56 protein-coding genes (2 of these 56 running past the window's edge) are annotated in these 55512 nt (G+C 58.5%); 26 read left to right on the top strand and 30 right to left on the bottom strand.

Annotation, left to right across the window (positions count from 1 at the left end; genetic code table 11):
- Both fahA and hmgA read right to left on the bottom strand, forming a co-directional pair.
- Positions 1-206, bottom strand: partial view of a fumarylacetoacetase gene (gene fahA / locus ACM6IN_RS12935; RefSeq protein ID WP_414916157.1) — the start only. Its footprint begins 1099 nt before the window's first position; only the first 206 of its 1305 coding nucleotides appear in the window; its start codon is at positions 204-206; the stop codon falls past the left edge of the window.
- A 3-nt stretch (positions 207-209) separates the two neighbouring features.
- Positions 210-1514: a homogentisate 1,2-dioxygenase gene (hmgA, locus tag ACM6IN_RS12930; RefSeq protein WP_414916156.1), complete on the bottom strand. Its 1305-nt coding sequence runs from the start codon at positions 1512-1514 to the stop codon at positions 210-212.
- 164 nt (positions 1515-1678) lie between these two features.
- Between hmgA and ACM6IN_RS12925 the strand changes: the two genes are divergently transcribed.
- Positions 1679-2458, top strand: a complete 780-nt coding sequence (locus ACM6IN_RS12925) for an IclR family transcriptional regulator (protein ID WP_007914208.1) — start codon at positions 1679-1681, stop codon at positions 2456-2458.
- 41 nt (positions 2459-2499) lie between these two features.
- On the opposite strand, the gene ACM6IN_RS12920 is transcribed toward ACM6IN_RS12925, so the two are convergent.
- From ACM6IN_RS12920 to ACM6IN_RS12905, 4 genes are all read right to left on the bottom strand, one after another.
- Positions 2500-5964: a dermonecrotic toxin domain-containing protein gene (locus ACM6IN_RS12920; protein ID WP_414916155.1), complete on the bottom strand. Its 3465-nt coding sequence runs from the start codon at positions 5962-5964 to the stop codon at positions 2500-2502.
- 153 nt (positions 5965-6117) lie between these two features.
- Positions 6118-8673 (bottom strand): LuxR C-terminal-related transcriptional regulator, encoded by a 2556-nt coding sequence (locus tag ACM6IN_RS12915; protein WP_414916154.1) that lies wholly within the window; start codon positions 8671-8673, stop codon positions 6118-6120.
- 139 nt (positions 8674-8812) lie between these two features.
- On the bottom strand, positions 8813-10180 hold the full coding sequence (locus ACM6IN_RS12910) for a DUF1329 domain-containing protein (protein WP_007914212.1): 1368 nt from the start codon (positions 10178-10180) through the stop codon (positions 8813-8815).
- A gap of 23 nt (positions 10181-10203) precedes the next feature.
- Positions 10204-11997, bottom strand: a complete 1794-nt coding sequence (locus ACM6IN_RS12905) for a DUF1302 domain-containing protein (protein WP_414916153.1) — start codon at positions 11995-11997, stop codon at positions 10204-10206.
- A gap of 722 nt (positions 11998-12719) precedes the next feature.
- On the opposite strand from ACM6IN_RS12905, the gene ACM6IN_RS12900 reads away from it, so the two are divergent.
- The 3 genes from ACM6IN_RS12900 to ACM6IN_RS12890 all read left to right on the top strand — a co-directional run bounded on the left by ACM6IN_RS12900 (position 12720) and on the right by ACM6IN_RS12890 (position 15574).
- Complete coding sequence (locus tag ACM6IN_RS12900) at positions 12720-14864, top strand: S-type pyocin domain-containing protein (RefSeq protein WP_414916152.1); 2145 nt, start codon at positions 12720-12722, stop codon at positions 14862-14864.
- Positions 14861-15118: a hypothetical protein gene (locus ACM6IN_RS12895; RefSeq protein ID WP_016987012.1), complete on the top strand. Its 258-nt coding sequence runs from the start codon at positions 14861-14863 to the stop codon at positions 15116-15118. Before ACM6IN_RS12900 ends, ACM6IN_RS12895 begins: the two co-directional genes overlap by 4 nt.
- Positions 15119-15316: 198 nt before the next feature.
- Positions 15317-15574 carry an immunity protein gene (locus ACM6IN_RS12890; RefSeq protein WP_414916151.1) on the top strand — a complete coding sequence of 86 codons (258 nt, stop codon included), beginning with the start codon at positions 15317-15319 and terminating at the stop codon, positions 15572-15574.
- 52 nt (positions 15575-15626) lie between these two features.
- Here the strand turns inward: ACM6IN_RS12890 and ACM6IN_RS12885 are convergent, their stop codons facing one another.
- From ACM6IN_RS12885 to ACM6IN_RS12865, 5 genes are all read right to left on the bottom strand, one after another.
- Positions 15627-16538 carry an SDR family oxidoreductase gene (locus ACM6IN_RS12885; RefSeq protein ID WP_414916150.1) on the bottom strand — a complete coding sequence of 304 codons (912 nt, stop codon included), beginning with the start codon at positions 16536-16538 and terminating at the stop codon, positions 15627-15629.
- A gap of 209 nt (positions 16539-16747) precedes the next feature.
- Positions 16748-17650 (bottom strand): alpha/beta fold hydrolase, encoded by a 903-nt coding sequence (locus tag ACM6IN_RS12880; protein ID WP_414916149.1) that lies wholly within the window; start codon positions 17648-17650, stop codon positions 16748-16750.
- Positions 17650-18432, bottom strand: a complete 783-nt coding sequence (locus tag ACM6IN_RS12875) for a class II aldolase/adducin family protein (RefSeq protein ID WP_077571168.1) — start codon at positions 18430-18432, stop codon at positions 17650-17652. The genes ACM6IN_RS12880 and ACM6IN_RS12875 overlap by 1 nt, the downstream gene beginning before the upstream one ends.
- Positions 18433-18563: 131 nt before the next feature.
- The gene (locus ACM6IN_RS12870) at positions 18564-19250 is read right to left on the bottom strand and encodes an LrgB family protein (protein WP_414916148.1); all 687 of its coding nucleotides are present in this window, start codon (positions 19248-19250) and stop codon (positions 18564-18566) included.
- Positions 19240-19626, bottom strand: coding sequence for a CidA/LrgA family protein (locus ACM6IN_RS12865; protein WP_007914242.1), 387 nt, complete (start codon positions 19624-19626; stop codon positions 19240-19242). Before ACM6IN_RS12865 ends, ACM6IN_RS12870 begins: the two co-directional genes overlap by 11 nt.
- A 95-nt stretch (positions 19627-19721) precedes the next feature.
- On the opposite strand from ACM6IN_RS12865, the gene ACM6IN_RS12860 reads away from it, so the two are divergent.
- Positions 19722-20609, top strand: a complete 888-nt coding sequence (locus ACM6IN_RS12860) for a LysR family transcriptional regulator (protein WP_007914245.1) — start codon at positions 19722-19724, stop codon at positions 20607-20609.
- On the opposite strand, the gene ACM6IN_RS12855 is transcribed toward ACM6IN_RS12860, so the two are convergent.
- Positions 20599-21054, bottom strand: a complete 456-nt coding sequence (locus ACM6IN_RS12855; RefSeq protein WP_007914247.1) for a flavodoxin — start codon at positions 21052-21054, stop codon at positions 20599-20601. The two genes, ACM6IN_RS12860 and ACM6IN_RS12855, sit on opposite strands and share 11 nt — an antisense overlap.
- A gap of 153 nt (positions 21055-21207) precedes the next feature.
- On the opposite strand from ACM6IN_RS12855, the gene ACM6IN_RS12850 reads away from it, so the two are divergent.
- Both ACM6IN_RS12850 and ACM6IN_RS12845 read left to right on the top strand, forming a co-directional pair.
- Entirely contained in the window at positions 21208-21684 is a 477-nt protein-coding gene (locus tag ACM6IN_RS12850; protein WP_123375743.1) for a PAS domain-containing protein, read from the top strand.
- Between the two features lie 54 nt (positions 21685-21738).
- Complete coding sequence (locus tag ACM6IN_RS12845; protein WP_007914250.1) at positions 21739-22344, top strand: hypothetical protein; 606 nt, start codon at positions 21739-21741, stop codon at positions 22342-22344.
- Positions 22345-22347: 3 nt separating this feature from the next.
- Here ACM6IN_RS12845 and ACM6IN_RS12840 read toward each other — a convergent pair whose 3' ends face one another.
- Entirely contained in the window at positions 22348-23307 is a 960-nt protein-coding gene (locus ACM6IN_RS12840; protein WP_007914252.1) for a MerR family transcriptional regulator, read from the bottom strand.
- 213 nt (positions 23308-23520) lie between these two features.
- Here ACM6IN_RS12840 and ACM6IN_RS12835 point away from each other — a divergent pair, with 213 nt between their 5' ends.
- The 6 genes from ACM6IN_RS12835 (at position 23521) to ACM6IN_RS12810 (ending at position 26581) form a co-directional block, all read left to right on the top strand.
- Positions 23521-24087, top strand: a complete 567-nt coding sequence (locus tag ACM6IN_RS12835) for an antibiotic biosynthesis monooxygenase (RefSeq protein WP_414916147.1) — start codon at positions 23521-23523, stop codon at positions 24085-24087.
- A 133-nt stretch (positions 24088-24220) separates the two neighbouring features.
- On the top strand, positions 24221-24931 hold the full coding sequence (gene folM, locus ACM6IN_RS12830; protein ID WP_007914256.1) for a dihydromonapterin reductase: 711 nt from the start codon (positions 24221-24223) through the stop codon (positions 24929-24931).
- 21 nt (positions 24932-24952) lie between these two features.
- Positions 24953-25513, top strand: coding sequence for a GTP cyclohydrolase I FolE (folE, locus tag ACM6IN_RS12825; RefSeq protein WP_038357556.1), 561 nt, complete (start codon positions 24953-24955; stop codon positions 25511-25513).
- Complete coding sequence (gene folX, locus ACM6IN_RS12820; protein ID WP_007914273.1) at positions 25514-25885, top strand: dihydroneopterin triphosphate 2'-epimerase; 372 nt, start codon at positions 25514-25516, stop codon at positions 25883-25885. It abuts the gene before it with no gap.
- 68 nt (positions 25886-25953) lie between these two features.
- Entirely contained in the window at positions 25954-26250 is a 297-nt protein-coding gene (locus ACM6IN_RS12815) for a DUF1244 domain-containing protein (protein WP_007914276.1), read from the top strand.
- Complete coding sequence (locus ACM6IN_RS12810) at positions 26243-26581, top strand: HopJ type III effector protein (protein ID WP_007914278.1); 339 nt, start codon at positions 26243-26245, stop codon at positions 26579-26581. The genes ACM6IN_RS12815 and ACM6IN_RS12810 overlap by 8 nt, the downstream gene beginning before the upstream one ends.
- Before the next feature lie 186 nt (positions 26582-26767).
- Here the strand turns inward: ACM6IN_RS12810 and trxB are convergent, their stop codons facing one another.
- Positions 26768-27730 carry a thioredoxin-disulfide reductase gene (gene trxB, locus ACM6IN_RS12805; RefSeq protein WP_007912350.1) on the bottom strand — a complete coding sequence of 321 codons (963 nt, stop codon included), beginning with the start codon at positions 27728-27730 and terminating at the stop codon, positions 26768-26770.
- Positions 27731-28041: 311 nt separating this feature from the next.
- On the opposite strand from trxB, the gene cysZ reads away from it, so the two are divergent.
- Positions 28042-28794 carry a sulfate transporter CysZ gene (cysZ, locus tag ACM6IN_RS12800; protein ID WP_007912358.1) on the top strand — a complete coding sequence of 251 codons (753 nt, stop codon included), beginning with the start codon at positions 28042-28044 and terminating at the stop codon, positions 28792-28794.
- A gap of 40 nt (positions 28795-28834) precedes the next feature.
- Complete coding sequence (locus ACM6IN_RS12795; RefSeq protein WP_414916146.1) at positions 28835-30034, top strand: glycosyltransferase family 4 protein; 1200 nt, start codon at positions 28835-28837, stop codon at positions 30032-30034.
- A 135-nt stretch (positions 30035-30169) separates the two neighbouring features.
- Here the strand turns inward: ACM6IN_RS12795 and ACM6IN_RS12790 are convergent, their stop codons facing one another.
- The 3 genes from ACM6IN_RS12790 to ACM6IN_RS12780 form a co-directional block, all read right to left on the bottom strand.
- Positions 30170-31273: an NADH:flavin oxidoreductase gene (locus tag ACM6IN_RS12790; RefSeq protein ID WP_414916145.1), complete on the bottom strand. Its 1104-nt coding sequence runs from the start codon at positions 31271-31273 to the stop codon at positions 30170-30172.
- Between the two features lie 195 nt (positions 31274-31468).
- Entirely contained in the window at positions 31469-31951 is a 483-nt protein-coding gene (locus tag ACM6IN_RS12785; protein ID WP_007912363.1) for a glutathione peroxidase, read from the bottom strand.
- Positions 31952-32073: 122 nt separating this feature from the next.
- Positions 32074-32559: an FKBP-type peptidyl-prolyl cis-trans isomerase gene (locus ACM6IN_RS12780; protein WP_007912368.1), complete on the bottom strand. Its 486-nt coding sequence runs from the start codon at positions 32557-32559 to the stop codon at positions 32074-32076.
- On the opposite strand from ACM6IN_RS12780, the gene ACM6IN_RS12775 reads away from it, so the two are divergent.
- Genes ACM6IN_RS12775 through ACM6IN_RS12765 form a run of 3 tightly spaced genes read left to right on the top strand, consistent with a single transcriptional unit; the run spans position 32528 to position 35917 of the window.
- On the top strand, positions 32528-32854 hold the full coding sequence (locus tag ACM6IN_RS12775; RefSeq protein ID WP_081498742.1) for a DUF3565 domain-containing protein: 327 nt from the start codon (positions 32528-32530) through the stop codon (positions 32852-32854). The two genes, ACM6IN_RS12780 and ACM6IN_RS12775, sit on opposite strands and share 32 nt — an antisense overlap.
- 60 nt (positions 32855-32914) lie before the next feature.
- Positions 32915-35014, top strand: a complete 2100-nt coding sequence (gene pta / locus ACM6IN_RS12770; protein ID WP_007912369.1) for a phosphate acetyltransferase — start codon at positions 32915-32917, stop codon at positions 35012-35014.
- The gene (locus ACM6IN_RS12765; RefSeq protein ID WP_007912370.1) at positions 35015-35917 is read left to right on the top strand and encodes an acyltransferase; all 903 of its coding nucleotides are present in this window, start codon (positions 35015-35017) and stop codon (positions 35915-35917) included.
- Positions 35918-36096: 179 nt separating this feature from the next.
- Here the strand turns inward: ACM6IN_RS12765 and cysN are convergent, their stop codons facing one another.
- From cysN to ACM6IN_RS12750, 3 genes are all read right to left on the bottom strand, one after another.
- Complete coding sequence (cysN, locus tag ACM6IN_RS12760) at positions 36097-37995, bottom strand: sulfate adenylyltransferase subunit CysN (protein ID WP_095112669.1); 1899 nt, start codon at positions 37993-37995, stop codon at positions 36097-36099.
- A gap of 9 nt (positions 37996-38004) precedes the next feature.
- A complete protein-coding gene (gene cysD / locus ACM6IN_RS12755; RefSeq protein ID WP_007912374.1) occupies positions 38005-38922 on the bottom strand; it encodes a sulfate adenylyltransferase subunit CysD in 918 nt (305 codons plus the stop codon).
- A gap of 251 nt (positions 38923-39173) precedes the next feature.
- Positions 39174-39932 carry a Nif3-like dinuclear metal center hexameric protein gene (locus ACM6IN_RS12750; protein WP_095112670.1) on the bottom strand — a complete coding sequence of 253 codons (759 nt, stop codon included), beginning with the start codon at positions 39930-39932 and terminating at the stop codon, positions 39174-39176.
- A 103-nt stretch (positions 39933-40035) separates the two neighbouring features.
- Here ACM6IN_RS12750 and algW point away from each other — a divergent pair, with 103 nt between their 5' ends.
- The 3 genes from algW (at position 40036) to ACM6IN_RS12735 (ending at position 44119) form a co-directional block, all read left to right on the top strand.
- Positions 40036-41193, top strand: a complete 1158-nt coding sequence (gene algW, locus ACM6IN_RS12745; RefSeq protein WP_007912377.1) for a Do family serine endopeptidase AlgW — start codon at positions 40036-40038, stop codon at positions 41191-41193.
- An 88-nt stretch (positions 41194-41281) separates the two neighbouring features.
- On the top strand, positions 41282-43387 hold the full coding sequence (locus ACM6IN_RS12740) for a TonB-dependent siderophore receptor (RefSeq protein WP_414916144.1): 2106 nt from the start codon (positions 41282-41284) through the stop codon (positions 43385-43387).
- A 12-nt stretch (positions 43388-43399) separates the two neighbouring features.
- Positions 43400-44119: a DUF4198 domain-containing protein gene (locus ACM6IN_RS12735; protein WP_414916143.1), complete on the top strand. Its 720-nt coding sequence runs from the start codon at positions 43400-43402 to the stop codon at positions 44117-44119.
- 193 nt (positions 44120-44312) lie between these two features.
- Here ACM6IN_RS12735 and hisC read toward each other — a convergent pair whose 3' ends face one another.
- The 10 genes from hisC to ACM6IN_RS12685 form a co-directional block, all read right to left on the bottom strand.
- Positions 44313-45365, bottom strand: coding sequence for a histidinol-phosphate transaminase (gene hisC, locus ACM6IN_RS12730; RefSeq protein WP_414916142.1), 1053 nt, complete (start codon positions 45363-45365; stop codon positions 44313-44315).
- Between the two features lie 3 nt (positions 45366-45368).
- Complete coding sequence (hisD, locus tag ACM6IN_RS12725; protein WP_007912383.1) at positions 45369-46706, bottom strand: histidinol dehydrogenase; 1338 nt, start codon at positions 46704-46706, stop codon at positions 45369-45371.
- A gap of 124 nt (positions 46707-46830) precedes the next feature.
- A complete protein-coding gene (hisG, locus tag ACM6IN_RS12720; protein ID WP_007912384.1) occupies positions 46831-47466 on the bottom strand; it encodes an ATP phosphoribosyltransferase in 636 nt (211 codons plus the stop codon).
- A 124-nt stretch (positions 47467-47590) separates the two neighbouring features.
- Positions 47591-48856 carry a UDP-N-acetylglucosamine 1-carboxyvinyltransferase gene (gene murA, locus ACM6IN_RS12715; protein ID WP_007912385.1) on the bottom strand — a complete coding sequence of 422 codons (1266 nt, stop codon included), beginning with the start codon at positions 48854-48856 and terminating at the stop codon, positions 47591-47593.
- A 22-nt stretch (positions 48857-48878) separates the two neighbouring features.
- Positions 48879-49118 (bottom strand): BolA family protein, encoded by a 240-nt coding sequence (locus ACM6IN_RS12710; protein WP_007912386.1) that lies wholly within the window; start codon positions 49116-49118, stop codon positions 48879-48881.
- A gap of 115 nt (positions 49119-49233) precedes the next feature.
- Positions 49234-49539: a lipid asymmetry maintenance protein MlaB gene (locus ACM6IN_RS12705; protein WP_042704933.1), complete on the bottom strand. Its 306-nt coding sequence runs from the start codon at positions 49537-49539 to the stop codon at positions 49234-49236.
- Complete coding sequence (locus ACM6IN_RS12700) at positions 49536-50183, bottom strand: phospholipid-binding protein MlaC (protein ID WP_038357539.1); 648 nt, start codon at positions 50181-50183, stop codon at positions 49536-49538. The genes ACM6IN_RS12705 and ACM6IN_RS12700 overlap by 4 nt, the downstream gene beginning before the upstream one ends.
- Before the next feature lie 11 nt (positions 50184-50194).
- Positions 50195-50662, bottom strand: coding sequence for an outer membrane lipid asymmetry maintenance protein MlaD (mlaD, locus tag ACM6IN_RS12695; protein WP_007912400.1), 468 nt, complete (start codon positions 50660-50662; stop codon positions 50195-50197).
- Positions 50662-51459 (bottom strand): lipid asymmetry maintenance ABC transporter permease subunit MlaE, encoded by a 798-nt coding sequence (gene mlaE / locus ACM6IN_RS12690; protein ID WP_007912402.1) that lies wholly within the window; start codon positions 51457-51459, stop codon positions 50662-50664. Before mlaE ends, mlaD begins: the two co-directional genes overlap by 1 nt.
- On the bottom strand, positions 51459-52268 hold the full coding sequence (locus tag ACM6IN_RS12685; protein ID WP_277760594.1) for an ATP-binding cassette domain-containing protein: 810 nt from the start codon (positions 52266-52268) through the stop codon (positions 51459-51461). Before ACM6IN_RS12685 ends, mlaE begins: the two co-directional genes overlap by 1 nt.
- A gap of 275 nt (positions 52269-52543) precedes the next feature.
- On the opposite strand from ACM6IN_RS12685, the gene ACM6IN_RS12680 reads away from it, so the two are divergent.
- The 5 genes in view from ACM6IN_RS12680 to lptB are tightly spaced (at most 8 nt apart) and all read left to right on the top strand, a layout consistent with a single transcriptional unit that may run on beyond the window.
- Positions 52544-53518, top strand: coding sequence for a KpsF/GutQ family sugar-phosphate isomerase (locus tag ACM6IN_RS12680; RefSeq protein WP_007912405.1), 975 nt, complete (start codon positions 52544-52546; stop codon positions 53516-53518).
- Positions 53518-54042, top strand: a complete 525-nt coding sequence (locus ACM6IN_RS12675) for a KdsC family phosphatase (RefSeq protein ID WP_007912407.1) — start codon at positions 53518-53520, stop codon at positions 54040-54042. The genes ACM6IN_RS12680 and ACM6IN_RS12675 overlap by 1 nt, the downstream gene beginning before the upstream one ends.
- A gap of 8 nt (positions 54043-54050) precedes the next feature.
- Positions 54051-54623, top strand: a complete 573-nt coding sequence (gene lptC / locus ACM6IN_RS12670; protein WP_007912413.1) for an LPS export ABC transporter periplasmic protein LptC — start codon at positions 54051-54053, stop codon at positions 54621-54623.
- Positions 54610-55155 (top strand): lipopolysaccharide transport periplasmic protein LptA, encoded by a 546-nt coding sequence (gene lptA, locus ACM6IN_RS12665; protein ID WP_007912414.1) that lies wholly within the window; start codon positions 54610-54612, stop codon positions 55153-55155. The genes lptC and lptA overlap by 14 nt, the downstream gene beginning before the upstream one ends.
- A protein-coding gene (gene lptB / locus ACM6IN_RS12660) for an LPS export ABC transporter ATP-binding protein (protein ID WP_008085069.1) crosses the window boundary here: on the top strand, positions 55155-55512 show its beginning. 368 nt of this gene lie beyond the right edge of the window; only the first 358 of its 726 coding nucleotides appear in the window; it begins with the start codon at positions 55155-55157; its stop codon lies off the right edge, out of view. The genes lptA and lptB overlap by 1 nt, the downstream gene beginning before the upstream one ends.

The raw sequence follows: 55512 nt of genomic DNA, 5'->3' as shown, positions 1-55512 counted from the left end.
GCTTCGACCGCACTGCGCGCGACGCCGTCGAACAGCCCGGCTTCCAGCGCCACTTGCAGATCGAAGATGTGTTCACCAATCGCCACGCCAGCGCGCGGCGCCGCACCGTTGCTGCTGAACACACCCAGCGGCAGGTTCTGCAGCGGGAAATCAGCGTGGCCGTTGGCCGAGGCAACCCAACTGCGGGTAATGGAAGTCTGAGTCATGGGTTATCTCCGGGTTGGGTCGAACGTCGCGGGCAGCGTGGCCCAGCAAGCGTCGTAAGTGGATTGCAGTTGCGGGCAGTCGAGGGCGAAGCGGCTTGGGCGCAGCACCTGGCTGGTCTCGAACATGAAGGCCATGGTGTTGTCGATTTTTGCCGGTTTGAGTTCGGCGTTGATCGCTTTGGTGCAGGTCTCGCCATCCGGGCCGTGGGCGCTCATGCAGCTGTGCAGCGACGCACCGCCGGGCACAAAACCTTCGGCCTTGGCGTCGTATTCGCCCTGGATCAGGCCCATGAATTCGTTCATCAGATTGCGGTGGAACCACGGCGGACGGAAGGTGTTCTCGGCGACCATCCAGCGTGGCGGGAAGATCACGAAGTCGAGGTTGGCCAGACCGTGCACGCTGGTCGGCGAGGTCAGCACGGTGAAGATCGACGGGTCCGGGTGATCGAAGCTGACGGTGCCGATGGTGTTGAAACGGCGCAGATCGTATTTGTACGGCACGTTATTGCCGTGCCAGGCGACCACGTTCAGCGGCGAGTGATTGAGTTCGGTGGCCCATAGCTGGCCGAGGAATTTCTGCACCAGCGTGGTCGGCTGCTGGAGGTTCTCGTAAGCGGCGACCGGGGTGAGGAAGTCGCGCGGATTGGCCAGACCGTTGCTGCCGATCGGCCCCAGATCCGGCAGGCGCAACGGCGCGCCATGGTTCTCGGCGACGTAGCCGCGTGCTTGCGGGTCGAGCAATTCGATACGGAATTTGAGGCCGCGCGGCAGCACGGCGATTTCCAGCGGCGCCACTTCCAGCACACCGAGTTCGGTGGCGATGCGCAATCGACCGAGTTGCGGCACCAGCAGCAGTTCGCCGTCGGCGTTGAAGAACACCCGTTCCATCGAACGGTTGGCGACGTAGTTGTAGATGCTGATGCCGGACGGCTTTTCCGCGCCAGCGTTGGCGACCATGCTCACCAGACCGTCGATGAAATCGGTTGGCTCGGCCGGGATCTCCAGCGGATTCCAGCGCAGGCGATTGGGCGTCACTTCGCCCAAAGGACCGCCGGCCAGTTGTCTTTCCAGTTTGACGAAGGCCGGGTGATTGGCCGAAGGCTGAATCCGGTACATCCAAGTGCGCCGCGCTTCACTGCGGGTCATGGTGAACGCGGTGCCGGAGAACAATTCGGTGTAGAGACCGTACGGCGCTTTTTGCGGGGAATTCTGGCCGACGGGTAGCGCGCCGGGCAACGCTTCAGAGCTGAATTCGTTGCCGAAACCGGACTGATACGCCAGCGCCTGAGCGGTTGAATCGAGGTTCATGGAGCCTCCTGAACAGGGAGTCGGCAGTGGCCCATCGCTCTGGCTCAGAGGTTTCGGCACGCCGGGGTTGTTATTATCGTAATTCGATTACGCATAACGTAATTTGCTCGCTATCCAGCGTCAAGCTATAAAGACGCCCATTCGTTTCGGAACCCGGCCGCACCATGGAAAAAACCAGCGACAGCAACGGCAAACAGAAAGTCCGCTCCGCCGAAGTCGGCACCGACATCCTCAAGGCCCTGGCCGAGTTGTCGCCGTCCACTTCGTTGTCGCGACTGGCCGAACATGTGCAAATGCCGGCGAGCAAGGTTCACCGCTATCTGCAGGCGTTGATCGCCTCAGGATTTGCCGAGCAAAACACCGCGACCAACCATTACGGCCTCGGCCGCGAAGCCTTGCGTGTAGGCCTCGCCGCACTCAACAGTATGGACGTGCTGAAAGTCGCCGCCCTGCCGTTGGCCGAACTGCGCGACGAACTCAACGAAACCTGCTTTCTGGCGGTGTGGGGCAACCAAGGCGCAACCGTTGTGCACATCGAGCCGGCGGTGCGTGCAGTGACGGTGGTGACGCAATTGGGTTCGGTATTGCCGTTGCTCAGTTCATCAACCGGGCTGGTATTCAGCGCTTATCTGCCACATCGCGAAACCGATGATTTGCGCGTTCAGGAGATTGCCGCTGCCGATCATCCGCTGAAGGACGAGAAGACTTACGTATCACTGTGTGAACAGATCCGCGAACGCGGTCTGCATCATGTGCATGGTTTGCTGATGCCGGGTGTGGATGCGTTGTCCGCACCGGTGTTCAACGCTGTCGGCCAGGTCGCCGCCGTGCTGACCATTGTCGGCCCGACCTCGCTGTTCCACGCCGACGAAAACGGCCCGGCGGCGCAGCGGTTGCTGGCGGCGACGCGGGCCGTGAGTTGGCGGATGGGTTATGAACGATAAACGCTCTACGCATTGAGCGAGCACCAAGTGCTCAAAAGCGGTCAATGAACGGTTGTTTTACTCAGTCCGGAACTGGCACTTTCCATCCATGTGTTGAAGAACTCGACCAGCATCTCTTTCAACTCTTCCTGGCCTGTGTAGTAAGTGACCAGCTCCGCGACCGTCCGCGCATCTTCGAACAAACTGAGCAAAGACCGTTGTGCGTGGGTGATTTCCTTGACGGGGGCACCCGCAGCTGCGGCCTGCCCCAACGTCATCAGCCCGGTCAGCGCTTCCTGGACATGTCCCAGGGCAGCGCGGTAGTCACCTCGCTTGTCCGACTGTGAGGCATCGTAGATGCTTTTCATCATCTGCACAGCCACCACAACAGTGCCCACGGGAGGCACCAGCAGGCTCACGATGTTCGCGGCCTTCAACAGGTTGTCGTAAATAATACCGGTGATTATTTCATTGAGACTGGTGGTGCGTTCGTCGATATCGCTCAATACACGGCGCACTCGCTCGTCATGGAAAGTGAACAGATCAGGCAATAACGAACGCTGCTGCGTGCGAATGACCGGTTTGGTATCGACGGTTGAGACCAGATTGTCGAAATAGTCGTTGATCACCTTTTGGTCGACCAGCAATATCCGCTGGCTGTAGTAATTCCTGAACGGGCCGTATCGAAAACGAATCGAAGGAATGAAATCAGCGATGGGCCGGAAGCTGACCAGATCCGGTGCGTCAGGCGTATAGAGCAAATCGAGCAACCCTGAAGACAACTTCACTCGGAAAATATAAACGCCGCCAACCGTGCGGTCCCAGGCAGCCGTCAAACCCAGCTCGCCGATGTTGAACTTATACAGCCCGACGTCACCTTCGGCGACGCTATTCATAATCGACTGATAACCGCCACTTTCTTTCAGATTATCGATAGTCCGCTGGATAGCAGAGAAAGATTCTACTGACAGTCTGCCATTGGTAAAGTCGGCAAAAGCATTGCGGTACATTTCACAGCGGATTCTTCGGGCGTGAACCGCGCGTTTGAACGCGTAGTCAGGATGAGCGCTGTTCTGATATTGCGCTTTCAGCATGGCGGTATATCTGTCGCCGGGACGGAAAGTTTTCGACAGTGAGGACAGGTCTCGGATATCCAGTTTTTCAATGCTGGGATGGCCATTCACCAAATAGTATTTCGGGCTGAATTTCGTTTCGTAGCCCGGATGCACGGCCTCAAAGGCGAGTCCCTCAAGCAGGACGTCAGTAATGCTCTTACGAAACTCTTCGGTTTGAACAATGATCTTGTCGGGATTGACCGAAACCTTGCTGCCACGAGTACGCAAAATGTCTTCTATCTGAGCTTTCACCGAGTCATAAGTGAACTGCTCGAACGTCGGAAAACCATTGTCTCGCGCATCAACTGTAGAGAGTGCCTTGAGTTCGGTGGTCAGACGCGAATAGCGCTTGCGGCCTTCGATGCCCAGTGCTCGATAACCAGCCGGAGCAATGGCCTTGTGCAGGGCAACTTCGGCTCGGTAAGCGATATTTACGTAGTCTGCCAACGGTGCCTTGAGATTCAGGCCAAGATCGACCGGCCGGCCATCGAGCGTGTAGCGGTAGCTCAGTTTTGTGGGAGCGCTGCCGAGCAACTTACCTGCTTCGTGCAGGTAGTCTGGATGGATCAGCAATGCAGCGTATTCACGATCTGCGGACAATGCCGACTCCAGCCAGACGTTCGCCGCATAAACATCGGAAAATTTTTGCAGTTCAAATTCACCGCCAGGCGTTTTGACCAGCATCAGCGACGGTACATATTCTCTGGCCGAAATGATCAGGACATCTTTCAACGCTGGTACTTGTGATTTGATTCCCAATCCCTGAATAGTCACCGTGGCGTCATTGGCCATGGCTCGCGCGATGATATTCGCATCGGTGGAGTCCAGCTTTCCAGAGTGGCGAGCAACAAAAACTGCAAACGCCATCTGGCTGAAGAGGTAGTTGCGATAAGCCTCTTGGTAACCAACCGAGGGCGAGGATGCAAGGCTGCTGGTAAATTCCAGTCGCAGGTTGCGACTCTCCAACCACTGCTCAAGCGCCACCGTCGTCAGCCGACTTGCGTCGGGAACGCCGATGATAGTCAGGGCGGCTTTATAACCATTGTCATGCAGACCGAAAACGATAAATTCTGTCAGCGTGCGGGTTTCTTCCTGTTCGATAGTACGTCCGGCAACTTGCAGAGTGTACGAGCTATGGACACTTATCGCTTCTGGATCCAGGTGCTCACCGAGAACCCTGTCCGCCCATTCAGCGAACGTACGCACCACATAATCCTTAAACGAAAAACACGCATCGAACGCGCTTGAAAACGCAGCCTGGTATTGATCCTTGGATTCTTCAAGCTCGTTATATCGTTGTTGAATATCGCTACCAGCGCCATGGAGCCAAACCGGCCAGTCGGTGCGTTTCAACGCAGTCCGAAGCAGATAGAAGCGGGTGTTGATACCGTAGCGCAAAACATGCAGGCTTTGATTGTCCTGCAACACCGAGGTAAGCGGATTTTCCAGTTGTTCCCGACCACTGAACAAGGATGACACGCTTTCAAGCTGGCCTTTGAGATGAGTCTCTACACAAAAGGCGTGAGGACTTCGCGTACCCTTCAGGTATCTGATCTGGTCACTACCCAAGGACAATCGCTGCTGAAGTTTGCTGTGCAAATCGGTATTTTTTTCAAAAAACTCAAAGCCGTATTCCGGCGTGTGCACAAGATAGGACGTCGACTCGTTGAGCAGCGGCATTTCTGCATCCGGACGCTCGGCGTTGTCCAGAACGAAACAGGGCTGACGCGACAGAAGGTAATCCTGCGTCGGGCGCAGGTTGACTTCAAACGCTGCGCGGCCGGAGTCTGCGTCAAGAAGATGAGCGAATCTCTCACCCAACAGGGCATCAAAATTGTTGGCCATGACCGACAGGGACAGCTCTGCACTCGTGACCACGGCGTACGCTTCGATGAAAGTCTGCTTATTCGACAGAGGTGCAGTGTCCGGGCGAATGGTTTTCGCTGGCGCCGCCCAGAACTTTGCGATCTCGGCTCGCAACGTTTTTTCCAGTCCTGCAGCTACAGCCGCGATCAGATCCTCGACAATAAACGTATTCAGAACATTGACTTTGAATTGCTCACTGAACGTGTCCGGCAGAAAAAACACACCATCGCCGCCCACTATGTAAGCGGGGCTGACGTTGTTATCCAGACAATGAACTGTGACGTCCCAAAGAGTGCCCGAAGGCCGGTTTTCATTGGCGGGAAAAGCAGGATCCGTATTGATATAGACTTTGTCGATATCGACCGTTTTACCCAAGCGCTTTAACTCACTCCCAAGCAAGTTGCGAAGAATATCCAGCACGCTTGGCATGGCGTCGATGATCTTGAATAGACCTGCTTTTGCCTGGCTGGCCTTTTTCCACTCTTCAGCCCACGTAACTTGCTCACCCAATGAACCACGCATCAAACTTTTAAATAACTTGGCCACAACACTTCCTTACTTGACTATTCAGAGCTGCGAGTGCAGCTATGCAGAGGGTCGCAAGGTAGTTTCTTTTTCAATCAACATGAAGTTCGAACAATTTACAAAACATGCCAACAAACAACCAAAATCATTTTCACCAGCAAAAAAATTAAAACACTAAGCCAATATCCCCATCAACTTTGCTTTCGCCACCGCCTGAGTTCTGCGCTCCACCCCCAACTTCCCATTAATCCGTCTCGCATGTGTTTTTACTGTATGTAACGAAATAAAAAGTTGTTCTGCAACTTGCTGATTCGAAGCACCTTGAGCAATCAACATCAGCACTTCGCGCTCACGCCGACTGAGGCCCGACGCCAGATCAGGGTTATCGCATTGCCTGGCAGGAATCTGCTTGGCAGACACTGTTCCGAGACTGCCCCGGCGTAATTCCCACTCCCGCATGGCGTGCTGCAATTGACAGCGCTCCACCAGCATTCCGGCACGCTGGAAAGCTTGCTGCGCCGCCTCTGTGTCACCGTTCGATTCGGCCAACTGGGCGAAGGCCAGCAGCAACTCCGTTTCCGCCGTCAACATGCCTCTGGCCTGCGCCTGATTGAGCAATCGTTCAATGGTTGGCAGACAGTTTTCATCCGGATTCAACTGCGTATGCGCGCAGGCCAGCAGGTATTCAATGCGGATAATCAGCTCGAAAGTGGCGGGCGGCGCCTGGAGTGCAGAGGGTCCACGGTAATGCCTTAACAGCCGGCCCAACGCCTCTTGCACCAATTGCGGTCGCCCCTGCTGCAACCAGAACTGGCTGCTGACCTGAAGCACGACACCGCGATAGACCGTATCGGGAATCTGCCGCTGCTGCATGACCCTTTCGGCCTCGCGCAGGCGCTCGAAAGCGCAGGCATAATCGCCTCGATTGCCGGCCAGTTGAGCCTGCCCGAGGTAGCCATACAAGACCCGCTTGTCTTCACTGCGCAAACAATCTTCAAGGCCTCGGCTGAACAGATCCGCAGCCTGCTCTTCCAGACCCATGCACAGCGCCAGCCGACCTCGTCGCAGGGCAATTCGGCCCAGCAGCGGCGTGGGCACCAGGGTGCGCTGACGCAGCAAATGCTCAATATCCACCAGCAGACTTTCGGCACGCGCGGGCGCTCCTCGCTGCTCGAGCCATTGCGCATGATCAAGCTCCAGCAACCCTTCGAGCAACAGGGAGCCATGCGCGCGCGCCAGGCACAGCGCCTCGCGGTTGAGAGCATGGGCCTGATCGAGTTCACCGCACAGTAACGCCTGCTGCGTCAGTCCCGACAGACACATCAGACGGGCTTGCCAGGCATCGTCGGTCAACGCTGACAATGCCTCCTGAAAACAGGCGCGCGCCGGCTCCATTTGCCCCTGCAAGTGGCAGAGCCAACCTTGTTGCGCCTGCCAACGTGCCAGCAGTTGCTGCTCCAGATGCATCGTCGGCTGCGGCATGAAGCGGACGAGATGAGCCATGCATTGCGCGGCCTGTTCGAATCTGCCGGCGAACAGCAATGCCCCCGTGACCAGCCCGATCAATTGCGGTGTCATCAAGGTCAGCTCGCGACTTTGCTGCTCATGCAAGCGCAACAGCAGGACGACCGTCTGGTCTTCCAGCAGATCCTCGAAGCTCAAATGCTGCAACAGGCTTACGGCCGTTTCGTACTCTTCGGCCAACAACGCTTGCTCGAACGCTGCTCGCCAATCCTGCACCGCAGTGAACCACTGACAGGCGCGCCGATGCCACGAACGCGCACACGGCCAATGCGACTCCTGCATGATTCGCGACAGCGGGCGAAAAACCTGCAGCCAATCGACGGACTCCTGCCAAGGCTCGATAAAGCAGCCCAGCACTTGCAGGTCATGCAACAGCTGTGCGCCTTCGCCGGGGCCGAACAAATGCTCGCATAATGGCGCGTTGAACCGCGGCAATTGGGCCAGAACACGCCATGCCTCATCCTGCTCTGGCGTCAGGTTGCTGAAGAGTTCGTGCTGCAGATAATCGAGCAGGGTGTCGACACGCTGTTGTGGCTGCAGCTTTTGCGACCAGTCGCACTTTTGCAGGAGCGCCATGCGCGCACCCGCGCACCAGCCGCCGGTACGCTGGATGATACCGGCGGCGACACGGTCCGCCTGGTCTGGCGGCAAATGGCGCAACACCGGTACAAGCTCATCGTGGGTCAGTGCCAGGCTGGCGCGCTCGGATTCGTACAGTTCGTCATCGAGCAACAGGCGCGGCCAGTTGCACTGTGGCCGGCGGCGAGTGCTGATCCACCAGGTGAGCGCCGGGCTGCTGACCGCCAACAAACGATCCAGTAAAGCATCCAGAGCCGGATCCGGCAGACGGCTGTAATCGTCGATAAACAGCGAAGTTGTCCTGGGCCAACGTGCCAGCTCCGCCATCAGTTGCGCAACGTCAAGGTCCTCGACCAGCCCGAGCACCTGAGTCAGACGCAGGCAAAACTCCTCGCAGCTGAGCGCTGCTCCCGCCAGCGGCAGCCAAATCGTCTCGCAGTCTGCACGCACCTGCAGAAGACATTCGCTGAGCAGTGCGGTTTTGCCACTGCCAGCGGGTGCGCACAACAGCCTGACCCGCGCGTTCGAAGCCAGAAGAGGCGCACTCAAGCGAGGGCGAGGCTGGTGATGTGAAGAAAGTCTGGGCAGAAATCCGGGTCGATCCAGGCACGGGGTCATGGCGGTCATCGGGTGAGCCTTCTTATCGTTGTGCGCTCACCCTAGCCCTCTCCCGTGCGCTTGTTGACGAGTATTCAGCACGCTGATTGACGACCATAAAAAAGGCGACCGTGCGGTCGCCTTTTGCGCTGCCGATGTATCAGAACCGTTACCGAACGCCCTCTGCACGCAAGGCCGATGGCGTGTAGTCAGCTGCCTTGGCTTCGAAGCCGAACTCGAAACTGTGCTTCTCTTCGTTCTTCATTCCCAGGGCAATGTAGCGACCGGCGATGATGTCGTAGAGCGCTTCGAGGGTATAGGCCTGCGCCTGGTGATCGTAGTAGTACTGAGCATGCCCTTCGGCGACACGCCACAGTTGCCCGCGACCGTCGTAGTGATCGGCGAGCGCCACCTGCCAGCTGTCCTCGTCGATGTACATGTGGCGCTTGGCGTAGATGTGCCGCTCGCTCGGTTTCACCGTGCCGATCACTTCCCAGACGCGGTGCAGTTCATAGCGGGTAAGGTCCTGATTGATGTGGCCAGCCTTGACGATGTCGTCGTATTTCAGGCTCGGCGAATCGAGTTTGTAGCTGTTGTAAGGAATGTACATTTCCTTCTTGCCGACCAGCTTCCAGTCATAGCGATCCGGTGCACCGGAGAACATGTCGAAGTTGTCCGAGGTGCGCAGACCATCGGCGGCGGTACCCGGGCCGTCATAGGCCACTTGCGGCGCACGACGCACCCGGCGCTGGCCGGCGTTGTAGATCCAGGCCAGACGCGGCTCTTTCACCTGATCGAGCGTTTCATGCACCAGCAGCACGTTACCGGCCAGCCGCGCCGGCGCGGTCACCGACTGTTTGAAAAAGGTCAGCACGTTGGCGGCTTTTTCCGGATCGAGATCCTTCATCAGTTGCGGCACGGCGATCTCTTCTTCAAAGCGGATCGGCGTGTAGCTGCCGTTAGTCTGCGGCGTCACCTGTGTGATGATGCGCCGCAGGTTACCGCCGTGATATCGGGTGATGTGGTTCCACAACACCTCCACACCGTTCTTCGGAATCGGGAATGCGTAGTAGCGGTTGCCTGTGAAGTTGGCCAGGCCATTACCATCGTTGATACTGGTGACATTCAGCGCGCTGCGTTTGGCCGACTCATAGATCTCCGCTGGCACGGCGACGGTGCGATGGGTCGGGTAAACCGGGATCTTGTAGGTTTCGGGGTAACGTTTGAACATCGCCACCTGACCGTCGGACAGCTTGTCCTTGTACTTGTCGACGTTGGCCGCGGTGATCGTGAACAGCGGTTTCTCGTTGGCGAACGGGTCGGCGAGGAAGCCTTTGCTGTCCACCGCACCGGCGTTTTTCGGGATGCCACCGGTCCATGCCGGAATCGAACCGTCAGCGTTGCCAGCCTTCTCGGCGCCGAGTGGCGTCAGGCTGGTACCAAGTTTGTTGGCTTCATCCGGCGACACCGCCGCCATCACATTGGCCGCCAGCAGACTCAGCGCCAGCACACCACATTGCAGAATCGTTTTGCGCATTGCAGTCATCCTTCTCGGGCAGATCAGAAGTTCACGCCGAAGCTCAGAGCCACGAAGTCACGGTCTTCGAGGACGTTGTAATCGCCACCGAAAAAGTCGGTGTAACTGAGGCTCGCGGTGTAGGTGTTGCGGTAGTCGGCATCGACGCCGACGCTGATCGCTTTCGCGCCTTCGTTGAACAGGCCGTTGGGGCCGTAACCGGCGACGTCATGCGACCACGACAGGTTGGGTTTGAGGTTGATACCGCCGATCACGTTGGCGTAATCGAGGATCGCCCGGGCGCGGTAACCCCACGAAGTCGAGGTGACGAAACCGTCGGTGTCGCCACCAAAACCGTACTGCCCGTAAACCGAATCACGGCCATAACGCAGCTTGTCGCGTGACTCCAGTCCGCCGACCCGCACCACAGCGGCTTCACCGACCAGGGTCAAGCGCTGAGCGCCCCAGACCTGATCGAAGAAGTGTGTGAGGGTGCTCTGGATTTGCGTGACTTCTTTGCGCCGATAGCCTTTGTTGTCCGCTCCCGGTGACGTCGCAAGTGGAGACGCCGTGCCACCCGCAATCGGGTTGAGCAGCGCCAGTGTCAGGTCGTTGGTGTTGACCTGCACCGGAGCGTTCGGACGGTAGCTGATCTCGCCGGTCCACGCGGTACCGGTGGGCAATGTGGTGGAGAAACTCGCGCCGTAGAGGCGAATGTCTTCCGGGTATTCAAGGTAATACCCACCGCGTCCGAGCATCACGCTCTGCGCCAGACCGGAACCACTGCCGGGGGCCAGGCCATTGGCGATGCCGACCATGCCCGGCAATGCCGCCAGCGTCGACAGGCCGGCCGTGGTGGTGCCGACGGTCGGCGTACGGCTGTGGTAGTTCATGAAATAGAGACCGTACTCGGTGTCGTCGCCGAGCCAGCGCAACGCCGTCCCCCACTGCCCGGAATCCCGTGCATCACGGTCACCACCACGAGGAATCACCACACCCTCACGGGTCACCTGAATCCCTTGGCCAAAGGCCTGGGTCAGCGGCACAAACGGCGCGATCGCCGGGTTGCCGACGGTGTAGCCGTTGTTGCAACCGTCCGCCGCCACATCGACACCGAAGAAGGTGCCGCAGTTGTCGAGAACGGTCTGGTCCCATTCCAGTTGGTAGAAGCCTTCAACGGTCAGTTGATCGGTCAGGCCTTGCGAGCCAAACAACATGTTGACCGGAATCAGGCCTTCCTTGATTTCCGCACCGGGGCGGCGAAACGCCGAGACGTCGATCGGGTTGATGCTGTTGATCGAGTTACCGATGAAGGTACTTTCGCCCCAGCTCACCACCTGTTTGCCCGCGCGCACGGTGCCCGGCAGGTCGGCGATGGAATAGTTGTGATAGACGAACGCATCAAGAACCTGCGCGCCGGAGGATTTCGCCCCTTCCTTGCGCCCGCTGTCGCTGATCGGCTTGAACTCGCGGTCTTCATCCTTCAGCTCGAAGTCGTACCAGTACTTACCGCGCACGAAGACACCGGTGTCGCCGTACTTGAGTTCAAGGTCGTGAATGCCTTTGAAGATTTTCGAGAAGGTCTCACCCTTCTTGAAATTCAGACGCCCGTCATCACCGGTCGAGGATTGCCCGGTCCCGCCATTGACCGTGCCGACCAGCGACTTGTCGGCATCGCGCATGCCCCAGCTCGCACCGATCGACAGCGACGAGTCGAAGGTGCCTTCAATCTCGCCAATGTTGAACGCAACCGCTTGCGCCTGGGCGCAGCAACCCAGAGCTACCGCGGCTGCCAGCGCCTGCGGTGTGAAGATGGCGCGCATTGTTGTTTTTGTCATGCGTCTTCCCCGGTGAGTGACAGAAGGCCCCACCCTACTGCCGGGCAACCGCGTCGATAAGCGCACCAAGGAGGTATTCGTGTTGTCGCTCGAAAGGATGAAAGGCCTTGCGCGGCGCGGCTTTGCGCCGTTCATGGATTGGCTGGATGGAGGATTATCAGTGCAGCGCATGGTGCACATCGGATGATGGGACTGTTGCATGCCCCGCAACAGTGCATGTCCGGAATCGGTATTTTTCCTACGCGCTCAAGACCTTATTCTGAACGCGCTTTCACGGGACACGCCGCAAAGCACGAAGCACTGGCCTTTGAGCGACTCAGGCCATTGCTGACAGATTTCAGATGAATCGAAGACTTCGGTTTATCGCCCCGGTGTTCACTGACGTTGATTTGTAGCTCCTTGATCCAACGTCTTACCTTGGCCGCTGCGTTTGCAGCGGCCTTTTTTATGGGCGTTGAAAACGTATTCCCTACTGCCTGCAAACACTTTCCGAGAACAACGTAGGACCTTTCCTGCAGCGCAGAAGAATTCTCCCTACTTTGTTATTAGCCTGCGAAAACCCTCTCGAAACAAAGCCCTGTTACTTACGGGCTTCTCAGATTTTGTAACCGCAAGTCTGATGTAACTTGAAACACCTAAACCCCTCGCTGGTGACACGGACGTCGCTATCGGTCGCGCTGACTTGCCAGCGAATTATCACGCACATTCAAAAGGACATGAATATGCAAAAGCCTCCACCCTTTGTGTTAACCGAAGCTGTTCATACGACGGCAACAGCCCCCCCCAACACACCTTTGATTAGAGGGACATCACCGAACCTATCCCAAAGCGGCACATTTGCTATTCCCAACAATGTTCAAGTCAACTCTCGGGAGTTTACTGCCCACAGCCTGAGAACTGCTCGTGAGTTTCAAACTCGAACAGAGCAACTGCCCCAATCAATTGAGCAGGATCTGGCCGCAACGCGGCTGGAAGGTGCAACCCACCCACTTCCTCCCGCGCAAGCAATCCTTCGTGAGTTGGGTGTACGACATACCCTCATTCAAAGAAAAACCGCTGAATTTCATCAAAAAATAGCACAAGCCAATCAGTTCTTTGGAGATGACCCACTTAATAAAGACTTCCATGCCTACTTTCGAAAAGCCCAAAGCATCGATAGAACCGTTAATGCGCGGGGAATTGCGATGCAGACCTGGGCTGCCTCGTACAGAGCCGCACACGAAGCGAAATTGCTGGCGCAATCAATTCAGATGCTCAACCAGCAACAGGTCAACGTGCAGAACTGGCTGGCCGCCGTTCAGACAAATGATCAGGCGCAAGCACAAGCGGCGGCAGAAGCTCGGCGAGTAGCGGCAGAACACGCACGGATTGCCTTAGAACAGCAACGTCAAAGAGAAATTGCTGAAGCTGCACGTCAAGAGCAGGAGCAAATTCGTGCCCGTGAACAGGCGCGACTTGCCACCCTGGCGAAAAAGCAGGATCTGGATGCATACCTGGCAAAATACTCCGCCCAGTTGGCACGCATTCTTGCTGAAATGAGAGCTGAAGCTCAGGAAAAAGCGCGAATCGCGGCATTGAAGAGCGCTTTAGCCGAAGCACAAGCAAAAGCTGAAGCAGCCGCACAGGCGTTTGCTGCCGAGCAGGCTCGTCTTCAAGCGCAAATGGAGCAGCGTGTAGAAGCGAACCAGCAGGAAGGTCATTCAGCAGAGATCCAGCATGTATATCCGGCTTCAGGAGCCGTGGCTTCAACTAGTCCGGTTTTGTCTTTTGCCTCCAAAACCATTCGTCTTCCTCCGGCATCGTCGTCCGGGATTCTCAGCGCAATGCGCACAGGATTACTGGCCGTGAGGGCGGCAGGCGCTGCGCTGATGAGCGGTCCGGTGCTGGTAGGTTTCGCGGCACTGTTAATGCCATCACGCCTGGGCAACGGCGAACGCTTTTCCATGAGCGTTCCACTTGCGGAGTTGTCGCCGGAGTCTCCTCAGACATTGCGCGAAATAGCGGATCGGCAAGGCACATTAGAGCTGCCCGTGGGATTGGGCGTAAGGCGGGTCGGGGCTGGCGCTGAAGTCTTCGTCGCTACAAACGATGACTTCCATATCCGCTCGAGTGTGCTGGTTCTGAATGCGGCCTATGACTTGCTGAATGATGTTTATGAAGTAGCGCTACCAGATTCGCCGACGGACTTTCTGACCTGGACACCCACTATCTCGCCGGGTGACAGCTCGACTGAATCGCCAGTGGTTGATACCGACTCCCTTGCGTATACGGGCGCTCCGATTGTTCCGATCGAAGGGCGACTGGATCTGCATCCCGTACTGATTGAGGGCTGGGAACGATTCATCATCGTTTTTCCCGATGACTCGGGGATTGCGCCCCTTTATGTGGTGTTCAGCAGTCCGTATGCGGGAGGTTATGTCAAAGGGAAATACAGCGGTCGGCCTTACAACCCAGAGCAGTCTGGTGGACCAATACTTGATCTGGATTGGCGCGCGGCAGTTATTACTCAAGCCGGAATTGATGCGGTGAGACTACATATCGCGAGGCTTGACCAATCAGATGCCAACGAAATCATGATTCAACGTCTGGAAAAAATTCTCAGCGGGCAATGGATGTTCACCGATACGGATTTACGCTATTACACTCATGAGTTACGCGAGCTCGAAAGGTTTCGCGCGTTGGGACTTGGTGACGATTTCAAGCCAGACAAAGAGTCGCCTCTTTGGAACAATGCCCATACGGCCACGCTAGAAGATTTCAAGCTTCGCGACGATGAGTCTTTGCTCTACTCCAAAGACGCCATTGCCGCTGCAGACAAGCAAGATGAACTGTTTTTCAAGAATCTGCTGAAAGGAGGTAAGCAATGAGCATCGTCGAGCAAATAGTAAAAAATGAATCTGTAGAAGATGTACTCACCGTGTTCGCACTCGGCTCCGCCATACCTTCCCTAGACAGAATGTTTGGGCGCTACAGGTACGAAGTTATTGCAAGCGGCGAATTGCTTGAAACCTATGCACGACTCTTCGAGCAAGGCGTTTTGGCTAATGGTAGCGGACCAGTTGCCGTCAAAGGGCCTAATTGGCGAGCGCCCAGATTCATGACAGACAACACGTACTCTTAAGTAGCAATTCAAGCCACCAAGCCCGAGCTTGGTGGCCCCACTATTTAAAGCGAATACCTCTGCATAATCGCCATCATCTCATTCGGCGCCTCAACATTCTCGGAAGCGAGTTAACGCTGCTCTACACCGAAAAATTACTTAGCACGATGAATGCTCAAAAACCAGAGAGTATGAAAATGACATGAGGATTTTCGATCAATGAATACTGTCGAGAAAATCATAAAAAACGAACCGATTGCGGACGTCATTTCACTCTTGGCACTTTGTTTTCATCCCATGCGCCTCGATCAAATGTATGCACGTTATCGCAAGGATACAATCCCCCACAGTGTCTTCATCAACACATACAACTCGCTGTTCAGAGAGGGGGTGCTGTCCTACGACGAAAATGGAAAAACCATTAAAGGTCCCAATTGGACACCGCCAGCGTTCATGACAGAAAAACGCTACGACTAAAACACAAAAAGCCACCCGACCATTACTTGCATTGGTCGGGTGGCCTAAGTACTTAAAGCGAATACGTCTGCAAATTCGCCATCATTTCCTTCAGCGCTTCAATATTGTCCTTCGGGTGCGCCGCCCCTTCGAAATCACAAATCTGCTGCCAGTGCGCCGCGACATCTTCCGGCGAGAAACCAGCGCGTGGGTCGAAGCCGGCGCCGAGGCTGCGTTCCCAGCGTACCTTGCCCATCCAGCCGCCACCGACTTCGAACAGTCCAGAGGTTTCCTGGCACTGCTCACTGGCCAGATACACCACCAACGGGCTGACCAGTTCCGGTTTCAGTTGCTCGAACACTTGCGGCGGGATCAGGCCTTCGGTCATGCGCGTGCCGCCGGTAGGCGCGATGGCGTTGACGAGGATGTTGTTTTTGCGGCCTTCGATGGCCAGCGTGCGGGTCAGGCCGTAGAGGCCGAGTTTGGCCATGCCGTAGTTGGATTGGCCGAAGTTGCCGTAGATGCCAGAGGTCGAGGCGGTGAAGATCACTCGGCCGTAGTTTTGCTCGCGCATATGCGGCCAGGCGGCGCGGGTGACTTTGTAGGCACCTTCGACGTGGACGCGGTACACCAGATCCCAGTCGGCATCGTCCATTTTGTGGAAGGTCTTGTCGCGCAGAATGCCGGCGTTGTTGACGACGACGTCGACACGGCCGAAGGCATCGAGGGCGTTCTGCACCAGTTTGTCGCCGTCGGTGACCGAGTCATGGTTGGCTTCGGCAACGCCGCCGGCCGCGCGGATTTCGGCGACCACGCGGTCGGCGGCGGAAGCATTCGCGCCCTCGCCCTGGGTCGAGCCGCCGAGGTCATTGACCAGCACTTTGGCGCCCTGTCTGGCGAACAGCAATGCGTGGGCGCGTCCGAGGCCACCACCGGCTCCGGTGACGATGACAACTTTATCTTCGAAACGCACAGACTCATTCATCGCAGCAACTCCAGCAGGCCAGTATTGATCCTGAGTGTCAGGCACAGGGCTTTGGGTCACAACGAACACGGCTGAGGCTGAATGGTGCGCGATAAGGTTGGGGGATGATGAGGGTGTCAAAGAAACAAAAGATCAAAAGATCGCAGCCTTCGGCAGCTCCTACATTGGATCTGTGTAGGAGCTGCCGAAGGCTGCGATCTTTTGATCTGTCAGGAGCAGGCCACTTTGCGCGGCGGCAGCACAAAACGATCGCGAAACGCCAGATAGTGCTTGAGCACCTGCACCGGCGCCTCGGTCTGGGGATAGTGACCGATCTCCGGCAACAGCACCGTGTCCGCGTCCGGGATCAACTCGCGATAGCGCTCGACCATGTGCGCCCCGGAAATCGGATCGACTTCGCCATCGATCACCCGCAGGGGGATTTCGCCACGCTGCATCGCGCTCACCCAACGATCACGCTGCACCCGACGCTCGGGAATGTAGCTGATCAATTTGTGCATGATCCGTGGCCCGCGATTGCTGTCGACCAGGCTCCAGAAATCGTCCAGCTCGCTTTCGCTCGGACGCGTTTGCGGACCGAAGATCTGCCGGAAGCTTTTCACCAGAGCATCGCGTGTAAACGCGCGGCCAATCATCCAGCCCAGTGGACTGAGCAGCAGTTTTTGCATCAGCACCGGGCGATGGGTTTCCGGAAACAATCCGCCGTTGAGAAACACGCAACTGGCGATATCGATCTTGTCTTCGTAGTGTCGGGCAAGCAGTTCTTGCGCAACGCTGTCACCGTAATCATGCGCCAGCACATGCACCGGTTGTTCGACCTGCAAATGCGCGAGCAAGGCCTGTTGCAGGTCAGCCTGTTCCAGCAGGCTGTAGGTGTGATTGAGCGGTTTGGCCGAATCGCCAAAACCGAGCATGTCGCAGGCAATCACCCGATAACGCTGGGCCAGTGGCTGCCACAGGTAGTGCCAATCCCAACTGGCGGTCGGAAAGCCGTGGATCAGCAACAGCGGCTCACCCTGCCCCGCCGCCCAGTAACGAATCGGCTGACCACGAAAGACAAACGTCTGGCTGCGTTTACGCCAGACACACAGAGGAATCTCGGCAAGAGGCATTAGAGTTTATATCCGGGGTCTTGTTTATCGAGTTTGCGCAGCAACGCCGGCCAGGCCAGCGCGCCACCCATGCCTTGAGCACTTTTGGTGACGCCAGCGATCATCGCTTTGGCGCCTGCCAGAATTTGCGGTTCGATGGCGATGAGCTCAGCACCACCGGTTTGCGCCATGACCTGAATGTCGCAGGCGCGCTGGAAGGTGAACATCATCAGAAAGGTATCGGCGATGGTGCCGCCACAGGTCAGCAGACCGTGGTTGTGCAGCATCAGGAAATTGTTTTCGCCCAGATCGGCCTGCAAGCGCGCCTTCTCTTCGTGGTTCAGCGCCACGCCTTCGTAGGCGTGATAGGCCAGGCTGGACAGCACGAACAGCGACTGCTGGCTGATCGGCAACACGCCCTGCTTTTGCGCCGACACCGCGACACCTGAGGCGGTGTGCGTATGCAGTACACAAACCACATCGTGCCGCACTTCGTGCACAGCGCTGTGGATGGTGTAACCGGCGGGGTTGATCTCGTAGGGGCTGTCCATGAGCTTGTTGCCGGCCTGATCGACTTTTACCAGGCTCGACGCGGTGATCTCGTGAAACATCAGACCAAACGGGTTGATCAGGAAATCTTCGGTGCCCGGCACCTTGGCGGAAATATGGGTGAAGATCAGATCGTCCCAGCCATGCAGCGCGACCAGACGATAACAAGCGGCGAGATCGACACGGGTCTGCCATTCCGCAGCGCTGACCTGGTCTTTGACATTAAGGGACGATTGGACGGGGGCTACGCTCACTGTATGCACCTCTGCGTTCTTATTGTTCTGCACGTGTGAGCAGTCTAGTCAGGCGCAGAGGATCGCGTAGTTGCATTGGCAGCCAGCTTGATGACTGATCGAGTCAGCGATGCAAACAGCTTGGATCCATGTCAAAGCCACGACGCCAACAATGGCGCGGCGAACAGATTGAGCAACCCGGTCAAGACCATCACCAGCCCGGCGACAGAGCCTTCTTCGCCGCCCACTTCATGGGCCCGGCTGACCCCGGCACCGTGCGCGCCAACCCCGAACAACGCACCACGGGCCAAAGCACTGCGCAACGGCAACCACTTCAACAACACGCCGCCGAGCATCGCGCCAAACACCCCGGTGAACATTACAAAAACCGCCGTCAACTCCGGCACGCCCCCCAGGTTCTGTGCCAGCGGCATGGCGAACGGTGTGGTGATCGAACGCGGCACCAGCGACATCGTCACCGAACTGTCGAGCGCCAGCGCCCTGGCCAGCCCGAACGAGGTGCCGATCGAGGCAGCACTGCCGGCAACCATGCCCAACAGCAGTGCCGACCAGTGCCGCATCAGCAAGCGCCGTTGCTGCCAGATCGGCACGGCGAAAGCCACGGTGACCGGGCCCAGCACCAGCATCAGCCAGTGGGTATTGCTGGAGTATTCGGCATAAGCCGTGTGCAACGGCACCGCGAGCGCCAGCAGTAACGCCGGCACCAGAATCAGTGGCGACAAAACGTAGCGCCCGGTGCGCCGATACAACCAGCGGCTGAACAGGTACGCCAACAGGGTGAAGGCCAGCCAGAACATCGGCATCCATTCAAGCTTCATGGGACCGCCTCATGCGCACGGCAAGCTCGACTGTGAAAGCCGTCACCAGCATCACCATCAAGGTGCTGGCAGCGATGACCAGCAGGATCCGCCAGCCGTCATTGCGCAACAGCGCGCCGTAGTCGAGCAGACTCATCAGCGCCGGGATGAAGAACAACAACATCTCGGCCATCAGCAGTCCCGCGCCCAGTTGCAGGGCTGCCGGTTTGACCCAGCCAAAGGCAAATGCCAGCAGCAACAGCGCCATGCCGACTACGCCACCGGGAATCGGCCACGCCAGCCAGGCCGCCACTTGGCAACCGAGCAGGTAAAGGCCGAGCAATACCGCGAGTTCGGCGAGAAGACGAGACAGATGTTTGAGGGTGACGACGTTCATGATTTTGCTCCTGACAGGGGCATATTTTACGAAGCGCGCTGCCATCCCCGAAGCGAATTGTTAGACTCAATGCCATTCCAAAATGGAATCAGGCTATGGAACTCAAACAGCTGCGCAGTTTTGTCGAAGTCATGCATCAGGGCGGCTTCACCCAAGCCGCAAAAACCCTGCACATCAGCCAGTCAGCGGTGAGCAAACAAATCGCGCAACTGGAACAGAGCCTCGGCACGCCTTTGCTCGAACGGCTCGGTTCGCAACTGCGCCTGACCGCCGCGGGCGGCGTGGTGCTGCAACGGGCCGAGAGCATGCTGCGCTTGCGCAATGAATTGCTCGCAGAACTGGATGATCTGAGTCATCTGGTGCGTGGAGAACTGCGCCTCGGACTACCACTGCTGGGCAGTGACGCGCTGTTCGCCGGGCTGTTTGCCGAATACCGACGACGCTATCCGAATATCAACATTCAGTTGCTTGAGGGTGGCAGCCGCAATGTTGAACAAGCGGTGCTCAGCGGTGAACTGGAGTTGGGCGGCAGCCTGTTACCAAAGGATCCGCAATTCGACTGTCAGCCGTTCTGTGATGAGCCTCTCGACGCCCTGCTGCCGGCAGATCATCCGCTGGCAGGTCGGGGTGAGATCGGCCTGGAAGAATTGGCCGAGACGCCATTCCTGCTCTATCAACGCAGCTTCGTGCTCAACGACCGCTTGCTGCAGGCATGCCAGCAATTGGGCTTCACGCCGAAGGAAGGCGGACGCAGCGGTCAGGCGGATTTTCTTGCGGCGCTGGTGGCCGCCGGGCAAGGCGTGGTGCTGTTGCCCAGCGTGGTTGCACGCGGCCTGGTGCGGCCAGGCGTGGTGCGTCTGACCTTGCGAGCGCCGGATTATCTGCGTTGGGATATCGCGTTTATCTGGCGTCGCGGTGCGTATCTGTCGAAAGCCGCACAGGCGTGGCTGAGCCTGCTGCGCGAGCGGGCGATCAACCCTTGAGCGTGTCGATCAACTGCGCCAGCCAAGGCTCGGCGTCGGTTTCCGGGGTGACGCTTTCGCTGGCGTCGATGCGCAGCATTTCTTGCACTTCACGCACGCCGAGTTCGCCGAACAGCTCACGCATTTGCTCGCCACCGCCGCAGAAGGTGTCGCCATAACTGGCATCGCCCAGGGCAATCACGGCGCCCGGCAAACCGCGCCACGCGGCTGGCAATTGGTCGCGAATCGCCGAATACAGCGGTTGCAGGTTGTCGGGCAATTCGCCCATGCCGGTGGTTGAGGTCACCGCGAGTAACGCTTCGGGGCCAAACGCCTGAAGGTCGGCGAGGCTGGCGCGCGAGTTGTAGAAGGTTTCAAAGCCAGCGTCTTTCAACAGGTTCTGGGCGTGGCGGGCGACTTCTTCGGCGGTGCCGTAGACCGAACCGGAGAGGATGGCGACTTTCATCAATCTGATCCTGAAACTGAAAAAAAGAGCGGCGATAGTAACAGCCTCCAATGCAAAGCTGCGACTGGATCTCAATTGGCGGTAATGGCCAGTAGACAGCGCCTACGGTTCTTCTAGAATGCGAGCCACTGACAACTCTGAAAGGATTCAAAGATGATCAACGCAAGCTTGTTGCAAATGGTGATCAACGCGTCGAACGACGGCATCGTGGTCGCTGAAAAAGAAGGTGAGCAGGACAACATCCTGATTTATGTAAATCCGGCCTTTGAACGTCTGACCGGCTACACCAGCGAAGAAATCCTCTACCAGGATTGCCGCTTCCTGCAGTCCGGGGACCGCGACCAAGAGAGCCTGGAACTGATTCGCGACACGTTGCGCGGCGGCGGATCGTGCCGGGAAATCCTGCGCAACTATCGCAAGGACGGCACGCCGTTCTGGAATGAACTGTCGCTTTCCACAGTAAAAAACGCCGATGACGGGCAGACTTATTTCGTTGGCGTGCAGAAGGACGTCACTGTTCAGGTCAAGGCTCAGCAACGCGTGGTGCAGCTGGAAGCGCAAGTCGCCGCACTCGAAGCCGAACTGGCTACGGTGAAAGCGACAAACGGTCAAAACAAAATCGCGAACTAAGTGTCATTAACTACAATCACCAATGACTTTGTAACTATATCTTTTGAGTTAGCCATGCAGCGCGACGCCCTCCTCACTCAGGATGAGCTGGATTTCATCCAGACCATGCAGCACAACCCGCAACTGAACGTGCGGGATGCGACGTCGAGTCTGCTGGTTAACGGCGGTTCACAGATCCGCGATTTGCTCACGCGCCTGGCCGCGCACGAGCAAGTGACCATTCAGGCTAACTTCGAAAACCAGCAGATGACCTTCCCGTTGCACCTGGTGGAAGATGAGTTTCACGCACTGCATCTGCGCCTCGGCGTGCCGAGTATTTACGAAGACGGCCCGATGGTACGGCCATGGCGCTTGACGCTCGAAGAGCCGGTAGCCCTGGAAAACGCCAAAGGTCAGCCAGGAATGTTGTGGGTACACGAGGTTTCGCACAAAGGTGTGCTGCTGGAAGTGCGCAACAAGACCAAACCGCCCAAGCATTTCGCGTTGTGGTTCAGCCCTTCGGGTTACGAGCGGATTTCATTGCGCGGTAATTTCGAACGGGAAACCGAAAGCGGGTTCTACGCCTACGAGTTGAGCCAGACCGATACCGACGAAACCGAACGTCTGCGTCAGTTCATCCTGCAGCAACATCGCTTGACGCATCCTGCCCTTCACACCTGAGTTTCAGGTATCCAGATTGCCGGCCAGAAACTGCAGCATGCGTTGACGCATGTTTGCGCCTTCATTGCCCAGACAGGCAACAGAGGATCCGGCCAGGCTGTCCTGCGCCAGATCCGAAGCGTCGCCCGCCAGCATCAACTGACAATCGAGACTCAATGCCAACCGGTTCAAACGTCGAGGCAATTCGGTGCTGGGCGCGTGATTGGAAAACAGCACGAGTGCATCAGGTTTGATCTTTTCGCACACCAACGTCAGCTCATCGAACGGCTGACCTGTCGTCAGCACCCGAACACCGGAATTGCTATCGCTGAGAAACAGCGCCGCCACCAGCAATTCCAGCTCTCGACATTGCCCGGCCAGCGCGCTGACGATCACACGACGCGGTTGAGTGCCACGCAGCATGACGATCCGTTGCAACACCCGCGCCCGCAGGAACCCGTCGAAGAACAGCCACTCGCTGGTCTGCCCGAAAGCGTCTTGGCGCTGCAGCAATTGCAGCCACAGCGGCATGAGGATGTCCTGAAACACCACCGGCAATGAGTATGAAGAGAAAATCTGACCATAGACGCGGTCCAGTTGCTGGTCGTCGAACGCACTCACCGCCTGCTGGATCTGCTCCTGCCATTGCAGGTAATCGGCTTGCACCAAATCATCGGGGATGATGTGCGCCAGCACTTTCTTCGGTTCGGTTTTAGCCAGGATCTTGCCGACTTTACTCACGGCAACACCACGATCAATCCAGTCAACGATGCCGCGCACGCGCTCGATATCGGTCATCGAATAGAGCCGATGCCCACTTTCGGTGCGTGTCGGCTGAATCAAACCATAGCGTCGCTCCCAGGCGCGCAAGGTCACCGGGTTTACACCGGTGAGGCGCGCAACCTCGCGGATCGGGAACAGATCGGCGCGCTCGAGCGCAACAGATGCCTCCAAAGCAGGGCTTGCGTCGGTGATCACAGGCATATGGCGCTCAACTTCCATGTCGGTTCAATTGGATCCCATTCTAACGCTTATGTCCCATTGGGTTTCAAGTGATGAAATGCGACGAAAGTCGCTGGTTTATTCGCGAAAAAACGGAATAATCCTTGCTTGCTGAAAAACGCAGGCCTCTACCCCGGTCCTGCGTCAGGCGAAATTCCTACCCGGAGTGACGCACTCGAAATACGGAGATACAAAATGTCTACTTCCCCCGTCACGCTGATGGTTGCCCGTCGCGTCGCCGATGGCCGTTATCAGGATTTGATCGCCTGGCTGCGCGAAGGCGAACAACTGGCCACTGATTTCCCCGGTTACCTGGGCTCTGGCGTGCTCGCTCCGCCCCCCGGCGACAACGAATTCCAGATCATTTTCCGCTTTGCCGACGAACACACGCTGCATGCGTGGGAACATTCGGCGTCCCGCACCGCGTGGTTGAGTCGTGGCGGCGATCTGTTTGCCCACCCGAAAGAGCATCGGGTCAGCGGTATCGAAGGCTGGTTCGGCGCGGCCGGTCAGCGTCCACCGCGCTGGAAGCAGGCCGTCGCGATCTGGCTGGCGTTCTTTCCAGTGTCACTGCTGTTCAACTTTGTCCTCGGCCCGTTGCTTGCCGACATGAGTTTGTTGCCGCGCGTGCTGATCAGCACGGCGTGCCTGACGCCACTGATGGTTTACTTCTTTATTCCGCTGTCGACCCGCTTGCTGGCGAACTGGCTGAACAGCACGCCGGTGCGACTGCCTGTTTCGGCAGCACCTCAGAAACATTAAAGATCGCAGCCTCGTTGCACTCGACAGCTCCTACAGGACTGAATACAGACCAGAGTAGGAGCTGCCGAAGGCTGCGATCTTTTCAGGCTCGTCGCTGTTATAGTTTTTGCTCCAGCCGCGACGCGAGCCGTTCATGACCCTTTCTTCCGCTCCGATCCTCATCACCGGTGCCGGCCAGCGTGTCGGCCTGCATTGCGCGCAGCGGTTACTCGAAGACGGCCATCGCGTCATCTTCACCTACCGCAGCGAACGCCCCGGCGTGCAAACGCTGCGTGATCTGGGCGCCATCGGCCTGTGCGCCGACTTTTCCAGCGAGGCCGGAATTCTCGCCTTTATCGAAGCACTGAAAACCCACACCGAGAGCCTGCGCGCCATCGTGCACAACGCTTCCGAATGGCTGGCCGAAACTCCGGGCAGCGAGGCCGAAGCCTTCACGCGCATGTTCAATCTGCACATGCTCGCACCGTATCTGATCAACCTGCACTGTGGCGAATTGCTGCAACGCTCGACGCCCGCCGACATCATCCACATCAGCGACGATGTCACCCGCAAAGGCAGCAGCAAGCACATCGGCTATTGCGCGACCAAGACCGGGCTCGACAGCCTGACCCTGTCCTTCGCCGCCCGCTATGCGCCGGCCATCAAGGTCAACGGCATCGCGCCAGCCCTGCTATTGTTCAATCCCGACGACGACGCGGCGTACCGCGCCAAGGCCCTGGCAAAATCCGCGCTGGGCATCGAGCCCGGCAGCGAAGTGATCTATCAGAGCCTGCGCTATCTGCTCGACAACCCTTATGTCACCGGTACGACCCTGACCGTCAACGGCGGAAGGCACGTCAAATAACACCTGCCTGCGAGGCTGCCCATGAGCCGCTCACTGCCCGAGAACTACCGCGAAATCCTCATCGGCCTCGGTGAAGATCCCGACCGCGAAGGACTGCTCGATACGCCAGTGCGCGCGGCCAAGGCCATGCAATACCTGTGTCACGGTTACGAACAGAGCGTCGATGACATTGTTAACGGCGCGCTGTTTGCCTCGGACAGTGACGAAATGATCATCGTCGCCGACATCGAGTTGTACTCGTTGTGCGAACATCACCTGTTGCCCTTCATCGGCAAGGCCCATGTGGCTTATATTCCGACAGGCAAGGTGCTGGGCCTGTCGAAAATCGCGCGACTGGTGGACATGTTCGCCCGGCGCCTGCAGATTCAGGAAAACCTCACCCGGCAAATTGCCGATGCGGTGCAACAGGTCACCGATGCTGCCGGCGTCGCCGTCGTCATTGAGGCCAGACACATGTGCATGATGATGCGCGGTGTCGAAAAACAGAATTCGACCATGAACACCTCGGTCATGCTCGGCGCGTTCCGCGAGTCGAGCAACACCCGCCAGGAGTTCCTGCAATTGATTGGACGGAGCAAGTAAATGCCACAACTTCAGCCGGGAATGGCGCGCATCCGGGTCAAGGATCTGCGCTTGCGCACCTTTATCGGGATCAACGAGGACGAAATCCTCAACAAGCAGGATGTGCTGATCAACCTGACCATTCTGTATGCCGCGCAGGAAGCGGTGCGTGACAACGACATTGATCACGCACTGAATTACCGCACGATCACCAAAGCGATCATCGCCCACGTCGAGGGCAATCGCTTTGCGCTGCTTGAACGCCTGACTCAGGAATTGCTCGATCTGGTGATGAGCAACGGTTCGGTGCTGTACGCCGAAGTCGAAGTCGACAAGCCCCATGCGTTGCGATTTGCCGAGTCGGTTTCGATCACACTCGCCGCCAGCCGCTGAGTGCGTCTGGCGCATTGGCCGTCAGACTTTTATCATCCGCGCCACGAATTGACTGCACAGAGCCCATCATGACCGAGCAACAACGCCTCGAACTCGAAGCCGCCGCCTTCCGCCGGCTGGTCGCCCACCTGGACAGCCGCAAGGACGTACAGAACATCGACCTGATGAACCTCGCCGGGTTCTGCCGCAACTGCCTGTCGAAGTGGTACAAGGCCGAAGCCGACGAGCGCCAGATCGAGGTCAGCCTCGACGATGCTCGCGAAGTGGTTTACGGCATGCCATACGCCGAGTGGAAAGCCCAATATCAGCAAGAAGCCAACGCCGACCAGCAAGCGGCGTTCGCCAAAGGAAAAACCCATGAGTGACCTGAACACCCTGCGCACCAGCCTCAAAAGCGGCGAACACGCTTTCGCCGACACCCTGGCGTTCATCGCCGCCGGTTACGATTATCAGCCGCAAGCCTTCAACAACGGTGGTGTGGAAAACGCCGCCGGGCAGAACGAAGGTTCGTGCAAGACTTTGGGTCTGGCGTTGCTCGAAGGTCTGAGCGATGAAGAAGCGCTGTTGGCGTTCGGCGAGCATTACCGTTCGGTGGTGGCGACGCCTGAGGGCAGTGATCACGGCAATATTCGCGCGTTGATCAAACACGGTCTGGCCGGCGTCAAATTCACCGCACAGCCCCTGACTCGCCGCTGATTCCAGCTGCAACGCCCCCCCCCCTGTAGGAGTGAGCCTCCTCGCGATAGCGGTGTATCAGTCGACTCATATGTTGACCGGTACACCGCTATCGCGAGCAGGCTCACTCCTACAATGAATTGCGTTGGAGCAGGAGTAACGGGCACAAAAAAACCGGCCGAAGCCGGTTTTTTTATGCCTGCGATCTTAGAACGAAGCGTTCTGCAGACCGTCCAGGTAACGCTCGGTGTCCAGTGCCGCCATGCAGCCAGCGCCGGCCGAGGTGATCGCCTGACGGTAAACGTGGTCAGCCACGTCACCGGCGGCGAAGATGCCTTCGACGCTGGTCGCAGTCGCATTGCCTTCACGGCCGCCGTGCACCACCAGATAACCGTCTTTGAGGGTCAACTGGCCTTCGAACAGCGAAGTGTTCGGAGTGTGGCCGATGGCAATGAACACGCCGTCAACGGTGATTTCATCGAAACTGCCGTCGTTGTTCTTCAGACGCGCACCGGTCACGCCCATGTTGTCGCCCAGGACTTCGTCGAGGTTGGCGTTCAACTTGAGGATGATCTTGCCTTCGGCGACGCGAGCGTTGAGCTTGTCGATCAGGATTTTCTCGGCGCGGAAGGTTTCGCGACGGTGGATCAGGGTTACGGTGCTGGCGATATTGGCCAGGTACAGTGCCTCTTCAACAGCGGTGTTGCCGCCGCCGACCACTGCAACAGGCTTGTTGCGGTAGAAGAAACCGTCGCAGGTCGCGCAGGCCGAAACGCCTTTGCCCATGAACGCTTCTTCCGAAGGCAGGCCCAGGTAACGCGCGCTGGCGCCGGTGGCGATGATCAGGGCGTCGCAGGTGTAGGTCGCGCTGTCGCCGGTCAGAGTGTAAGGCTTGGCAGCAAAGTCGACGGCGTTGATGTGATCGAAAACGATCTCGGTTTCAAAACGCTCGGCGTGCTCGCGCATGCGTTCCATCAGGGCTGGACCGGTCAGACCGTGGACATCGCCCGGCCAGTTGTCGACTTCGGTGGTGGTGGTCAGTTGACCGCCAGCCTGCATGCCAGTGATCAGCAGTGGCTTGAGGTTGGCGCGGGCCGCGTATACCGCAGCGCTGTAACCGGCAGGGCCGGAACCGAGAATAATCACTCGCGAATGACGGACTTCAGACATGACCTGCTCCTGTTGACCGGGCCGAAAAACGGGCACGGATCGCCGGACTGCCGGCGGGAATAAAAAAGGACCGTGGAAAACCTTGGGGAAGGCTTGAGCTCGACAGTCCTGTAAAAAGTTGGGTGCAGCGTATCGAGGGGGGCAAGATTAAGGAAATACGGTTTAACAATCCAGCTCATAGGTGGTCTCTATGCCGACACACTGACGAGATGGACGTCTTTGTTACAGTGAATGTCGATCGCTCTGCCGCGCTTTCACAGGCGTTGCAAAGTCGGTAAGGTCGGCGCGTTTTCCCTTGCTCGGAGCACCTTATGCCCGCCCCTGTTCTGTCCGGCCCGCAATACCTGCGCGAAGGCCTTAAACTGGTCTTGAGCCCAGGCTTGCGCCTGTTCGTGTTATTGCCGCTGGCGATCAATCTGGTGCTGTTCGTCGGATTGATCTATCTGGCCGGCCACCAGTTCAGCCTGTGGGTCGATACGCTGATGCCATCGCTGCCCGAATGGCTGAGCTTTCTAAGCTACATCCTCTGGCCCTTGTTCGTGGTGCTGGTGGCGTTGATGGTGTTTTTCACCTTCACGATGCTGGCCAACGTGATCGCCGCACCGTTCAACGGCTTTCTTGCGGAAAAAGTCGAAGTGGTGGTGCGTGGCACCGATGATTTCCCGGCGTTCAGCTGGGGTGAACTGATTGCGATGGTCCCGCGCACCCTCGCCCGGGAAATGCGCAAGCTCGGCTACTTTCTGCCCCGCGCCATCGGTCTCTTCATCCTGTCGTTCATCCCGGTGGTGAACATCATCGCCGCGCCGCTGTGGCTGCTGTTCGGCGTGTGGATGATGGCGATCCAGTACATCGACTACCCGGCGGACAACCACAAACTGGGCTGGAACGAGATGCTCGCCTGGCTGCGGCAGAAGCGCTGGCAGAGCATGAGTTTTGGCGGGATCGTCTATCTGGTGCTGCTGATTCCGGTGGTCAACATTCTGATGATGCCGGCGGCGGTGGCCGGGGCGACGTTGTTTTGGGTGCGTGAACGCGGTGCTGAGAATCTCGTCACTCAACGCTGAGCACGTCACAAATCCATCATCCGAACGTCACAAGCACGACATGGCCTCAGTCGACACTGAGGCCATGACGACAGCTCTACACATCGCCCTGATCAGCGAAACCTTTCCACCGGAAATCAACGGGGTGGCCAATACTCTTGGCCGCTTGTGCGATGGGCTGCGCGCGCGCGGCCACCAAGTGGAACTGGTGCGCCCGCGTCAGGCCGGCGATCCGCAGCGCAGTGAAGACGACGCGTTGCTGTTGTGCCGTGGCTGGCCGTTGCCGGGATATCCGGGGCTGCAATGGGGGCAGTCGTCGATGCACAAACTGCTGCGCCGCTGGAAACGTCAGCGTCCCGATGTGCTGTATATCGCCACGGAAGGCCCACTCGGCTTATCGGCCCTGCGTGCGGCGCGGCGTTTGGGCATTTCGGTGGTCAGCGGGTTTCACACCAACTTTCAGCAATACACCAGTCAGTACGGCCTCGGACTGCTGACGCGAATGCTGACGCATTATTTGCGCTGGTTTCACAATCGCTCGGCCATGACCCTGGTGCCGAGCGTCAGCCAGCGACTGGAACTGGAGCGACGCCATTTCGAGCGCTTGGCGCTGTTGTCGCGCGGTGTCGACAGCCAGCTATTTCATCCAAGCAAACGGCTGAATGCCTTGCGTGAGCAATGGGGCCTGTCCGAGCAGGACATTGCGGTGATTCACGTAGGACGACTCGCGCCGGAGAAGAACCTTGGCCTGCTCAAACGCTGCTTCGAAAAACTGCGGGACACTTATCCACAGCGCAATCTGAAACTGATCGTGGTCGGCGACGGGCCGCAACGGCTAGCGCTGGAAAAGGATTTGCCCGAGGCGATTTTCTGCGGCTCACAGCGTGGTGAAGCGTTGGCGGCGCACTACGCGTCCGGCGATATATTTCTGTTTCCCAGCCTGACCGAAACCTTTGGCAATGTCGTGCTGGAGGCACTGGCCTCGGGACTTGGTGTGGTGGCTTACGATCAAGCTGCAGCGGCGCAGCATATTCGCCATGGTTACAACGGCGTGCTGGCGATGCCCGGTGATGAACAGGCGTTCTGCGAGGCGGCGGCGTGGTTGCTGGAAGAGGATGAGGCGTTGCGCTGCGTGCGTTTGAATGCGCGGCAGCATGCGAGCCGCCAGGGATGGCCGGCGGTTATCGAGCAGTTTGAAAAGCATTTGCGCGGGGCTTGTGTGGGGGAGCAGGTTGTCCCGAATGCGCAGACATTGCCTTGAATTATTGTTGCGTTTGAAACCGCCATCGCTGGCAAGCCAGCTCCCACAGGGATTTCCAGTGACCACAGGTCGTGTGAACACCCATGAAACCTGTGGGAGCTGGCTTGCCAGCGATAGCGTCAGTAAGGGCGCTGGTTAAACCAGCGTCATCAACGCCTCACGGCTGAACGGCAAAATATCCTGTTCACGCCCTTCGCGGACTTTTTGCGCCCAATCCGGATCGACCAACAGCGCGCGCCCAACCGCAACCAGATCGAATTCCTCTTTGTTCAAACGCTCCAGCAGGTTCTCCAGACTGGCCGGTTGCGCGACCTTGTCGGTGTTGACCATGAACTGCAGGAACTCGCCATCGAGACCGACGCTACCGACGGTGATGGTCGGCTTGCCGGTGAGCTTGCGGGTCCAGCCTGCCAGGTTCAGCTCGGAACCATCGAACTCCGGCTCCCAGAAACGCCGCGTCGAGCAGTGGAAAATATCCACACCGGCGTCGGACAACGGCTTGAGGAATTCGCCCAGTGCCTCTGGGGTTTGCACCAGACGCGCGGTGTAATCCTGCTGCTTCCACTGCGAGAAACGGAAGATGATCGGGAAACCTTCGCCAACGGCCGCACGCACCGCTTGAATCAGTTCGATGGCGAAGCGCGAACGGTTGGCCAGGCTGCCGCCGTATTCGTCGCTGCGCTGGTTGCTGCCTTCCCAGAAAAACTGGTCGATCAGGTAACCGTGTGCACCGTGGATTTCCACGCCGTCCATGCCGATGCTTTGTGCATCTTTGGCCGCTTGAGCGAAGGCGGAGATTACGTCCTTGATGTCCTGTTGGGTCATGCCGTGCACCACGACCTGACCGTCCTTGAGTTTTTCCGACGGGCCGTAAGCCGGCACGCTAGCGTCCGGCTCGGTGCCGATGCGGCGTACGCTGCCCACATGCCACAGCTGCGGAACAATCTTGCCGCCTTCAGCGTGAACGGCGTCGACGACTTTCTTCCAGCCGGCCAATGGCGCGTCACCAAAGAACTGCGGCACGTTCGGGTAACCGTTGGAGGCGATGTGGCCGACGGTGGTGCCTTCAGTGATGATCAGGCCGACACCGGCCGCCGCGCGACGACGGTAGTACTCGATGACTTTCGAATTAGGCACGCCGCCCGGGGAGAAGGAGCGAGTCATCGGCGCCATGACCACGCGGGTCGGCAGTTCGAGGGCACCGAGGTGGAATGGTTTGAACAAGGCTTGAACGGGCATCGATGGGCTCCACAGAGAAGGCTTTATGACGGCGATAATATGGAGGCGCGAACCCTTTGAACAGCACTATTGATTTGGGTGATTAAGGATTAAAAGACGCAAAGCAAAAGATCGCAGCCTTCGGCAGCTCCTACATGGGGTTTTGAGGTCACCTGCAGGAGCTGCCGAAGGCTGCGATCTTTTGATCTTGCTGTTTCAGCTCAGCGCTTTTTCAATCGCATGCACAATGGTCGGATCATCCGGCGCCGTACGCGGCGAGAACCGCGCCAACACCCGGCCGTCCTTGCCGAGCAAAAACTTTTCGAAATTCCAGGTAATGTCACCGGGAAACTCCGCGCCCTCGCCCGCCAACAGACGGTAGAGCTGATGACGCTCGTGGCCGTTGACTTCGAGCTTGCTCGACAACGGAAACGTCACGCCATAGTTAAGGCTGCAGAAGTCCTGAATTTCTTTTTCAGAACCGGGTTCCTGACCGGCAAACTGGTTGCACGGCAGGCCCAGCACACTGAAGCCTTTGCCTTTGAATTGCTGATGGAGGTTTTCCAGCGCCGCGTACTGTGGGGTCAAGCCGCACTTGGAGGCGACGTTGACCACCAGCACGACTTGGCCCTTGAACGGCGCCAGCGGTAGCTCCTGGCCATCCAGGGCTGTCAACTTAAGGTCGTGAAAAGCACTCATGACGAACTCCAGGATTCCCATGTTCTACTCGAAACAGCCACTTGGCGAGGCCACCAAGGACAGCCGCGGACTAAAAAGGCGCCCGCAGGCGCCTCTCCAGTACTCGAAGCTTAGCGCAGAAATCAGTGGTGATGGCCACCTTCGCCATGGACGTGGCCATGAGCGATTTCTTCCTGGCTGGCATCACGAATGTCAACGATCTTCACTTTGAAGTTCAGGCGCTGACCGGCCAGTGGGTGGTTACCGTCGACAGTCACGTCGTCGCCGTCGAGGTCACGGATGGTGACGATTTGCATCTGGCCGTCCGGCGCCGAAGCGTGGAACTGCATGCCGACTTCCAGCTCGTCAACGCCTTCGAACATGCTGCGGCTCAGGGTGCTGACCAGCTCAGCAGCGTATTCACCGTAAGCGTCTTCCGGCTCAACGGAAACTTCCAGCTCGTCACCAACAGCTTTGCCTTCCAGCGCTTTTTCCAAGCCTGGAATGATGTTACCTGCGCCTTGCAGGTAGACCAGCGGAGCGCCGCCGGCGGAGCTGTCGATGACCTCACCAGCGTCGTTGGTCAGGGTATAGTCGATGGAGACAGCCTTATTGGCGGCGATCAGCATGGGGCGAGACCTTTTGCATAAGAATATAGAAAGGCCAAGTTTAGCGAAGCAAACGCGCGAAAGCGAACACAACCCGGACAAACGGGTTTCGACGATCGCAGGCTTCCATCAAGACGAAGAAGGCCATTGGGTGGCCGAGCTTTCCTGTGGCCACACCCAACACCTGCGCCATCAGCCGCCCTGGCAATCACGCGCCTGGGTGCTCGACCCGGCGCAACGTATTGAAAAAATAGGCCAACCCTTTGCCTGCGGTTGGTGCGCACAAGGCTCGGTTAGCGATAACCTTGGCGACTGAATTTCGGCAGATTGTCAGTAAAAGATGATCGCCATTGCCATGCACCCTTAGAGAATTCGCATGCAAACTTTTTTTATCGCGCCCACCGATTTTGGCGTGGGTCTGACCTCCATCAGCCTCGGGCTGGTGCGTACGCTGGAGCGAGCGGGCCTGAAAGTCGGCTTCTTCAAACCGATTGCGCAGCCGCACCCCGGCGACACCGGCCCTGAACGTTCCACCGAACTGGTGGCGCGCACACATGGCCTGAAACCACCGCAGCCGCTGGGCCTGGCCCACGTCGAGCGGATGCTTGGCGACGGTCAGCTCGATGAGTTGCTCGAAGAAATCATCACCCTGTATCAGCAAGCCGCCATCGGCAAAGACGTGCTGGTCGTCGAAGGCATGGTGCCGACCCGCAGCGCCAGCTACGCCGCGCGAGTCAACCTGCACCTGGCCAAGAGCCTCGATGCCGAGGTGATTCTGGTTTCGGCGCCGGAAAACGAAGTACTTGCCGAGCTGTCCGGTCGCGTCGAGTTGCAGGCGCAATTGTTCGGTGGGCCGAAAGACCCGAAAGTCCTCGGCGTGATCCTCAACAAGGTCAAGACCGACGAGAGCATGGACGCCTTCGCCACGCGTCTGAAAGAGCATTCGCCGTTGCTGCGCAGCGGTGATTTCCGTCTGCTTGGCTGCATTCCGTTCCAGCCTGAACTCAACGCACCACGCACCCGTGACGTCGCCGACCTGATGGGCGCGCAAGTGCTCAATGCCGGTGACTACGAAACCCGGCGCATGACCAAAATCATCATTTGCGCACGGACCATGCGCAACACCGTCGAGCTGCTCAAGCCCGGCGTGCTGGTGGTGACACCGGGCGATCGCGACGACATCATCCTCGCCGTCAGCCTGGCGGCGATCAACGGCGTGCCGCTGGCCGGCCTGCTGCTGACCAGCGACACCCTGCCCGATCCACGCATCATGGACTTGTGCCAAGGCGCGTTACAGGCCGGTTTGCCGGTGTTGTCGGTGAGCACCGGCTCTTACGACACCGCCAACCTGCTCAACGGCCTGAACAAGGAAATCCCCATCGACGACCGCGAGCGTGCGGAAATCATCACTGATTTTGTCGCCAGCCATCTCGACGCCAAGTGGCTGCACCAGCGTTGCGGCACGCCACGGGAAATGCGCCTGTCGCCCGCCGTATTCCGCTATCAGTTGATTCAGCGCGCGCAGGCGGCGAACAAGCGCATCGTCCTGCCCGAAGGCAGCGAGCCGTTCACCGTGCAAGCGGCGGCGATCTGTCAGGAACGCGGGATTGCCCGTTGCGTGTTGCTGGCCAAACCTGCAGACGTCGAAGCGGTCGCTCGCGCCCAAGGCATCGTGCTGCCGCCGGGGCTGGAGATTCTCGATCCGGATTTGATCCGCGAGCGCTACGTCGAGCCGATGGTCGCCCTGCGCAAAACCAAAAGCCTCAATGCACCAATGGCCGAGCAGCAGCTGGAAGACACCGTGGTGATCGGCACCATGATGCTTGCACTGGATGAAGTCGACGGCCTGGTCTCGGGCGTGATCAACACCACCGCCAATACCATCCGCCCGGCCCTGCAGTTGATCAAGACTGCCCCGGGCTGCACGCTGGTGTCGTCGGTGTTCTTCATGCTCTTCCCGGAGGAAGTGCTGGTTTACGGTGACTGCGTGATGAATCCGCACCCGAGCGCCAGCGAACTGGCCGAGATCGCCCTGCAAAGCGCTGACTCGGCGGCGGCATTCGGCATCACTCCGCGTGTGGCGATGATCAGCTACTCCAGCGGCGAATCGGCCACCGGCGAAGAAGTCGAGAAAGTCCGCGAAGCCACCCTGCTCGCCCACGAACAACAGCATTCACTGCTGATCGACGGCCCGCTGCAATACGACGCTGCTGCCAACGCCGACGTGGCCCGGCAACTGGCGCCGAACAGTCAGGTGGCCGGCCGCGCCACGGTGTTTGTGTTCCCCGATCTGAACACCGGCAACACCACGCACAAAGCCGTGCAACGCAGCGCCGATTGCGTCAGCCTCGGGCCGATGCTGCAAGGCCTGCGCAAACCAGTGAATGACTTGCCGCGCGGCGCGCAGGTCGATGACATCGTCTACACCATCGCCCTCACCGCGATTCAAGCCGCCAACCGACCTATGGATGTGTAAATGCTGGATTTTCTACCTGCACCGTTGCGCGGCGTGATTGCCTCGCTGCTGTTGGCACTTAATACGATTCTGCTGTGCTCGTTTCTGTTCTGCGTGGCGCTGATCAAAGTGTTGCCGTTCGATTTCGCCCGGCGAGCTTCGCTCTGGCTGATGAGCCATACCCATGAAGCGTGGATCAGCAACAACAAGGGCTGGATGAACCTGGTGCGCCGCACGCGCTGGCACATCAGCGGTTTGCAAGGCCTCGACTATCAACACTCATATCTGATCACCAGCAACCACCAGAGCTGGGTCGATATTCTGGTGCTGCAATACGTGCTCAACCGCCGTATTCAGCCGCTGAAATTCTTCCTCAAACAGGAACTGATCTGGGTACCGGTGATCGGTCTGGCCTGGTGGGCGCTGGGCTTTCCGTTCATGAAACGCTACTCCAAGGCGTACCTGGCCAAGCACCCGGAGAAGAAAGGCAAAGACCTGGAAACCACCCGTAAGACTTGCGCGAAGTTTCGTAATAACCCGGTGGGAATTTTCAACTTCGTCGAAGGTACGCGGTTCACTGAAGGCAAGCATGCGCAGCAGCAGTCGCCGTTCAAATACCTGCTCAAGCCCAAGGCTGGCGGAATTGCGTTTGTGCTGGATGCGATGGGTGAACAGCTGGAGTCGATCGTCAACGTGACGATCCACTACCCGGCCGGGCGTCCCGGGTTCTGGGACCTGCTGTGCGGCAATGTGCGCGATGTAGTGGTGCACTTTGAGGAGCTGAAGATTCCGCAGCAGTTCATTGGCAAGAATTACGATCAGGACGGCGAATATCGATTGCAGTTTCAGGGCTGGATCAATCAGCTGTGGCTGGACAAGGATGCGCTGCTGGAACAGATGCACCGCGAATATCCAGCGAATTGAAGATCAAAAGATCGCAGCCTTCGGCAGCTCCTACAGGGTGTACGCCGATCCAATGTAGGAGCTGCCGAAGGCTGCGATCTTTTGACACTCTCAAAGCGACAAAAAAGCCCGCCGATGATCACTCATCGGCGGGCTTTTTCTTGCAGCTTGAAGCTAGAGGCCAGTCGCTGCTTCAGTGCTTAGATCGCGCCACGCTTGCGCAGCAGATCCAGCACTTGCTTGACGCTCTCTTCCACACTCAGCGTCTGCGTGTCGATCACCAGATCGGCATTCAGCGGTACGTCGTACGGGAAGGATTCGCCCGGGATGTTGTCGCCAGCGGCGGCATACAGACCTTGCGGATCACGCTCGGCGCACACGGCCGGCGAGGCCTGTACGTAGACCGTCAGCAGACGATCCTTGCCGATCAGATCCTTGGCTTGCTCACGCCCTTCAGCGCTTGGCGCGACGAACGAGGCCAAGGTCAGCAGACCCGCTTCGTTGAACTGGCGCGCGACGTGCGCGGCACGACGCCAATTCTCGGTGCGACCGGCGCGATCCTGTGGCAGGCCTTTGTTCAGGTCCTGACGCAGGTTCTGGCCATCCAGCACAAACACCGCACGGCCCATGTCGAACAGCTTGCGCTCGACCGCGTAAGCCAGCGTGCTCTTGCCCGCGCCCGACAGGCCGCTGAACAGCACAGTGGCCGGTTGCTGACCGAAGCGCTGAGCGCGTTCTTCAGTGGCAACATGCGCCAGTTTGCCGTGATGGGTGGCGGTACCGTGGGTCACTGGCTGCGCGACGATCATGCCGGCGCCAACGGTACCGTTGGTCAAACGGTCGATGATGATGAACGCGCCGGTGGTGCGGTTGCTTTCGTAACCGTCGAGGGCGATCGGCGCGTCGAGCGCGATCTTCACCTTGCCGATTTCGTTGAGCTGCAACGCGCTCGCCGGGCCTTCTTCGAGGGTGTTGACGTCGACCTTGTTGACGATGCTGGCGATCGAGCCCGGCACGTAACTGGTGGCGCGTTTGATGTCGTATTTCTTGCCAGGCAGCATCGGCTCTTCAGCCATCCACACCAGCATCGCTTCGAAGCTGTCGGTGACCGGCGGCACGTTGTCGGCATGCACCAGCAGGTCGCCACGGGAGATGTCGATTTCGTCTTCCATGGTCAACGTTACCGCCTGACCAGGACCTGCGTGTTCCAGCTCACCTTCGAAGGTAACAATGGATTTCACGCGGCTACTCTTGCCCGACGGCAGCACCACGACTTCGTCGCCCTTGTGCACGATGCCGCTGGCCAGGGTGCCGGCGAAACCACGGAAGTTCAGGTTCGGACGGTTGACGTACTGCACCGGGAAACGCAGATCGGTGAAGTTGCGGTCGCCCGCGACTTCCACGGTCTCGAGGATTTCCATCAGCGACTGGCCGGTGTACCACGGCGAGCGCTCGGACTTGTTCACCACGTTGTCGCCCTTGAGGGCAGACATCGGCACGAAGTGCATGCTGGTCGGCTTCATCTTCAAACCTTCGGCGAACTTCAGGTAGTCAGCCTTGATCGACTCGAACACGCCTTCATCGAAGTCCTTCAAGTCCATCTTGTTGATGGCGACGACGATGTGTTTGATCCCCAGCAGGGAGGCGATGAAGCTGTGGCGACGGGTCTGGGTCTGCACGCCGTAACGCGCGTCGACCAAAATGATCGCCAGGTCACAGGTGGAGGCACCGGTGGCCATGTTGCGGGTGTACTGCTCATGGCCGGGCGTGTCGGCGATGATGAATTTGCGTTTGGCGGTAGAGAAATAGCGGTAGGCGACATCGATGGTGATGCCCTGCTCACGCTCGGCCTGCAGGCCGTCAACCAGCAACGCCAGGTCGATGTCATCACCGGTGGTGCCGACTTTCTTCGAATCGCGGGTAATCGCTTCGAGGTGATCTTCGTAGATCATCTTCGAGTCGTGCAGCAGGCGCCCGATCAGGGTGCTCTTGCCGTCATCGACGTTACCGCAGGTCAAAAAGCGCAGCAGTTCCTTACGTTCGTGCTGGCCCAGGTAGGCGAGGATGTCCTCGCTGATCAAATCAGATACGTGCGACATGACAGCCCCTTAGAAATAGCCTTGACGTTTTTTATCTTCCATCGAGCCGGCGCCATCGTGGTCGATGACTCGGCCCTGGCGCTCGGAAGTTCGCGTCAGGAGCATTTCTTGAATGATGTCCGTGAGGCTTTCGGCCTCGGACTCCACGGCGCCCGTCAACGGGTAGCAGCCAAGGGTGCGGAAACGCACTTTCTTTTTGACGATGCGCGCTTTGTCTTCATCGGACAGGTGCTCGAGGATGCGCTCGTCGTCGATCATGATCAGCGTGCCGTTCTTCTCGATCACTTCGCGTTCGGCGGCGAAGTACAACGGCACAATCGGGATGCCTTCGAGGTAGATGTACTGCCAGATGTCCAGTTCGGTCCAGTTCGACAGCGGGAATACGCGGATCGATTCGCCCTTGTTGACCTTGCCGTTGTAGACGTTCCACAGCTCGGGACGCTGATTTTTCGGGTCCCAGCGGTGCTTGCTGTCGCGGAACGAGTACACGCGCTCTTTGGCACGGGATTTCTCTTCATCGCGACGGGCGCCGCCGAACGCTGCGTCGAAACCATGCTTGTCGAGTGCCTGTTTCAGGCCTTCGGTTTTCATGATGTCGGTGTGCTTGGCACTGCCGTGGGTGAACGGGTTGATGTTCTGCGCCACGCCATCGGGGTTGATGTGGGTGATCAGGTCTAGGCCCAGTTCTTCGACCATCTTGTCGCGGAACTTGTACATCTCCTGGAATTTCCAGCGGGTGTCGACGTGCATCACCGGAAACGGCAGTTTGCCCGGAAAGAACGCCTTGCGTGCCAGGTGCAGCATCACGGCGGAGTCTTTACCGATGGAGTACAGCATCACCGGGTTATCGAACTCGGCGGCCACCTCGCGGATGATGTGGATGCTTTCCGCCTCCAGCTGTTTCAGATGCGTCAGTTTGTCGACCATGGCTACTCACGAAAACTTTCTTATGAACGGCCAGCGGGCCGTGTTCGAGCGGGGAATCCTAGCACAGCGGCCTCTTCTAATCAGGACGCCAACTAGATCGAAAGGGTATATGAATATGCCTACCAGTTCGGCCGATGCCCCCCCCTGTAGGAGTGAGCCTGCTCGCGATAGCTTTGTCACATTCGACATAACGGTGACTGACACTCCGCTATCGCGAGCAGGCTCACTCCTACAGGGGATTTGCGGTGGATTCAGATCGGATTCGGGCAATCGATGAAGATGTGCTCGACGGCGAAACGTTTTGCCAGGTAGTCGCCCAGCGCCTGTACGCCATAGCGCTCGGTGGCGTGGTGGCCGGCGGCAATGAAGCTGATGTCGTTCTCGCGGGCGCTGTGGAAGGTCTGTTCGGAAGCCTCACCGCTCAGATAGAGATCGACGCCTGCGGCGACGGCTTGATCGATATAGCCCTGACCGCCGCCGGTGCACCAGCCGACCCGGCGGATCATCGGATTACCTTCAATCAGCAACGGTTCGCGGCCCATGACTTCTTGCACCTTGCGGGCGAAATCGCGCGCGGTCATCGGCTCTTTCAAAGACCCGACCAGACCAACGATTTTAAGATTATCCGGATCCAGCGGGCCTTCAACAGTGATGTCCAATTGCCGAGCAAGCTGCACGTTATTGCCGACATCAGGATGCAAATCCAGCGGCAAGTGGTAAGCGAGCAGACTGATGTCGTGCTTGAGCAAGGTCTTCAGTCGACGCTGCTTCATGCCAGTGATGCAAGGGTTCTCGCCCTTCCAGAAGTAACCGTGGTGCACCAGCACCAGATCGGCCCCGGCCTCGACGGCGGCATCCAGCAAGGCCTGACTGGCCGTGACGCCACTGACGATGCGCATCACTTGCGGACGGCCCTCGACCTGCAATCCATTCGGGCAATAATCGGCAATTTTCGCACTGCCGAGGTAACGGTCGGCTTCTTCGACGAGGGTGCTGAGGGCAACGGCCATGAAAGACTCCTAAATATCCCGTTCAGAGGCGCGCGCGGCCTCGTATAATGCGCGACATTATGGGCGGTCTGACCCCGCCTGCAACTCTTCCAGGACGTGCTTAATGCTCAAGGCGCTGCGTTTTATGGGCTGGCCACTGTTGGCCGGCGTGCTTATCGCTCTGTTGATTATTCAGCGTTACCCGCAGTGGGTCGGGCTGCCGAGCCTCGACGTCAACCTGCAACAGGCCCCGCAAACCACCAGCGTGCAGCAGGGGCCGGTGTCCTATGCCGATGCGGTAACTATCGCAGCGCCCTCGGTGGTCAATCTGTACACCACCAAAGTCATCAACAAACCGGCGCATCCGCTGTTTGAAGATCCGCAGTTCCGCCGCTTCTTTGGTGATAACTCGCCAAAGCAGAAACGCATGGAATCGAGCCTCGGCTCCGGCGTGATCATGAGCCCGGAAGGCTATATCCTCACCAACAACCACGTGACCAGCGGCGCCGATCAGATTGTGGTCGCCCTGAAGGACGGCCGTGAAACTCTCGCCCGCGTGATCGGCAGTGATCCGGAAACCGACCTCGCGGTGTTGAAGATCGATCTGAAAACCCTGCCGGCGATCACCGTCGGCCGCTCAGACAACATCCGCATCGGCGACGTCGCACTGGCCATCGGTAACCCGTTTGGCGTCGGCCAGACCGTGACCATGGGCATCATCAGCGCCACCGGGCGTAATCAGTTGGGCCTGAACAACTACGAAGACTTCATCCAGACCGACGCGGCGATCAACCCGGGCAACTCCGGCGGCGCACTGGTCGATGCCAACGGCAACCTCACCGGCATCAACACGGCGATTTTCTCCAAGTCCGGCGGCTCGCAAGGCATTGGCTTTGCGATCCCGGTGAAACTGGCGATGGAAGTGATGAAGTCGATCATTGAGCACGGTCAGGTGATTCGTGGCTGGCTGGGGATTGAAGTGCAACCGCTGACGCAGGAACTGGCCGAGTCGTTCGGTTTGTCCGGGCGCCCGGGGATTGTCGTCGCGGGGATCTTCCGCGATGGCCCGGCGCAGAAGGCAGGCCTGCAGTTGGGTGACGTGATTCTGAGTATCGATGGCGAGCCGGCCGGCGATGGTCGCCGTTCGATGAACCAGGTCGCGCGGATCAAGCCGACCGACAAAGTGACGATTCAGGTGATGCGCAACGGCAAAGAGATCAAGCTCACCGCTGAAATCGGCCTGCGTCCGCCACCGGCACCGGTGAAAGAAAAAGAAGAATAAAACTTTGCTCGCGCGGAATGCGCGGATAAAAGACATTCTCAACAGGCATGTTATATTGTTTCAATTCTAAGAATTGGAACAACATAACATGTCGTCTCGAACAAAGGCTTCCCTGCTCGGCCTGAGCCTCGGCTTGCTGGTCGATCCCGCCTTCGCCGAAGAACCCGAACCGATTGAACTCGACGCCATCAGCGTCATTTCCGACTATGAATCGCCGACCGGACCGGTCAAAGGATACCGCGCTACGCGCTCGTCCAGCGCGACCAAGACCGACACGGCGATCCGCGATATCCCGCAGGCGATCAGCGTGGTGCCCGCCAGCGTGCTCAAGGATCTGGGCAGCACCAGTGTCGAGCGCGCACTGGATTTTGCCGGCGGTGTATCGAAGCAGAACAACTTCGGCGGCCTGACGCTATACGAATACAGCGTGCGCGGCTTCACCACTTCGGAGTTCTACAAGGACGGTTTCAGCGCCAATCGCGGTTATCCGAGCACACCCGACGCGGCCAACATCGAGCGCATCGAAGTGCTCAAAGGCCCCGCCGCCAGTCTGTATGGCCGAGGCGATCCCGGCGGCACGGTAAACATCGTCACCAAGAAACCGCAGCCCGGAGCGTTCACCACCCTGCAAACCAGCGCCGGCAGTTGGGACCGTTATCGCACCGCACTGGACGTCAACACGCCGCTGGATGATCAGGGTGATGTGCTGTCGCGGATCAATCTCGCGGTCGAAGATAACAATAGCTTTCGCGATCACGTCGACAGCAAACGCGTGTTCGTTGCGCCCTCGATCAGTTGGCAATTGAACCCGGACACGTCGCTATTGGTGGAAAGCGAAATCGTCCGTCACAGCTCGACGTTCGATCGCGGCATCGTCGCGCCCAACAACAAATGGAGCGGTGTTTCGCGTTCGACTTTCCTCGGCGAACCCAATGACGGCAACATCGACAATCACAACAATCTTCTTCAAGCCACGCTGGAGCATCACCTCAACGACAGCTGGAAACTGCGCCTGGCCAGCCACTACAAGGAAGGCAAACTCTGGGGCGACGCCTCGGAACAACGGGCACTGAACGCCGACGGCCACACGGTCAACCGTCGCTTGCGCGAACGCGATACAAGTTGGCACGACAGCATCACCCAACTGGAATTGCGCGGTCTGTTCGACCTCGGTCCTTGGCAGCATGAACTGCTGATCGGCACCGAGTATGAAAACTTCCGCAAGAACGAACGCGTCACCACCATTGCCGGCGGCCCTTACGCCATCGACATCTATAAGCCGATCTACGGCCAGCCAAAACCCAATGGCGCACGCTCGGGCACTGACTTCTTCGAACAGGTCGAAAGTCATGCGCTGAACCTGCAGGATCAGATCGTCTTCACCGACAAATTGCGCGGAATGATCGGCGCACGTTTCGAACATTTCGACCAGCACATCGATGATCACAGCCGTAACGCCAAGAGCAGTCAGCGCCATGACGCCCTCACCCAGCGCGCCGGCCTGCTCTATCAACTGACGCCGAACACCGGCCTGTTCGCCAACGCCTCGACCTCGTTCAAACCGAACAATGGCCTAGATGCCTCCGGCAAATCCTTCGATCCGGAAGAAGGCGTCGGTTATGAAGTCGGGATCAAGAACGAGCTGTTTGACGAGCGCCTGAGCAGCACCCTCGCCTTCTTCCACATCGACAAGGAAAACGTCCTCGCCCTCGACCCGGCCACCGACACCAGCCGCGCGATGGGCAAGGCGCGCAGTCGCGGCTTCGATCTGCAAATCACCGGGCAAGTGACTGACGCAGTGCGGGTGATCGGCGCGCTCGCTTACATCGACGCCGAAGTGACCCAGGGTGACGCGGCAATTCCCACCGGCAGCCGCATCCTCGGCGTGGCCAAGCGCAGCGGCAGCCTGCTCGGGGTTTACGAGTTTCAGGATGGCCATTTGCGCGGCTCGGACGTCGGCGCAGCGTTTACCTATGTCGGCGACCGCTCGGGAGAGTCCGGCAGCGACTTCGAACTTCCGGCGTATCACACCGTCGACCTGCTCGCGCATTACAAGGCCAGCGACAAGGTCACCGTCGGCCTCAATCTGAACAACCTTTTCGACGAAAAGTATTACGAGCGCTCCTACAGCAACTACTGGGTCAACCCCGGCGAGCCGCGCAACTTCACCGTCAGCCTGACACTCAATCTGTAAAAGGACGTCACCATGCAATACGGCAAAACCCTTGTGCTCATCGCCGCGCTGTTCGCAGGCGAAGTCTCGGCTCATGGCCTATGGACCGAAGAGCGTCGCGGCAATATCGAAGTGGTCTATGGTCACGGCGCTGAGGACAACGCGTTCAAAGCGCAGAAGATCAGCGGCGCCTGGGCTTACGACGTTGCCGGCAAGATGATTCCGGTGAGCGTCGAGCGCCTGGCGGATCATGCTCGCCTGAAACCTTTGAAGTCGCCGGCGGTGATGGCCGTGGCATTGAACAATGGCATGTGGTCGCAAACGGCCGACAAGAAGTGGGTCAACGAAGGCCGCAGCAAAGTGCCGGGCGCTGTCGGGGCAACGGAGACGTTCAAGTACAGCCTGGCGATTTATCAGCCGGGTGCGAAGTTGCCGAAACTCGATCAGATCAAACTGCTGATTCTGCCGGAGGTTGATCCGCTGACGGTTGGGCCGGGCAAGTCATTACCGGTGCGGGTGTTGCTCGATGGCAAACCGGCGGCTGGGGTGAAGTTGATTGGTGATTACCGCAGCGCGCCGAACACATTGAGCACCGAGACTGACAAGGATGGTCGGGCGCAGGTGTTGGTGAGGAATGAAGGGTTGAATGTGATTGCGGCGCAGGTTGAGGTGCCGGTGAAGAACAGTGTGGATGTGAATAGTCGTGGGTTGTTCAGTTCGCTGACATTCCTCGGCGAGCCGCATCACGAATAAAAGCACACCCTCACCCCAGCCCTCTCCCAGAGGGAGAGGGAGCCGACCGATGTGCAGGGCGTCATGCATCGACCTGGAAGACCGAGTCGATTATGGATTCGGTAAAGCAGCATCAGGTCGGTGCAGTTCAACAGCATCCCCCATTCAGTCCCCTCTCCCTCCGGGAGAGGGCTAGGGTGAGGGGCTCTTGCTTTTATAGATCGCCAAGCCCATCGATCAGCGCCTGATTCTGCTCCGGCGTGCCAATCGAAATCCGCAAAAACTGCGCAATCCGCTCCTGCTTGAAGTGCCGCACGATCACGCCCTGCTCGCGCAATTTAGCCGCCAGCCCCGCCGCATCATGCTGCGGGTGCCGGGCGAAGATGAAGTTGGCCGCCGACGGCAGTACTTCAAAACCCTTGGCCTGCAACTGTGCAATCACCCACTCACGGCTTTCGATCACCAGACGGCAAGTCTTGCCGAAATGCTCGCGATCTTCGAACGCCGCTGCCGCACCGACAATCGCCAGACGATCCAGCGGATAGGAGTTGAAGCTGTTCTTGATCCGCTCCAGTGCCTCGATCAGGTCCGGATGCCCCACCGCAAAGCCCACACGCAGGCCCGCCAGCGAACGCGACTTGGACAGGGTTTGCGTCACCAGCAGGTTCGGATAACGGTCCACCAGACTGATCGCGGTTTCGCCGCCGAAGTCGATATAGGCCTCGTCTACGACCACCACCGAATCCGGGCTGGCCTTGAGGATTTGCTCGACCGCGTCCAGCGCCAGCAGGCATCCGGTGGGCGCGTTCGGATTCGGGAAAATGATCCCGCCATTCGGCTTGGCGTAGTCTGCCGGGTCGATCTGGAACTGCGCATCCAGCGGGACCGCATCAAACTCGATGCCGTACAAACCGCAATACACCGGATAGAAGCTGTAGCTGATGTCGGGGAACAACAGCGGCTTATCGTGTTGCAGCAAGCCGTGAAAAATGTGCGCGAGCACTTCGTCCGAACCGTTGCCGAGGAACACCTGATTGCTCTGCACGCCGTAATACTGGGCGACGGCGGTTTTCAGCAGGTCGCTGTTCGGGTCCGGGTACAGACGCAGGTTGTCATTCAGTTCGGTCTGCATCGCTGCCAAGGCTTTTGGCGACGGGCCGTACGGGTTTTCATTGGTGTTGAGCTTGACCAGTTTGGTCAGCTTCGGTTGTTCGCCCGGCACGTAGGGCACCAGATCCTTGACGAACGGGCTCCAGAATTTACTCATCGCTCAGTTCCCCTGCCCTTTTAGAAAGTCTTCGTCTTTGATGCGGTATTCGGCACTGCGTGCGTGGGCGCTCAGCGATTCTCCACGGGCCAATACCGATGCCGTTTTACCCAGCTCGGAAGCGCCGGCCTCGGAGCAGAAAATGATCGACGAACGCTTCTGGAAGTCATACACACCCAGCGGCGAGGAGAAGCGCGCGGTGCCGGAGGTCGGCAGCACGTGGTTCGGGCCAGCGCAGTAGTCGCCCAGCGCTTCGGAGGTGTGACGGCCCATGAAGATCGCGCCAGCATGGCGGATCTGCGGCAGCCAGGCCTGTGGGTCGGCAACCGACAGCTCCAGGTGTTCCGGGGCGATGCGGTTGGCGACTTCAATCGCTTGCGCCATGTCCTTCACGTGAATCAGCGCACCGCGGCCATTGATCGAGGTTTCGATGATGGTCGCGCGGTCCATGGTCGGCAGCAGTTTATCGATGCTCGCGGCGACCTTGTCGAGGAACTCGGCGTCCGGGCTGACCAGAATCGCCTGGGCGTCTTCGTCGTGCTCGGCTTGCGAGAACAGGTCCATGGCGATCCAGTCCGGATCGGTCTGGCCGTCGCAGACCACGAGAATTTCCGAAGGGCCGGCGATCATGTCGATGCCGACCTGACCGAATACGTGACGCTTGGCCGTGGCGACATAGATGTTGCCCGGGCCAACGACTTTGTCGACTTGCGGCACGCTTTCGGTGCCATAGGCCAGAGCGGCGACGGCTTGCGCACCGCCGATAGTGAACACACGGTCAACGCCGGCGATGCACGCAGCCGCCAGCACCAGCTCATTGATTTCACCGCGTGGCGTCGGCACCACCATGACCACTTCGGTCACGCCGGCGACCTTGGCCGGAATCGCGTTCATCAATACCGACGACGGATACGACGCCTTGCCCCCCGGCACGTACAGACCGGCGCGATCCAGCGGCGTGACCTTCTGGCCCAGTACAGTGCCGTCAGCTTCGGTGTAACTCCACGAATCCTGCTTCTGTTTTTCGTGGTAGCTGCGCACACGAGCGGCGGCTTTTTCCAGTGCTTCGCGCTGTGCCACGGTGATGCGCGTGAGCGCCAGTTCCAGGCGCTCACGCGGCAGAATCAGATCGGCCATCGAAGCGACTTCGAGGCCGTCGAACTTCTGGGTGAACTCGACCAGCGCCGCGTCACCGCGTTCGCGCACAGCCTTGATGATGTCCAGCACGCGCTGATTGACCGAGTCGTCAGACACACTTTCCCAGCTCAGCAGATGATCCAGATGATGCGCGAAATCCGGGTCAGCAGCGTTGAGTCGGCGAATTGCAGTCGGTGCGGTCATAGCGAGAGCCTCATAGGAATGGCAAAAACTCAGGCGCCCGAAACTATCATTCGATCCGCTTGGGCACCTGAGAATTCTGGCTATGAGGCGGATAGACGGCGCGACTTGGGGTCGCGCAGGTAAATCAGCCGCGGTGTCGCGATTCCACTGCGTTGCGCAGGGTATCGATCAACGCCTGGATTCGGGCGTGTTGCATTTTCATCGAAGCTTTATTGACGACCAGGCGCGAGCTGATCGTGGCGATCAGTTCCTGAGGTTCCAGGCCGTTGGCGCGCAGGGTGTTGCCGGTGTCGACCACGTCGATGATCTTGTCAGCGAGACCGATCAGCGGTGCCAGCTCCATCGAGCCGTACAGCTTGATGATGTCGACCTGACGGCCCTGCTCGGCGTAGTAGCGCTTGGCGACGTTGACGAACTTGGTCGCCACGCGCAGACGGCCCTTGGGCTCAGGCGCGCCGATCTTGCCGGCGGTCATCAGCTTGCACTGGGCGATCTGCAGATCCAGTGGCTCGTAGAGGCCCTGGCCGGTGTATTCCATCAACACGTCTTTACCGGCAACGCCGAGGTCAGCCGCGCCATGCTCGACGTAAGTCGGCACATCGGTGGCACGCACGATCAGCAGACGGACGTCGTCCTGCGTCGTGGGAATGATCAGCTTGCGGCTCTTGTCCGGATTCTCGGTCGGCACAATGCCCGCTTCGGCGAGAAGCGGCAGGGTGTCGTCAAGGATGCGGCCCTTGGACAGTGCGATGGTCAACATGGGAAACGTCAGTCCTTATCAAGGTACTCATGTCCGGTCGCAATCGGCGCCGGACACACATCGAGCCGGAAACCGGCTCGACTCTTAAAATCAGTGGACACGTCCCTGTGTCCCAATCCAGCAATCAGCCCGGAACGCGACGGATCTTGGCGCCCAGCATCTGCAGTTTTTCTTCGATGCACTCGTAACCACGGTCGATGTGGTAGATGCGGTCGATCAGCGTGTCACCTTCGGCAACCAGTGCCGAGATCACCAGGCTGGCCGAAGCACGCAGGTCGGTGGCCATTACTGGCGCGCCCTTGAGGACTTCAGTACCGGTAACGATGGCAGTGTTGCCTTCGACCTGAATCTTGGCGCCCATGCGGTGCAACTCGTACACGTGCATGAAACGGTTTTCGAAGATCGTCTCGATTACCGCACCGGTGCCTTCGGCAATGGCGTTGAGCGAGATGAACTGCGCCTGCATGTCGGTCGGGAATGCAGGGTACGGCGCGGTGCGCACGTTGACTGCTTTCGGACGCTTGCCGTGCATGTTCAGCTCGATCCAGTCTTCACCGCAGGTGATTTCTGCACCGGCTTCACGGAGTTTTTCCAGAACGGCTTCAAGGATGGTCGGATCGGTGTCCTTGACCTTGACGCGGCCACCGGTAACGGCAGCTGCGACCAGGTAGGTACCGGTTTCGATACGGTCAGGCATGACTTTATAGAAAGCCGAACCCAGACGCTCGACGCCATCAATGGTGATGGTGTCGGTACCGGCGCCGGAAACCTTGGCGCCCATGGCGTTGAGGAAGTTCGCCAGGTCAACCACTTCAGGTTCACGTGCGGCGTTCTGCAACACGCTGCGGCCCTTGGCCAGAGCGGCGGCCATCATGATGTTCTCGGTACCGGTCACGCTGACGGTGTCGAAGAAGAAGTGCGCACCGCGCAGGCCACCTTCAGGGGCCTTGGCCTTGATGTAGCCGCCTTCGACGTCGATGACCGCGCCCATGGCTTCGAGGCCACGGATGTGCAGGTCGACCGGACGCGAACCGATGGCGCAACCGCCAGGCAGTGCCACTTCGGCTTCACCGAAACGGGCTACCATCGGGCCCAATACCAGGATCGAGGCACGCATGGTTTTCACCAGTTCGTACGGTGCGATCAGGGTCTTGATGGTGCGCGGGTCGATTTCGACGCTGAGCTTCTCGTCGATCACCGGCTCAATGCCCATGCGACCGAACAGCTCGATCATGGTGGTGATGTCGTGCAGGTGCGGCAGGTTGCCAACGGTCACCGGGCCATCGCACAGCAGGGTGGCAGCCAGGATCGGCAGGGCAGAGTTTTTTGCGCCGGAAATGCGGATCTCGCCATCAAGACGAGCGCCACCGGTAATAATCAATTTATCCATAAGAATCTCGACGCCCTTAGGCTCAGGTGCGCTCGGCCCAGGCCGCGCTGCTGAAAAATTTCATAGTGACCGCATGGATGCTGCCATCGGTGATCCATGGGTTCAAATGGGCATAGATCTGCTGCTGACGCTTCACCGGGCTCAACGCCGCCAGTTCATCGCTAATCACGTTCAGCTGGAAATTGCAGCCTTCGCCCTCAACTTCTACCAACGTTCCGGGCAGCTTTCCTTCAAGGAAGCTCTTCACTTCTACGGCCTGCATGCTCAACCTCAATCGGCGCCCTGTGCGCACGGGTCGGACATCATACAAAAAAGCCCCGCGCCTGCGAACCCCGCATGGCAGGACTCTGACGGGGGGCTTCTTTATAGATGTGGGTTCAGGGGTGCGCCAACAGTTCGGTCAGTTCACTGACCTGAGCAATTTCGCGCATGTCTTCGGGCATCGCACGGATGCTGACAGCCTTGCCGGCCGCATTCGCATCGCGCATGAAGCACAGCAGCAACGACAAACCGACGCTGCTGGACTTCTTCACCGCCGAGCAATCGATCACCAGCGAAGCAGCCTTGCTGGACTTGATTAGCGCCTGGCCTTCCTTGCGCAGGTCGGCACCGGTGCGATAGTCCAGCACGCCACTGAGCAGAAGCTCGTCGACATCACTCATACGAACTGCGGCCTCATTCATTGCGCGGGGTTCTTTTCGGTGGCTTCCTTGGCCTTGGCCACTTCCCCGGCCCAACCATTGATGGTCTTGTCCAGATCGTTGCCATTGCGCTGCATCGCGTCGGCGAACTGATCACGGAACAGCTTGCCGATGTTGATGCCGTTGATGATCACGTTGCGCAGTTTCCACTCGCCGTTGATCTTCTCGAGCGTGTACTGCACAGGATAGATCGCGCCGCTGCTGCCCTTGACGGTCATGTTGACGCTGGTGCGATCGCCCGATTCGTCCTTGGCAGGATCAACGGTAATGCCCTGATTGTTGTACTCAAGCAAGGCGTTACCGTAGAACTGAAACAGTCCTTTCTTGAAGTTTTCCTGAAAGGTCTGCATCTGCGCCGGCGTGGCCTTGCGCGAATACTTGACCGTCATGATGCTTTTGGAAATGCCTTCGGCATCCACTACCGGCCCGACGATGGTGTTGAGCGCCGCGTAGAAATCAGTCGGATCCTGCTTGTATTTCTCTTTGTTGGCAGCCAGGTCGGCCAGCAACCGGGTGGTCGTGTCCTGAACCAGATCATGTGCCGAAGTCGCAGCAGCCACGGCGTTACCCATCAACGGCAAGGCCGCCAATAGCACCAACAGGCTGCGTCGCAAGATAGAGATCATTCAAAAGCTCCTCATTTGGCGTCTTTGCTAACGGTATTGAGCAGGAATTTACCGATCAGGTCTTCCAGTACCAGTGACGACTGGGTGTCGTGGATGGTTCCGCCATCCTTCAGCGGCTTGTCTTCACCACCTACGCTGATACCGATGTACTTCTCGCCCAGCAGACCAGCGGTCAGGATAGACGCTGTGGAGTCGGTCGGCAGGTTGTCGACCTTTTTATCCACTTGCAGGGTGACCCGACCGGTGAAGCTGTCGCGATCCAGATCGATTGCCGTGACCTTGCCGATGGTCACACCGGCCATGGTCACTTTGGCTCTGACCGTCAAACCGGCGATATTGTCAAAGTAGGCATACAGTTTATAGGTGTCGGTGGTCGACGTCGGAGACAGACCACTGACCCGCAAAGCAAGCAGCAACAAAGCCAGGATCCCTGCCAGCAGGAACAGGCCGACACCGATTTCCAGGGTGCGGTTTTGCATCAGAAATCTCCAAACATCAAAGCGGTCAGAATAAAGTCCAGGCCGAGCACTGCCAGCGAGGCAAACACCACGGTCTTGGTGGTGGCACGGCTGATCCCCTCGGAAGTGGGCTCACAGTCGTAGCCTTGGAATACGGCGATCCAGGTCACTACAAAGGCGAAAACAATACTTTTGATCACGCCATTGAGCACGTCACTGGTGAAATTCACGCTGTTCTGCATGTTTGCCCAATAAGAGCCTTCATACACACCCAGCCAGTCGACAGCCACCCACGAACCGCCCCAGATGCCCACCACGCTGAAAATCATCGCCAGCACTGGCAGAGAAATGAAGCCGGCCCACAGGCGCGGGGCAATGATGTACTTGAGCGGATCGACGCCGATCATTTCCAGGCTGGAAAGCTGTTCAGTGGACTTCATGTTGCCGATCTCTGCCGTCAGCGCCGAACCGGCACGACCGGCGAACAACAGCGCTGTCACCACCGGGCCGAGCTCACGCAACAGGGTCAGCGCAACCATCTGCCCCACGGCCTGTTCCGAACCGTAGCTCGACAGAATGCTGAAGCCCTGCAGCGCCAGCACCATGCCGATGAAGATCCCGGAAACGACGATGATCACCAGCGACATCACGCCGACTGAATGCAGTTGCTTGACCAGAAGGCTGAAGCCACCGCTGATCCCGCCACGCCCCAGCAAGGCATGAAACAGAAACAGCGTCGCACGACCGAACACCGCGACAGCGTCGATCGCCGCCTCGCCGAACCGGCGCACGCGTTCTATTAATGAAATTCTGCGCATCAGCGCTTCCCCAGAAGATCTGCGCGGTAATCCGTCGCTGGAAAATGGTACGGCACCGGGCCATCGGGATTGCCGGTCATGAACTGACGGATCCGCGGCTCGTCCGAGTTCATCAACTCGTCCGGCGTACCCTGCCCCAGCACCTGACCATCACCGACGACATAGATATAGTCAGCGATGCTCGCGGTTTCAGCCAGATCGTGGGACACCACGATACTGGTGATCCCCAGAGCATCATTGAGCAGACGGATCAGACGGACCAACACGCCCATGGCGATCGGATCCTGCCCGACGAACGGTTCGTCGTACATGAGGATCTGCGGATCGAGCGCAATCGCCCGCGCCAGTGCGACACGGCGCTTCATGCCACCGGACAGCTCATCCGGCATCAATTCGATGGCACCGCGCAGACCGACCGCCTGCAATTTGAGCAGGACGATGTCGCGGATCATTTCTTCCGGCAAATCGGTATGAACACGCAGTGGGAAAGCGACGTTCTCGAACACATCGAGATCGGTGAACAGCGCGCCGCTTTGAAACAGCACACCCATGTGCTTTCGCGCATCGAACAGATCGCTGCGCGAAAGCGCAGGCAGGTTCTGGCCGTTGACCCAGACTTCGCCGCTGGCAGGGCGCAATTGTGCACCCATCAATCGCAGCAGCGTGGTCTTGCCACACCCGGAAGGTCCCATGATGCCGGTGACCTTGCCGCGCGGGATGCGAATATCGACGTTATTGAAAATGCTGCGCGCACCGCGCTTGAAGGAGACTCCCTTCAGCTCGACCGCGTAGGCGTTATCGGCACTCATCTAAACTCCTTGCGATGCAGCCTCTCACTCGGACGCCTGTCTTTACTTAAAAAGCACGTACATCCCGGGCAGGCCGAACTGGCGGCGAACTATATCACTGCAAAGGCTAAGCGCCCAAGGCTTGTACCAGCCTGTGTTCGGCGATATGACAGGTGCGCAGGCTCTTTTGCCGGCTTTTGGTAACGAGGAATGACAAAGCACGACGAACTTGCGTGAGCCTTTGCAACATAACCGCTATAATCGCCGCCTTTTCATCGGGCTATACGATTTCTGACATGAGCCAATCCAGCGACCTGATTCAATCGGCACAACGCACCATCCAACTCGAAGTGGAAGCCGTACAAGGCTTGCTGCCCCATATCGACGCCGATTTCGTACGTGCTTGCGAGATGATTCTGGCCAGTAAAGGCCGTGTGGTCGTGGTTGGCATGGGCAAATCCGGGCACATCGGCAACAAGATTGCCGCGACCCTGGCCAGCACCGGCACCCCTGCATTTTTCGTGCACCCGGCCGAGGCCAGCCATGGCGACATGGGCATGATCACCCGCGACGACGTGATCCTGGCCCTGTCGAACTCCGGCTCGACCAATGAAATCGTGACTTTGCTGCCGTTGATCAAACGTCTGGGCATCCAGTTGATCAGCGTCACCGGCAACCCGCAATCGCCGCTGGCCAAGGCGGCCGAAGTCAATCTCAACGTTCACGTCGAACACGAAGCCTGCCCGCTGAACCTGGCACCGACCTCGTCGACGACCGCAGCACTGGTCATGGGCGATGCGCTGGCCGTGGCACTGCTGGAAGCACGCGGCTTCACCGCCGAAGATTTCGCTTTCTCGCACCCGGGTGGCGCCCTCGGCCGTCGCCTGCTGCTGAAAGTGGAAAACGTCATGCACGCCGGACAAGAGTTGCCGCAAGTCCAACGCGGCACGCTGCTCAAAGACGCATTGATGGAAATGACCCGTAAAGGTCTGGGCATGACCGTTATCCTTGAAACGGACGGTAAACTCGCCGGGATCTTCACCGACGGCGACTTGCGCCGCACGCTGGATCGCAGCATCGACATCCGCAGCGCCACCATCGACCAGGTAATGACGGCCCACGGCAAGACTGCCCGCCCGGAAATGCTGGCCGCCGAAGCCCTGAAAATCATGGAAGATCACCGAATCAACGCATTGGTAGTCGTAGACGAGGAAGATCGCCCGGTCGGCGCCTTCAACCTCTCCGATCTGCTGCGCGCAGGAGTCATGTAATGAGCAACGATCTGCTGCAACGCGGCAAAGCGATCAAACTGGCGGTTTTCGACGTCGACGGCGTTCTCACCGACGGTCGCCTGTACTTCCTTGAAGACGGCAGCGAGTTCAAGACCTTCAACACCCTCGACGGTCAAGGCATCAAAATGCTGATGAACGCCGGCGTGCAGACCGCTATCATCAGCGGCCGCAAGACACCCGTCGTTGAACGTCGAGCGAAAAACCTGGGGATTCCCCACCTGTTTCAGGGCCGCGAAGACAAATTGGTTGTTCTCGACGGTCTGCTTGAGCAACTGGGCCTAAGCTATGAAGAAGTCGCTTACCTCGGTGACGATCTGCCCGATCTGCCGGTGATTCGCCGTGTTGGTCTGGGCATGGCCGTAGCCAACGCCGCCGATTTCGTCCGCGAACACGCCCATGGCGTAACCCGCGCCCGTGGTGGCGAAGGGGCCGCCCGCGAATTCTGCGAATTGATCCTGCGCGCCCAGGGCCGCCTCGATGCGGCCAACGCCGCGTACCTGTGAGCCAAACCATGTTTAGCAAAAAATTTCGCAACTTCCTGCTGTTCGGCTGTATCGCGGCGATATTTGCCGCGGTGGGCTACTGGAACATCAGTCCGGAACGCTTCCTCGACAAGCCACCGGTGACGTCGGTCGAAACGCCTATCGACTGGTATGCAACCAACACGCACACCCTGCAATACCTGCCGGACGGCAAAGTGCAGTATGAAATGACCTCCGACAAGGCCGAGCACGTCAAGGCTACCGATGTCACCCTGGTCACAAAGCCGGACCTGAACATGTATCGCGGCACCGACTTCCCTTGGCACGTGACCAGCGAACGCGGCGAAGTGAACTCGGGCGGTACCGAAGTTGAACTGATCGATTCGGTACGCGTACAGCGCACCGATGAGAAAAAACGCGGCACTCTGATCACCAGCACCCGCATGACCGTGTTCCCGCAGCAAGAATATGCGCAGACCGAGCAACCCGTTAGAATCGAGGGTGCTGGCGGTGTATCGACTGGCGTCGGAATGAAAGCGTACCTGAAGGAAAGCAGGATACACCTGCAATCGAACGTAAGAGGACAGTATGAGGCTCGTTAAAACCCTCCCTATTTTGCTCAGTCTGGGCGCAGCACTGGGAAGCGTGAGCGCCTGGGCTCTGCCGAACGATCAGCAGCAACCTATCCGCATTCAGGCCGACGACGCCCAACTGGATGACAAGAACGGCATCGCCACCTACAAAGGTGATGTGATCATCACCCAAGGCTCGATGATCGTTAAAGGCAACACGGTGACCATCACCCGTACGCCGGCTGGCGATATCGATGTCGTGACGTCGGTGGGCAACCTCGCCTACTTCGAACAGTTGCAGACTCAAGGTGATGCCAAGCCTGTACAGGGCTGGGGCGTAACGATCCAGTACCACGCCGCGCAAAACCGCGTTGTACTGATCGACAAGGCCAAGGTTGTCGACAAGGACAACAACACGACGCAAGGCGAGAAAATCGTCTATGACACCGTGAAGAAACTGGCCAGCGCCGGTCGCGCTACCGGCAGCAAGGTTACCGAGGCGCGTCCGCGCATCGACATGGTGATCCAGCCGAAGAAGAAAACCGACGAGAAAACCCAGTAATGGCAACTCTGAAAGCTCAGCACCTGGCCAAGGCCTATAAAAGCCGCCAGGTCGTGCGTGATGTCAGCCTGTCGATCGACAGCGGCCAGATCGTCGGCCTGCTCGGCCCGAACGGCGCCGGCAAGACGACCTGCTTCTACATGATCGTCGGCCTGGTACAGGCCGATCAGGGTCGCGTGCTGATCGATGATCTGGACGTCAGCCACCAGCCGATGCACGGTCGTGCCAAGGCCGGTATCGGCTATCTGCCGCAAGAAGCGTCGATCTTCCGCAAACTGTCGGTGGCCGACAACATCATGGCCATCCTCGAGACCCGCCAGGAGCTCGACAAGGCCGGCCGTCGCAAAGAGCTGGAAA

The sequence above is a fragment of the Pseudomonas sp. IT-P395 genome, assembly GCF_949767675.1.
GTDB lineage: Bacteria > Pseudomonadota > Gammaproteobacteria > Pseudomonadales > Pseudomonadaceae > Aquipseudomonas.
The sequence above is the reverse complement of the archived record's forward strand: the minus strand, read 5'-3'. Positions and strand labels throughout refer to the sequence as shown.

Excerpts from the sequence above, each read along its gene's own strand:
- hmgA (WP_414916156.1), bottom strand. The coding sequence starts at position 1,514 with ATGAACCTCGATTCAACCGCTCAGGCGCTGGCGTATCAGTCCGGTTTC.
- ACM6IN_RS12925 (WP_007914208.1), top strand. The coding sequence starts at position 1,679 with ATGGAAAAAACCAGCGACAGCAACGGCAAACAGAAAGTCCGCTCCGCC.
- ACM6IN_RS12915 (WP_414916154.1), bottom strand. The coding sequence starts at position 8,673 with ATGACCGCCATGACCCCGTGCCTGGATCGACCCGGATTTCTGCCCAGA.
- ACM6IN_RS12910 (WP_007914212.1), bottom strand. The coding sequence starts at position 10,180 with ATGCGCAAAACGATTCTGCAATGTGGTGTGCTGGCGCTGAGTCTGCTG.
- ACM6IN_RS12905 (WP_414916153.1), bottom strand. The coding sequence starts at position 11,997 with ATGACAAAAACAACAATGCGCGCCATCTTCACACCGCAGGCGCTGGCA.
- ACM6IN_RS12900 (WP_414916152.1), top strand. The coding sequence starts at position 12,720 with ATGCAAAAGCCTCCACCCTTTGTGTTAACCGAAGCTGTTCATACGACG.
- ACM6IN_RS12895 (WP_016987012.1), top strand. The coding sequence starts at position 14,861 with ATGAGCATCGTCGAGCAAATAGTAAAAAATGAATCTGTAGAAGATGTA.
- ACM6IN_RS12890 (WP_414916151.1), top strand. The coding sequence starts at position 15,317 with ATGAATACTGTCGAGAAAATCATAAAAAACGAACCGATTGCGGACGTC.
- ACM6IN_RS12885 (WP_414916150.1), bottom strand. The coding sequence starts at position 16,538 with ATGAATGAGTCTGTGCGTTTCGAAGATAAAGTTGTCATCGTCACCGGA.
- ACM6IN_RS12880 (WP_414916149.1), bottom strand. The coding sequence starts at position 17,650 with ATGCCTCTTGCCGAGATTCCTCTGTGTGTCTGGCGTAAACGCAGCCAG.
- ACM6IN_RS12870 (WP_414916148.1), bottom strand. The coding sequence starts at position 19,250 with ATGAAGCTTGAATGGATGCCGATGTTCTGGCTGGCCTTCACCCTGTTG.
- ACM6IN_RS12865 (WP_007914242.1), bottom strand. The coding sequence starts at position 19,626 with ATGAACGTCGTCACCCTCAAACATCTGTCTCGTCTTCTCGCCGAACTC.
- ACM6IN_RS12860 (WP_007914245.1), top strand. The coding sequence starts at position 19,722 with ATGGAACTCAAACAGCTGCGCAGTTTTGTCGAAGTCATGCATCAGGGC.
- ACM6IN_RS12855 (WP_007914247.1), bottom strand. The coding sequence starts at position 21,054 with ATGAAAGTCGCCATCCTCTCCGGTTCGGTCTACGGCACCGCCGAAGAA.
- ACM6IN_RS12850 (WP_123375743.1), top strand. The coding sequence starts at position 21,208 with ATGATCAACGCAAGCTTGTTGCAAATGGTGATCAACGCGTCGAACGAC.
- ACM6IN_RS12845 (WP_007914250.1), top strand. The coding sequence starts at position 21,739 with ATGCAGCGCGACGCCCTCCTCACTCAGGATGAGCTGGATTTCATCCAG.
- ACM6IN_RS12840 (WP_007914252.1), bottom strand. The coding sequence starts at position 23,307 with ATGCCTGTGATCACCGACGCAAGCCCTGCTTTGGAGGCATCTGTTGCG.
- ACM6IN_RS12835 (WP_414916147.1), top strand. The coding sequence starts at position 23,521 with ATGTCTACTTCCCCCGTCACGCTGATGGTTGCCCGTCGCGTCGCCGAT.
- folM (WP_007914256.1), top strand. The coding sequence starts at position 24,221 with ATGACCCTTTCTTCCGCTCCGATCCTCATCACCGGTGCCGGCCAGCGT.
- folE (WP_038357556.1), top strand. The coding sequence starts at position 24,953 with ATGAGCCGCTCACTGCCCGAGAACTACCGCGAAATCCTCATCGGCCTC.
- folX (WP_007914273.1), top strand. The coding sequence starts at position 25,514 with ATGCCACAACTTCAGCCGGGAATGGCGCGCATCCGGGTCAAGGATCTG.
- ACM6IN_RS12815 (WP_007914276.1), top strand. The coding sequence starts at position 25,954 with ATGACCGAGCAACAACGCCTCGAACTCGAAGCCGCCGCCTTCCGCCGG.
- ACM6IN_RS12810 (WP_007914278.1), top strand. The coding sequence starts at position 26,243 with ATGAGTGACCTGAACACCCTGCGCACCAGCCTCAAAAGCGGCGAACAC.
- trxB (WP_007912350.1), bottom strand. The coding sequence starts at position 27,730 with ATGTCTGAAGTCCGTCATTCGCGAGTGATTATTCTCGGTTCCGGCCCT.
- cysZ (WP_007912358.1), top strand. The coding sequence starts at position 28,042 with ATGCCCGCCCCTGTTCTGTCCGGCCCGCAATACCTGCGCGAAGGCCTT.
- ACM6IN_RS12795 (WP_414916146.1), top strand. The coding sequence starts at position 28,835 with ATGGCCTCAGTCGACACTGAGGCCATGACGACAGCTCTACACATCGCC.
- ACM6IN_RS12790 (WP_414916145.1), bottom strand. The coding sequence starts at position 31,273 with ATGCCCGTTCAAGCCTTGTTCAAACCATTCCACCTCGGTGCCCTCGAA.
- ACM6IN_RS12785 (WP_007912363.1), bottom strand. The coding sequence starts at position 31,951 with ATGAGTGCTTTTCACGACCTTAAGTTGACAGCCCTGGATGGCCAGGAG.
- ACM6IN_RS12775 (WP_081498742.1), top strand. The coding sequence starts at position 32,528 with ATGGAGACAGCCTTATTGGCGGCGATCAGCATGGGGCGAGACCTTTTG.
- ACM6IN_RS12780 (WP_007912368.1), bottom strand. The coding sequence starts at position 32,559 with ATGCTGATCGCCGCCAATAAGGCTGTCTCCATCGACTATACCCTGACC.
- pta (WP_007912369.1), top strand. The coding sequence starts at position 32,915 with ATGCAAACTTTTTTTATCGCGCCCACCGATTTTGGCGTGGGTCTGACC.
- ACM6IN_RS12765 (WP_007912370.1), top strand. The coding sequence starts at position 35,015 with ATGCTGGATTTTCTACCTGCACCGTTGCGCGGCGTGATTGCCTCGCTG.
- cysN (WP_095112669.1), bottom strand. The coding sequence starts at position 37,995 with ATGTCGCACGTATCTGATTTGATCAGCGAGGACATCCTCGCCTACCTG.
- cysD (WP_007912374.1), bottom strand. The coding sequence starts at position 38,922 with ATGGTCGACAAACTGACGCATCTGAAACAGCTGGAGGCGGAAAGCATC.
- ACM6IN_RS12750 (WP_095112670.1), bottom strand. The coding sequence starts at position 39,932 with ATGGCCGTTGCCCTCAGCACCCTCGTCGAAGAAGCCGACCGTTACCTC.
- algW (WP_007912377.1), top strand. The coding sequence starts at position 40,036 with ATGCTCAAGGCGCTGCGTTTTATGGGCTGGCCACTGTTGGCCGGCGTG.
- ACM6IN_RS12740 (WP_414916144.1), top strand. The coding sequence starts at position 41,282 with ATGTCGTCTCGAACAAAGGCTTCCCTGCTCGGCCTGAGCCTCGGCTTG.
- ACM6IN_RS12735 (WP_414916143.1), top strand. The coding sequence starts at position 43,400 with ATGCAATACGGCAAAACCCTTGTGCTCATCGCCGCGCTGTTCGCAGGC.
- hisC (WP_414916142.1), bottom strand. The coding sequence starts at position 45,365 with ATGAGTAAATTCTGGAGCCCGTTCGTCAAGGATCTGGTGCCCTACGTG.
- hisD (WP_007912383.1), bottom strand. The coding sequence starts at position 46,706 with ATGACCGCACCGACTGCAATTCGCCGACTCAACGCTGCTGACCCGGAT.
- hisG (WP_007912384.1), bottom strand. The coding sequence starts at position 47,466 with ATGTTGACCATCGCACTGTCCAAGGGCCGCATCCTTGACGACACCCTG.
- murA (WP_007912385.1), bottom strand. The coding sequence starts at position 48,856 with ATGGATAAATTGATTATTACCGGTGGCGCTCGTCTTGATGGCGAGATC.
- ACM6IN_RS12710 (WP_007912386.1), bottom strand. The coding sequence starts at position 49,118 with ATGCAGGCCGTAGAAGTGAAGAGCTTCCTTGAAGGAAAGCTGCCCGGA.
- ACM6IN_RS12705 (WP_042704933.1), bottom strand. The coding sequence starts at position 49,539 with ATGAATGAGGCCGCAGTTCGTATGAGTGATGTCGACGAGCTTCTGCTC.
- ACM6IN_RS12700 (WP_038357539.1), bottom strand. The coding sequence starts at position 50,183 with ATGATCTCTATCTTGCGACGCAGCCTGTTGGTGCTATTGGCGGCCTTG.
- mlaD (WP_007912400.1), bottom strand. The coding sequence starts at position 50,662 with ATGCAAAACCGCACCCTGGAAATCGGTGTCGGCCTGTTCCTGCTGGCA.
- mlaE (WP_007912402.1), bottom strand. The coding sequence starts at position 51,459 with ATGCGCAGAATTTCATTAATAGAACGCGTGCGCCGGTTCGGCGAGGCG.
- ACM6IN_RS12685 (WP_277760594.1), bottom strand. The coding sequence starts at position 52,268 with ATGAGTGCCGATAACGCCTACGCGGTCGAGCTGAAGGGAGTCTCCTTC.
- ACM6IN_RS12680 (WP_007912405.1), top strand. The coding sequence starts at position 52,544 with ATGAGCCAATCCAGCGACCTGATTCAATCGGCACAACGCACCATCCAA.
- ACM6IN_RS12675 (WP_007912407.1), top strand. The coding sequence starts at position 53,518 with ATGAGCAACGATCTGCTGCAACGCGGCAAAGCGATCAAACTGGCGGTT.
- lptC (WP_007912413.1), top strand. The coding sequence starts at position 54,051 with ATGTTTAGCAAAAAATTTCGCAACTTCCTGCTGTTCGGCTGTATCGCG.
- lptA (WP_007912414.1), top strand. The coding sequence starts at position 54,610 with ATGAGGCTCGTTAAAACCCTCCCTATTTTGCTCAGTCTGGGCGCAGCA.